55 protein-coding genes (2 of these 55 only partly in view) are annotated in these 57671 nt (G+C 55.5%); 21 read left to right on the plus strand and 34 right to left on the minus strand.

Annotated features, from left to right (window positions below; translation table 11 throughout):
- From GGE09_RS13900 to GGE09_RS13915, 4 genes are all read left to right on the plus strand, one after another.
- Positions 1-940 carry the 3' portion of a Na/Pi cotransporter family protein gene (locus GGE09_RS13900; protein WP_309746750.1) on the plus strand. The gene continues 686 nt to the left of window position 1, outside the view, so the window shows 940 of its 1626 coding nt (coding positions 687-1626); its start codon lies beyond the left edge, outside the window; it ends in the stop codon at positions 938-940.
- 172 nt (positions 941-1112) lie between these two features.
- On the plus strand, positions 1113-1538 hold the full coding sequence (locus GGE09_RS13905; protein ID WP_309746751.1) for a MarR family transcriptional regulator: 426 nt from the start codon (positions 1113-1115) through the stop codon (positions 1536-1538).
- The gene (locus GGE09_RS13910; RefSeq protein WP_309746752.1) at positions 1535-2674 is read left to right on the plus strand and encodes an HlyD family secretion protein; all 1140 of its coding nucleotides are present in this window, start codon (positions 1535-1537) and stop codon (positions 2672-2674) included. Before GGE09_RS13905 ends, GGE09_RS13910 begins: the two co-directional genes overlap by 4 nt.
- Positions 2671-4185, plus strand: a complete 1515-nt coding sequence (locus tag GGE09_RS13915) for a DHA2 family efflux MFS transporter permease subunit (RefSeq protein ID WP_309746753.1) — start codon at positions 2671-2673, stop codon at positions 4183-4185. Before GGE09_RS13910 ends, GGE09_RS13915 begins: the two co-directional genes overlap by 4 nt.
- Positions 4186-4265: 80 nt before the next feature.
- On the opposite strand, the gene GGE09_RS13920 is transcribed toward GGE09_RS13915, so the two are convergent.
- Genes GGE09_RS13920 through pobA form a run of 5 tightly spaced genes read right to left on the minus strand, consistent with a single transcriptional unit; the run spans position 4266 to position 8021 of the window.
- Positions 4266-5093, minus strand: a complete 828-nt coding sequence (locus GGE09_RS13920; protein WP_309746754.1) for a 3-keto-5-aminohexanoate cleavage protein — start codon at positions 5091-5093, stop codon at positions 4266-4268.
- A gap of 7 nt (positions 5094-5100) precedes the next feature.
- On the minus strand, positions 5101-5715 hold the full coding sequence (pcaG, locus tag GGE09_RS13925; protein WP_309746755.1) for a protocatechuate 3,4-dioxygenase subunit alpha: 615 nt from the start codon (positions 5713-5715) through the stop codon (positions 5101-5103).
- A gap of 2 nt (positions 5716-5717) precedes the next feature.
- A complete protein-coding gene (gene pcaH, locus GGE09_RS13930; RefSeq protein WP_309746756.1) occupies positions 5718-6464 on the minus strand; it encodes a protocatechuate 3,4-dioxygenase subunit beta in 747 nt (248 codons plus the stop codon).
- Positions 6461-6841, minus strand: coding sequence for a 4-carboxymuconolactone decarboxylase (pcaC, locus tag GGE09_RS13935; RefSeq protein ID WP_309746757.1), 381 nt, complete (start codon positions 6839-6841; stop codon positions 6461-6463). The genes pcaH and pcaC overlap by 4 nt, the downstream gene beginning before the upstream one ends.
- Before the next feature lie 10 nt (positions 6842-6851).
- Complete coding sequence (gene pobA / locus GGE09_RS13940) at positions 6852-8021, minus strand: 4-hydroxybenzoate 3-monooxygenase (protein ID WP_309746758.1); 1170 nt, start codon at positions 8019-8021, stop codon at positions 6852-6854.
- Positions 8022-8126: 105 nt separating this feature from the next.
- Here pobA and pcaQ point away from each other — a divergent pair, with 105 nt between their 5' ends.
- Positions 8127-9038, plus strand: coding sequence for a pca operon transcription factor PcaQ (gene pcaQ / locus GGE09_RS13945; protein WP_309746759.1), 912 nt, complete (start codon positions 8127-8129; stop codon positions 9036-9038).
- Positions 9039-9128: 90 nt separating this feature from the next.
- On the opposite strand, the gene GGE09_RS13950 is transcribed toward pcaQ, so the two are convergent.
- The 7 genes from GGE09_RS13950 to GGE09_RS13980 form a co-directional block, all read right to left on the minus strand.
- The gene (locus GGE09_RS13950) at positions 9129-10775 is read right to left on the minus strand and encodes an amidohydrolase (RefSeq protein WP_309746760.1); all 1647 of its coding nucleotides are present in this window, start codon (positions 10773-10775) and stop codon (positions 9129-9131) included.
- 18 nt (positions 10776-10793) lie between these two features.
- Positions 10794-12245: an amidase family protein gene (locus GGE09_RS13955; protein ID WP_309746761.1), complete on the minus strand. Its 1452-nt coding sequence runs from the start codon at positions 12243-12245 to the stop codon at positions 10794-10796.
- A gap of 88 nt (positions 12246-12333) precedes the next feature.
- A complete protein-coding gene (locus GGE09_RS13960; RefSeq protein ID WP_309746762.1) occupies positions 12334-13347 on the minus strand; it encodes a TAXI family TRAP transporter solute-binding subunit in 1014 nt (337 codons plus the stop codon).
- A 13-nt stretch (positions 13348-13360) separates the two neighbouring features.
- Complete coding sequence (locus tag GGE09_RS13965) at positions 13361-15244, minus strand: TRAP transporter fused permease subunit (protein ID WP_309746763.1); 1884 nt, start codon at positions 15242-15244, stop codon at positions 13361-13363.
- Positions 15237-15749: a MarR family winged helix-turn-helix transcriptional regulator gene (locus GGE09_RS13970; RefSeq protein WP_309746764.1), complete on the minus strand. Its 513-nt coding sequence runs from the start codon at positions 15747-15749 to the stop codon at positions 15237-15239. The genes GGE09_RS13965 and GGE09_RS13970 overlap by 8 nt, the downstream gene beginning before the upstream one ends.
- Before the next feature lie 374 nt (positions 15750-16123).
- Positions 16124-16990, minus strand: a complete 867-nt coding sequence (locus tag GGE09_RS13975) for a MaoC/PaaZ C-terminal domain-containing protein (RefSeq protein ID WP_309746765.1) — start codon at positions 16988-16990, stop codon at positions 16124-16126.
- A 33-nt stretch (positions 16991-17023) separates the two neighbouring features.
- The gene (locus tag GGE09_RS13980) at positions 17024-17794 is read right to left on the minus strand and encodes an enoyl-CoA hydratase-related protein (RefSeq protein ID WP_309746766.1); all 771 of its coding nucleotides are present in this window, start codon (positions 17792-17794) and stop codon (positions 17024-17026) included.
- Positions 17795-18108: 314 nt separating this feature from the next.
- Here GGE09_RS13980 and GGE09_RS13985 point away from each other — a divergent pair, with 314 nt between their 5' ends.
- The 11 genes from GGE09_RS13985 to GGE09_RS14035 all read left to right on the plus strand — a co-directional run bounded on the left by GGE09_RS13985 (position 18109) and on the right by GGE09_RS14035 (position 30438).
- The gene (locus GGE09_RS13985; RefSeq protein WP_309746767.1) at positions 18109-19320 is read left to right on the plus strand and encodes a CaiB/BaiF CoA-transferase family protein; all 1212 of its coding nucleotides are present in this window, start codon (positions 18109-18111) and stop codon (positions 19318-19320) included.
- Between the two features lie 38 nt (positions 19321-19358).
- Positions 19359-20450, plus strand: coding sequence for a nitronate monooxygenase family protein (locus GGE09_RS13990; protein WP_309746768.1), 1092 nt, complete (start codon positions 19359-19361; stop codon positions 20448-20450).
- 53 nt (positions 20451-20503) lie between these two features.
- Positions 20504-21478 carry an NADPH:quinone oxidoreductase family protein gene (locus GGE09_RS13995; RefSeq protein WP_309746839.1) on the plus strand — a complete coding sequence of 325 codons (975 nt, stop codon included), beginning with the start codon at positions 20504-20506 and terminating at the stop codon, positions 21476-21478.
- 69 nt (positions 21479-21547) lie between these two features.
- The gene (locus GGE09_RS14000) at positions 21548-22516 is read left to right on the plus strand and encodes a tripartite tricarboxylate transporter substrate binding protein (protein ID WP_309746769.1); all 969 of its coding nucleotides are present in this window, start codon (positions 21548-21550) and stop codon (positions 22514-22516) included.
- A 113-nt stretch (positions 22517-22629) separates the two neighbouring features.
- Entirely contained in the window at positions 22630-23868 is a 1239-nt protein-coding gene (locus GGE09_RS14005; RefSeq protein ID WP_309746770.1) for an acyl-CoA dehydrogenase family protein, read from the plus strand.
- Between the two features lie 70 nt (positions 23869-23938).
- Positions 23939-24376, plus strand: a complete 438-nt coding sequence (locus tag GGE09_RS14010; RefSeq protein WP_309746771.1) for a tripartite tricarboxylate transporter TctB family protein — start codon at positions 23939-23941, stop codon at positions 24374-24376.
- Positions 24377-24380: 4 nt separating this feature from the next.
- Positions 24381-25910 carry a tripartite tricarboxylate transporter permease gene (locus GGE09_RS14015; RefSeq protein WP_309746772.1) on the plus strand — a complete coding sequence of 510 codons (1530 nt, stop codon included), beginning with the start codon at positions 24381-24383 and terminating at the stop codon, positions 25908-25910.
- Entirely contained in the window at positions 25907-26872 is a 966-nt protein-coding gene (locus GGE09_RS14020; protein ID WP_309746773.1) for an IclR family transcriptional regulator, read from the plus strand. Before GGE09_RS14015 ends, GGE09_RS14020 begins: the two co-directional genes overlap by 4 nt.
- 20 nt (positions 26873-26892) lie before the next feature.
- Complete coding sequence (locus tag GGE09_RS14025; RefSeq protein ID WP_309746774.1) at positions 26893-28050, plus strand: acyl-CoA dehydrogenase family protein; 1158 nt, start codon at positions 26893-26895, stop codon at positions 28048-28050.
- On the plus strand, positions 28047-29459 hold the full coding sequence (locus tag GGE09_RS14030; RefSeq protein WP_309746775.1) for a CoA-binding protein: 1413 nt from the start codon (positions 28047-28049) through the stop codon (positions 29457-29459). Before GGE09_RS14025 ends, GGE09_RS14030 begins: the two co-directional genes overlap by 4 nt.
- A gap of 49 nt (positions 29460-29508) precedes the next feature.
- Positions 29509-30438, plus strand: a complete 930-nt coding sequence (locus GGE09_RS14035) for an AEC family transporter (protein WP_309746776.1) — start codon at positions 29509-29511, stop codon at positions 30436-30438.
- A gap of 128 nt (positions 30439-30566) precedes the next feature.
- Here the strand turns inward: GGE09_RS14035 and GGE09_RS14040 are convergent, their stop codons facing one another.
- From GGE09_RS14040 to GGE09_RS14115, 16 genes are all read right to left on the minus strand, one after another.
- Positions 30567-31673 (minus strand): hypothetical protein, encoded by a 1107-nt coding sequence (locus GGE09_RS14040; RefSeq protein WP_309746777.1) that lies wholly within the window; start codon positions 31671-31673, stop codon positions 30567-30569.
- A 68-nt stretch (positions 31674-31741) separates the two neighbouring features.
- Positions 31742-33052, minus strand: coding sequence for a TRAP transporter large permease (locus GGE09_RS14045; RefSeq protein WP_309746778.1), 1311 nt, complete (start codon positions 33050-33052; stop codon positions 31742-31744).
- Positions 33049-33585, minus strand: a complete 537-nt coding sequence (locus GGE09_RS14050) for a TRAP transporter small permease (RefSeq protein ID WP_309746779.1) — start codon at positions 33583-33585, stop codon at positions 33049-33051. Before GGE09_RS14050 ends, GGE09_RS14045 begins: the two co-directional genes overlap by 4 nt.
- A 35-nt stretch (positions 33586-33620) precedes the next feature.
- Entirely contained in the window at positions 33621-35288 is a 1668-nt protein-coding gene (locus tag GGE09_RS14055) for an AMP-binding protein (RefSeq protein ID WP_309746780.1), read from the minus strand.
- Positions 35289-35316: 28 nt separating this feature from the next.
- Positions 35317-36114: an enoyl-CoA hydratase-related protein gene (locus GGE09_RS14060; RefSeq protein WP_309746781.1), complete on the minus strand. Its 798-nt coding sequence runs from the start codon at positions 36112-36114 to the stop codon at positions 35317-35319.
- Positions 36115-36137: 23 nt separating this feature from the next.
- Positions 36138-37160 carry an acyl-CoA dehydrogenase family protein gene (locus tag GGE09_RS14065; RefSeq protein WP_309746782.1) on the minus strand — a complete coding sequence of 341 codons (1023 nt, stop codon included), beginning with the start codon at positions 37158-37160 and terminating at the stop codon, positions 36138-36140.
- Positions 37160-38320, minus strand: coding sequence for an acyl-CoA dehydrogenase family protein (locus GGE09_RS14070; RefSeq protein WP_309746783.1), 1161 nt, complete (start codon positions 38318-38320; stop codon positions 37160-37162). Before GGE09_RS14070 ends, GGE09_RS14065 begins: the two co-directional genes overlap by 1 nt.
- Positions 38321-38419: 99 nt before the next feature.
- A complete protein-coding gene (locus GGE09_RS14075) occupies positions 38420-39181 on the minus strand; it encodes a TetR/AcrR family transcriptional regulator (RefSeq protein WP_309746784.1) in 762 nt (253 codons plus the stop codon).
- 410 nt (positions 39182-39591) lie between these two features.
- Complete coding sequence (locus GGE09_RS14080) at positions 39592-40371, minus strand: SDR family NAD(P)-dependent oxidoreductase (RefSeq protein ID WP_309746785.1); 780 nt, start codon at positions 40369-40371, stop codon at positions 39592-39594.
- On the minus strand, positions 40368-41735 hold the full coding sequence (locus GGE09_RS14085) for a TRAP transporter large permease subunit (RefSeq protein WP_309746786.1): 1368 nt from the start codon (positions 41733-41735) through the stop codon (positions 40368-40370). Before GGE09_RS14085 ends, GGE09_RS14080 begins: the two co-directional genes overlap by 4 nt.
- Positions 41723-42274, minus strand: coding sequence for a TRAP transporter small permease subunit (locus tag GGE09_RS14090; protein WP_309746787.1), 552 nt, complete (start codon positions 42272-42274; stop codon positions 41723-41725). The genes GGE09_RS14085 and GGE09_RS14090 overlap by 13 nt, the downstream gene beginning before the upstream one ends.
- 63 nt (positions 42275-42337) lie before the next feature.
- Positions 42338-43369 carry a C4-dicarboxylate ABC transporter gene (locus tag GGE09_RS14095; RefSeq protein WP_309746788.1) on the minus strand — a complete coding sequence of 344 codons (1032 nt, stop codon included), beginning with the start codon at positions 43367-43369 and terminating at the stop codon, positions 42338-42340.
- Positions 43370-43402: 33 nt separating this feature from the next.
- A complete protein-coding gene (locus tag GGE09_RS14100) occupies positions 43403-45139 on the minus strand; it encodes a thiamine pyrophosphate-binding protein (RefSeq protein ID WP_309746789.1) in 1737 nt (578 codons plus the stop codon).
- Positions 45136-46110, minus strand: a complete 975-nt coding sequence (locus GGE09_RS14105) for a transketolase C-terminal domain-containing protein (RefSeq protein ID WP_309746790.1) — start codon at positions 46108-46110, stop codon at positions 45136-45138. Before GGE09_RS14105 ends, GGE09_RS14100 begins: the two co-directional genes overlap by 4 nt.
- Positions 46110-47105 (minus strand): thiamine pyrophosphate-dependent dehydrogenase E1 component subunit alpha, encoded by a 996-nt coding sequence (locus GGE09_RS14110; RefSeq protein WP_309746791.1) that lies wholly within the window; start codon positions 47103-47105, stop codon positions 46110-46112. Before GGE09_RS14110 ends, GGE09_RS14105 begins: the two co-directional genes overlap by 1 nt.
- A complete protein-coding gene (locus tag GGE09_RS14115) occupies positions 47102-47881 on the minus strand; it encodes an IclR family transcriptional regulator (RefSeq protein ID WP_309746792.1) in 780 nt (259 codons plus the stop codon). Before GGE09_RS14115 ends, GGE09_RS14110 begins: the two co-directional genes overlap by 4 nt.
- A 90-nt stretch (positions 47882-47971) precedes the next feature.
- Here GGE09_RS14115 and GGE09_RS14120 point away from each other — a divergent pair, with 90 nt between their 5' ends.
- Positions 47972-48787 (plus strand): hypothetical protein, encoded by an 816-nt coding sequence (locus tag GGE09_RS14120; protein WP_309746793.1) that lies wholly within the window; start codon positions 47972-47974, stop codon positions 48785-48787.
- A gap of 4 nt (positions 48788-48791) precedes the next feature.
- On the opposite strand, the gene GGE09_RS14125 is transcribed toward GGE09_RS14120, so the two are convergent.
- The 3 genes from GGE09_RS14125 to GGE09_RS14135 all read right to left on the minus strand — a co-directional run bounded on the left by GGE09_RS14125 (position 48792) and on the right by GGE09_RS14135 (position 50612).
- Positions 48792-49568 carry an RES family NAD+ phosphorylase gene (locus GGE09_RS14125; protein WP_309746794.1) on the minus strand — a complete coding sequence of 259 codons (777 nt, stop codon included), beginning with the start codon at positions 49566-49568 and terminating at the stop codon, positions 48792-48794.
- A complete protein-coding gene (locus GGE09_RS14130; protein ID WP_309746795.1) occupies positions 49528-49908 on the minus strand; it encodes an MbcA/ParS/Xre antitoxin family protein in 381 nt (126 codons plus the stop codon). Before GGE09_RS14130 ends, GGE09_RS14125 begins: the two co-directional genes overlap by 41 nt.
- Before the next feature lie 98 nt (positions 49909-50006).
- Positions 50007-50612 (minus strand): TetR/AcrR family transcriptional regulator, encoded by a 606-nt coding sequence (locus tag GGE09_RS14135; RefSeq protein ID WP_309746796.1) that lies wholly within the window; start codon positions 50610-50612, stop codon positions 50007-50009.
- Positions 50613-50725: 113 nt separating this feature from the next.
- Between GGE09_RS14135 and GGE09_RS14140 the strand changes: the two genes are divergently transcribed.
- Entirely contained in the window at positions 50726-51292 is a 567-nt protein-coding gene (locus GGE09_RS14140) for a carboxymuconolactone decarboxylase family protein (RefSeq protein WP_309746797.1), read from the plus strand.
- A 67-nt stretch (positions 51293-51359) separates the two neighbouring features.
- On the opposite strand, the gene GGE09_RS14145 is transcribed toward GGE09_RS14140, so the two are convergent.
- The 3 genes from GGE09_RS14145 to GGE09_RS14155 are packed head-to-tail and all read right to left on the minus strand — an operon-like array spanning position 51360 to position 55145.
- Entirely contained in the window at positions 51360-53606 is a 2247-nt protein-coding gene (locus GGE09_RS14145) for a xanthine dehydrogenase family protein molybdopterin-binding subunit (RefSeq protein ID WP_309746798.1), read from the minus strand.
- Positions 53599-54651: a xanthine dehydrogenase family protein subunit M gene (locus GGE09_RS14150; RefSeq protein WP_309746799.1), complete on the minus strand. Its 1053-nt coding sequence runs from the start codon at positions 54649-54651 to the stop codon at positions 53599-53601. The genes GGE09_RS14145 and GGE09_RS14150 overlap by 8 nt, the downstream gene beginning before the upstream one ends.
- The gene (locus tag GGE09_RS14155) at positions 54648-55145 is read right to left on the minus strand and encodes a 2Fe-2S iron-sulfur cluster-binding protein (RefSeq protein WP_309746800.1); all 498 of its coding nucleotides are present in this window, start codon (positions 55143-55145) and stop codon (positions 54648-54650) included. Before GGE09_RS14155 ends, GGE09_RS14150 begins: the two co-directional genes overlap by 4 nt.
- A gap of 148 nt (positions 55146-55293) precedes the next feature.
- Between GGE09_RS14155 and GGE09_RS14160 the strand changes: the two genes are divergently transcribed.
- From GGE09_RS14160 to GGE09_RS14170, 3 genes are all read left to right on the plus strand, one after another.
- Positions 55294-55866: a TetR/AcrR family transcriptional regulator gene (locus GGE09_RS14160; RefSeq protein WP_309746801.1), complete on the plus strand. Its 573-nt coding sequence runs from the start codon at positions 55294-55296 to the stop codon at positions 55864-55866.
- Positions 55867-55983: 117 nt separating this feature from the next.
- Positions 55984-57189, plus strand: a complete 1206-nt coding sequence (locus GGE09_RS14165; protein WP_309746802.1) for an MFS transporter — start codon at positions 55984-55986, stop codon at positions 57187-57189.
- 72 nt (positions 57190-57261) lie between these two features.
- Positions 57262-57671: the 5' end (the start) of an Hsp70 family protein gene (locus GGE09_RS14170; protein ID WP_309746803.1), read on the plus strand. Its footprint extends 841 nt past the window's final position; 410 of the gene's 1251 nt are visible here — the first part of the coding sequence; the start codon lies at positions 57262-57264; the stop codon falls past the right edge of the window.

Raw genomic sequence — 57671 nt, forward strand, 5'->3', positions numbered from 1 at the left:
CAATATGCTGATCCGTGGCAGTTGGGCGATTGTTGCGCTGCTGCTGGTGAACACCCTGCCTATTTTGCCCTACCTTAGCAGCCGCGTGGCAGGGCAGACTTTGGTAAATGTGCATATCGCCTTTAACCTTGCACAGTTGGCTGTTCTGCCGTTTTGCCGCCTGTTAAACGGACCAATGACACAGCTTTTGCCTGATTCCGTTTCGACCGGGCCCAAGACACCGCTGATCCATCGCAGTGTTCTGGACGACGAAGCACTGGTGTCTCCGGCCTTGGCTTTAGCCTCGTTAAAGCGGGAAGCCCTGCGGATGACCCAGATCGTAGAGGGTATGATGTTGCCCGTCATGGAGGTTTATGCCTCGTATGACAGGGGGCAGGTCAAGGCGCTGCTGACCGAGGATCGCGCGCTGAATCACGCACTCGACAGTGTGCGGCGCTATGTGGCGGCGATCCCCCAGGACACCATGCGCAAAAAGGAAAACAAACAGGCCCGCGAATTGACCGAATATGCCATCGCGCTGAAATCGGCCGGGGATATAATCGTCAAAAACCTGCTGCCCCTTGCCGAAGAAAAGAACGAAGGCAGTATCAGTTTTTCGGTGGCAGGGCAGGCCGAACTGGTCTCTATGCACGAACGGATTCTAGCGAATTTGAAACTGGCCTCGAATGTGCTGATTTCCGACGATCTGGCCAGTGCCCGCCTGCTGCTGGAAGAAAAAACCGAAATGACCCAGATGGAACGCACCAGCCGCAAGAAACACCTGCGGCGCCTAAGTGAAGGCACTGCAAAAAGTTTCGAATCCAGCGACATCCATCTGGAAACCACCCGTTCGCTAAAGGAATTCAACAGCCATATTTCTGCAGTGGCCTATCCGATTCTGTATCGGGGGGGACAATTGCTGGAAACGCGGTTGATTGAAACCATGGAACGGGACGACTAGGCCGCAAACCTAAGTTTCCATTCTGAAACCCTGTGCATTTTGGCTTTGGCTCCCCCTGAAAAGGGGCCAAAGCCTGTTGTCGTTTTCGTGAGTTGAACATACTACGGGACAATATTATATGTGTCCGTAGTAAATAAAAACTGGACTCACTATTATGCAAAGTCTTGGGCTAATGCTTCACGATGCAGCGCGTTTGATCAAAAGCGAGTTTGAACGGCGGGCGCGGGGGCATCGGCTGTCCTTGATGCAATGGCGCACTTTAGGGGCGTTGAACCTGACCGATGGCCTGTCCCAAGTGGCCTTGGCCGCAAAGGTCGAAGCCAGCCAGATGACCATGAGCGACATCATTGATCGCCTCGAAAGCGAAGGTCTGGTGCGGCGCGAAAGTGACCCCGCTGACAAACGCGCGAAACTGGTCTGGATCACACAGGCCGCGCGCCCCGTTGTCGAGGAAATGCGCAGCATCGCCACCGAGGTTTATGCTGCCGCATTGGCAGGCATCGCGCCCGAAGATCTGGACGGGTTGACCAATTCTTTGCAGCAGATTGTGACCAATCTTGAAACAGATGATACCGAACAAAAGGAAGACGTGGCATGAATGCCCCTTTAAAACGCGTTGATCCGGACGCTGAACCCACCGCCCCCGTTCTCCCTTCTGAAACAGAAGCAGAGCCAACCGCCACAGAACCGCAAATGACTACAGAGGCAGAGGTTAAACCCAAAGGCCGTCGCCGTCTTTTGATGTTTTCCGTGCCTGTGCTGCTTGCGTTGGCGGGGGGCTATGTCTGGCTGACCGGCGGGCGCTATGTGACCACGGACAACGCCTATGTTCACCAGCCGATGGTCAGTATTTCTCCCGATGTGTCGGGGCGGATTTCCGAAGTGGACGTGATTGAAAACCAACTGGTTCAGGCGGGAATGCCGCTGTTCCGACTGGACCCCGAACCCCTTAGCATTGCCCTTGCCGAAGCTGAGGCCGCCTTAGCCTCGGCGCAGCTTTCCGTTGCGCAACTGCGGGCCGCCTATGATACGGCGCAGGCAAAACTGGCCGCGACATTGCATATCAAAGACGTGCGCGACCGTGAATTTGACCGCCAGAAAGAACTGGCCTCGCGGGGGATTTCGTCATCTGCATCTTTGGACGAGTCCACGATGGCGGTCTACACATCCGAAAATGATGTCAGTCTGGCTCGCGCGGCCGTCGAATCTGCCGCGGCGGCTTTGGGCGGCGATCCGGCGATCAAAACAGATGACTTTCCTGCGGTCCGTACCGCCCTAGCCAAACGCGCAGCGGCCAAACGCAACCTGTCTAAAGCCGAGGTTCTGGCCCCCGTAACAGGGATCATCAGCCAGATCGAAAGTCTGAATGTAGGCCAATATGTGACCCCCGCTGCCACTGTCGCCAGTATCGTTAAAACCGGCGAAACCTGGATTGAGGCGAATTATAAAGAGACCCAGCTTGAAACCCTGAAAATCGGCCAGCCCGTAGAGGTCGACATCGACGCCTACCCCGGTGTGAAACTGGACGGAATTGTCGAAAGCATCAGTTCGGCCACGGGGTCGCAATTTTCCTTGATCCCAGCGCAAAATGCGACGGGGAACTGGGTGAAGGTTGTGCAACGTCTGTCGATCCGTATCGGGGTCACGCCCGACCCTGCGCATCCGTTGCGCGATGGGATGAGCACGAGTGTTTCAATCGACACTGGCCTGTCGCGGCTTGATAAATTGAAATGACCAGCGAACCCATCCTGTCAAAACCCGCGATTGTCGTCGCACATCCGGGTTGGCTGACGGCGACGATTATGCTGGCAACGATCATGCAAGTGCTCGACACCACCATCGCCAATGTGGCGCTGCCCCATATGGCGGCCAGTCTGGGGGCGGCGCAGGATGAAATTACCTGGGTGCTGACCTCGTATATTGTGGCCTCGGCCATTGCCACGCCTGTGACGGGCTGGGCCACGGATCGCTTTGGGCGGCAGATGGTTTTTGCGGTGGCTATTGGCGGGTTCACACTGGCATCCTTGGCCTGCGGTGTGGCGTCGAGCCTTGCGGAAATGGTGGTTTACCGCATCATACAGGGCATCTTTGGTGCGGTGCTGATCCCGCTGGCACAGGCGGTCATCCTTGACATCAATCCGCGTGAACGGATCGGGCAGGCGATGGCGATTTACGGCGCGGGCATTATGGTCGGCCCGATCATCGGGCCAACCCTTGGCGGCTGGCTGACCGAGACATTTAACTGGCGTTTCGTGTTTCTGATCAACCTGCCTATCGGCCTGATTGCACTGGTCGGCATCCTGATGTTCCTGCCAAAAGCAGCGGTGAAACAACGTCGTTTCGACTTTTTCGGCTTTGCCATGCTGGCCATGGGTGTGGGCGCATTACAACTGTTGCTGGATCGTGGGCAGGCCGTGGATTGGTTTCAATCCATTGAAATCTGGATTTATTTCGGCCTGACGATTAGCGGCTTTTGGGTTTTCATCGTCCATTGCTGGACCGCAGAAAACCCGTTCATCGACCTGAAAATATTTGGCGATCGCAACTTTTCCATGGGGTTGATTTTTATCTTTATCATCGGTTTAACCCTGTTTTCCGGTCTGGCGCTATTGCCCCCACTGCTGCAAAACCTGTTGGGCTATCCGGTGATCACAACGGGGCTAGTGATGGCGCCGCGCGGGGTGGGAACCATGCTGTCGATGATCCTTGTAGGGCGTTTGGTTGCCAAATATGACGCAAGGGTGTTGGTGACTTTCGGGTTGGTTCTGACCGCGTGGTCTTTGTGGATGATGTCGCGGTTTGACATTACAATGGGCAGCCAGCCGATCATGATTTCAGGGGTGATCCAAGGCTTTGGTCTGGGGTTTGTCTTTGTGCCGTTGTCCACTTTGACCTTTGCAACTTTGGCAACAAAGTATCGGGGCGATGCGACGTCTTTGTTCAGTCTGGTGCGTAATGTGGGTTCGGGTGTTGGCATATCTATTGTGACCACAGTTCTGGCGCGTATGGCCACTGTGAACCACGAAGAACTAGCCTCTCGTCTGACCGCCGATGCGCCGCAAGTGGCGCGCCAAGTGCCGGGGCTGCTGACAGGGAACCCGACCCTTATGGCGCAGATCAACGGGCTGGTCGGCCAGCAATCGGCAATGATTGCCTATGTGGATAACTTCTTGCTGATGCTGTTCTTTACGCTGGCAGCCTTTCCGATTGTGTTTCTATTGCGGCGGCCTGACACAGGGAAATAGCCTAATAAAAAAGGGGCGGAGGGATCAGCTGATCCATCACCACCCCGATGTTTTTGGGTCTGGTCGCTGTGGGTTAGACCCTATAAGGACAGCCCCAGAATTTCGCGCGCCTGCTGCCATGTTGCAACGGGGCGCTCGTATTTATCACACAAATCAACGGCGCGCTGTACCAGTGCCGCGTTTGATGGGGCAAGGCGTTCACGATCCAGACGGACGTTGTCTTCAAGTCCCGTGCGGGTATGGCCGCCTTTGGAAATCGACCACTCGTTGATGGTCAATTGCGCAGGACCGATACCCGCCGCACACCACTGCGCATCAGGGGCCAGACGTTTGAGCGTTTCGATATAAAAGTCAAAAATCGGCTCGTCTGCTGGCATGGAATTTTTTACCCCCATGACAAATTGCACATAAAGCGGGCCTTTCAGCCGTCCATCTGCGGCCATGCGCGTGGCTTGCACGATATGCCCAAGGTCAAAGGCTTCGATTTCGGGTTTCACATTATGGGTCAGCATTTCAGCGGCCAGCCAATCTACCAGATCGGGGCTGTTTTCATAGACCCGCGTGGGGAAGTTGTTCGAGCCGACCGACAAGGAAGCCATGTCAGGGGACAGGGACAGCATCCCGCCCCGATCCCGCCCCGCACCAGAGCGTCCACCCGTGGACAGTTGCACGATCATGCCGGGACAATGTTTTTCCAGACCCTCTTTCAGCTGCGCAAACCGTTCAGGGTCTGATGTGGGTTTGCCCGCATCATCGCGCACATGGCAATGGGCGATGGATGCGCCAGCCTCGAACGCCTGATGGGTGCTTTCGATTTGTTCGGCAATGGTGATCGGCACCGCCGGATTGTTTTCCTTGGTGGGCAACGATCCGGTGATGGCAACGCAGATAATGCAGGGGTTGGTCATGGTGTCCTCAAATATCGAAAAAGATGGTCTCGTTTGGACCTTGGAGATGGATGTCGAACTGGTACGCACCTTGGTCCGTCTTTTTGGCCAGCAGGGTGGGGATGCGGTTCTGATGTTCAATTCGTGTCAGGATGGGATCGGCGGCATTCGCATCCGGTTCATCATCGAAATAGATGCGCGTGTGCAGGCCAAGGTTGATGCCCCGCGCAACGATCCATGCTGTGATATGGGGCGCTTGTATGCGGCCATCAGGCCACGGCACGCCGCCGGGTTTAACGGTTTCAAAGGTGAATTCACCGGTGTTCATATCTCCGGGTGATCGCCCCCAGCCGGTAAAATTTGGGTCCGCTGTGCCTCGCGTTTCGTTTTCGGACGGGAACAGACCCGCAGCATCAGGCTGCCAGATTTCGATCATCGCATCCTTCAACGGCGTCCCCGTGCCATCAAAAACCGTGCCTTTGATGGTGATTTCCTGACCCTGCACAGGGCCGGTTTTCATCCGCGTGCCCAGATCGCCGCCATAAATATCAATGCCGGTGAAATTCGGCGTGCAGCCGATGTGTACATAGGGGCCAGCGGTCTGGCTTGGACTTTCGCGCAAATAGTCGATTTTCTGAACCATAATTACATCCCCTCTTTGCGGTTTTCGAAATAGGTCTGGCGGCGTCCGCGCAGAACGATATCAAACTTGAAGGCGCGGCTGTCCATCGGGACCGTGCGGTGCATATCCAGCGGGGCAGTCAGGGCGTCTATGGCTTCTTGGGATTTTAACACGCCGACGATGGGGCACAGGCGGATATGGGGATCGCCTTCAAAATACATCTGGGTAATCAGGCGCTGTGCAAAGCCGTGACCAAAAACCGAAAAGTGGATGTGCGCGGGACGCCAGTCGTTCATGCCGTTGGGCCAGGGGTAGGGGCCGGGCTGGATGGTGCGGAATTCATAAGATCCGTCATCACCTGTGATGGTGCGACCACAACCGCCAAAGTTCGGGTCCAGCGGGGCAAGGTAAGATTCCTTTTTATGGCGATAGCGCCCGCCCGCATTGGCCTGCCAGAATTCCAGCAATGCCCCCGGCACCGGACGCCCCATTTCATCAAGCACGCGTCCGTGCACAATAATGCGCGGGCCAATGGCGGATTGCCCATCGGCGGCAAAATTGTGAATCAGATCGTTATCAAGCGCACCCAGCATACTGTGACCGAACACAGGCGAGGTTTCTTCGCTAAGCGTACTTGGAAACGACAAAAGCGCTGCATGGGGGCTGCGTTTGACCGAGGTTTTATACTGCGGCGTCAGCGCATCGGGCTGCCATGCACGATCGCGCGGCACGAACCCCCCGTTGGCAGTTGGTTTGTTCGTCAGGCTCATAGCTCTACCCCCAATTCGGCATAGGTTTGTTTGGCCAGTTTAATGGCGTGATTGGCCGCTGGCACGCCTGCATAAACCGCCACGTGCAAAAACGACTGCAACACATCTTGGGGCGAGGCACCGGTGTTGCGACTGGCGCGAATGTGCATTGGTATTTCTTCGAAATTACCTGTCGCTGCCAGCAAAGCAAGGGTCAGCATCGAGCGTTCCCGATGGGGAATACTGTCATCAGACCATAAAGTCCCCCAAGCACCCTCGGTAATCATGGTCTGGAAGGGTTGATCAAAATCCACCTTTGCGGCTTCTGCGCGGTCCACATGGGCATCGCCCAGAACCTTGCGGCGGGTTTTCATTCCGGTGTCAAATCGCGTGGTCATCAAGGTCTCCTTAATAGGGCAAGCCAACATAGTTTTCGGCCATCGCGGTTTGCGCCGCAGTGTTGGACCGTAAGAATTCAAGTTCCGCAATCTGAATGCGGTGATCAAAAGCCGTCTGGCGGGGATAGCGGTGCAGTAGGGACGAGAACCACCAAGAAAAGCGTTCAGCTTTCCAGACACGGGCCAGGGCCTTGGCCGAGTAGCCATCAATGCCCGCTTCGCTGTCGTTTTCATAATAATCACGCAGGGCATTATACAAGTAATGCACATCAGATGCAGCGGTATTCAGGCCCTTTGCCCCTGTCGGCGGCACAATATGGGCCGCATCGCCGCATAAAAACAACCGCCCCCAGCGCATCGGTTCGGTCACAAAAGAACGCAACGGTGCGATGGACTTTTCGATGGTTGGGCCAGTGATCAGGGTTTCCGCCTGTTCGGGCGGAATGCGGCGTTTCAATTCCTTCCAAAAGGCGGTGTCGGTCCAATCGTTCGGGCTGTCAGACAGGGAACACTGGATGTAATAGCGGCTGAGGTTTTCGTTGCGCATGGAACACAGCGCAAAGCCCCGTTCGGAATTGGTGTAGATCAATTCGTGATTGACGGGCGGGGTTTCAGACAGGATGCCAAGCCATCCAAAAGGATAGACTTTTTCATATTCCCGCCGCACATCACCCGGGATGGTGTTGCGGCTGACGCCGTGGAACCCGTCACATCCTGCAACGAAATCACAGTCAATCCGGCGGGATTTTCCACCCACTTCATAGGTCACATAGGGCGCTTTTGAATCGGCCTCATTGATCACGACGTTTTCTACGTTGAATTCGATTTTTCCGTTGGCGGCTTCCCGGGCGGCATAAAGATCGCGGGTCACTTCGGTCTGGCCGTAGACCATGACGCCGTGGCCCGTAAGTTCTTTGAAATCCATGCGGAACATTTCTTGCCCGTAAGAAATCAGCGTGCCGTCGTGGGAATATCCTTCTTTTTCGACCCGCTCGGCCACACCAGCCTCGCGCATCAGATCCAAAAGACCCCGTTCCAGCACACCTGCACGAATGCGGCCCAACACGTATTCTTTGGTTTTGCGTTCCAGCACCACAGAGTCGATGCCCCGTTTGTGCAGTAACTGCGACAGCAAAAGCCCGGATGGCCCGCCCCCGATGATGGCAACCTGCGTTTTCATGGCATCCTCCCTGATCCGATGCTGCTTTGACCCTTGTATTTCCTGATTGCAAAGCGAAAGTAAATTGATAGTTTTTATATCTTACTTGCCAAATATGGAAAGAAAATGGATCGCAGGATTAAATTTCGACATCTAGAGGCTTTTGTGGCCATAGCCCGCGCCAAACGGCTGAAGCGGGCGGCGGAACAGTTGAACCTGACGCAGCCTGCGATTTCAAAGACCCTCAAAGACCTCGAAGAGATCCTGAACGTCAGCCTGATGACCCGTGATCGGGCAGGGGTGCGGCTGACCCCCGAGGGCAAGGTTTTTCTGCAATATGCCGAACAAAGTACCGCCGCGCTGCGTCAGGGGATTAACAGCATTGCATCGCTGAATGAATCGGGTGGGGCGGTGTTGAAGATCGGCACATTGCCCAGTGTGGCAGCCCATGTGCTGCCCTTGGCCGTCGAACGCTTCCGCGCAAACTCGCCAAAAACCACACTGCATATCGACGAGGGCTCCCACGGGTTTCTGACCGATCGGTTGCGTAGTGGTGATCTTGATCTGGTGGTCGGTCGCTTGGGGGATGCCAAGACGATGACCGGTCTGTCGTTTACGGCGCTGTATTCGGAAAAGGTGGTGGCTGTGGTTGCCCCCAACCATCCAAAAAGCGACGCAACGCGGCTGGACCAGATCGAGCGTGATTTAATCATCTACCCGCCAGACAGCGCAGCCATCCGCCCTTTGATGGCGCGGCTGATGCTGTCACGGGGATTGCCGCTGTTTGAAAACAGGATTGAATGTGTGTCTGGCGCGTTCGGGCGCGCGCTGACTTTGGGGCCATTGCAGCCGATCTGGTTCATTTCCCGAGGCGTGGTGGCAGATGATCTGTCAGCCGGGCGTCTGGTGATGCTTGATATTGATATGGGAATTACGGATGGCGCAGTGGGGCTGATGGCCCCCTCAGAAGACCGCCCAAGCGCCCTTGTCGGCCTGTTCCGCGACGTACTTTTAGACGCAGCGCAAGCGATAGAATGACGGTTGGGTGAATTCGGTTTCTATTTCAATCACCGGTTCCGTTCATCTTTACGGATCGCCCGAATATTCCGTCTTAACCAATACTGCGGCTTACAGTGCAAAGACCGTTTGTCCTTTCCAGACTGTTTCTTGGACTTTCATGTTTGCAATCTGTTCAGGGAATAATCCGCGAATATCTTTGGACAGTATGATGAAGTCCGCCCAAGCGCCGGTCGTCAGGATGGATGTTTGCCCTGCCAGCCCTATTGCGCGCGCAGCGTTACTTGTGAAGAGCGTTAGGGCTTGGTCCAGCGGGATCGCCTGATCTGGATTCATGGCCCCCGCATAAGTGCCGCTGGCGTCCTGTCTGTTCAGCATCCCGGCCAAGCCTGTCCACGGGTCCGCATCCGGGGCACTTGCAGGCCAATCCGTTCCAAAGATCACTTCTGCGCCTGCTGCAATCAGATCGCGGATACGGTGAAGACGGCTGAGTTGTTCGCTGCTAAGGACGCCGCGCTGCGAGGGAGTGGCTGCGTTGGGCATCCATAGTTTGGGGGAAACCTCGGCAATGGCATCAAGCTGTGCAAATCGTGGTAAGTCCGCATCACTTACAAATGCGGAATGTGCGATTTCATGGCGCAATCCAGAGGGGCCGTTTGCCCTGCGTGCGGCTTCAATCGCATCAAGACCTTTTCGGATCGCATTATCCCCGACGGCGTGCATTTTGACCACATAGCCGTGATGATCCAACTCCGTCACTTTGTCATTCAGTGCCGCAGGGGACATGAGCAAGGTTTCATCGGGATCATGGGCTGACGGATCATAACCCTCGGCAGGTTGATAGGGATCCAGAAACGAAGCGGTGTGCGCAGGGGCAACGCCATCTATAAACAATTTGGCATAGTTTAAAGCCAGATCATCGCGGGCATAGGATTCACGCATCCTGTTGATGTCATTCATAGGAACAAGCCCGCCAGCCAAGGGCGAAAAAGCATTGATATGCGCGGCCCCATGCAAGGTCCAACGACCATCGTCACAGGCTTTAGCATATGTGGCCAAGATTGTTTCGGAGGCGGAGGGTTCCTTGAAGCCAGTATACCCCAGGCTGTTAAGATAGCGGAGCGCATAGTCGCAAGCTTGCCGCAGTTGAGCAGGGGTTTCCACGATAGAGGCACGGATTGGCGAGAGGGCGGCTTCAGCCATAAACCCTGTCAATTTGCCCTGATGATCGCGCTCTATCAAACCACCTTCAATCGGCGGGCTGTCATCGGTGAAACCCGCCCGCGTCAAAGCTGCGCTGTTGCACCATACGGAGTGCTGGCTTGTATCAAACAGGGCAACGGGGTGGTGGGGGGCTAGGGTGTCTAACCATGCGCGCGGGGTCGTGCCAAGGTCTTCGCGCATTTCATAGCGCCACGGGCCACCGCTGATCCAATCCCCTTTCGCAATTTCACCGGCACGCTTTTGCACGGCATCCGCGAGCTGTTTGGTGCTGGCGCTGTAACCCACATAGATATGGAACAGATCACGGCAAGCCCCCCACAGCGCATGGGTGTGGGATTCTATCAATCCGGGCATAACAAAGCGGCCCCCCAAAGAGATACGGCGTGTGCCCGGCCCGACAAATGGTTCCAAATCATGACGGGTGCCACAGGCTAGAATGCGCCCTTCGGCTACCGCTATGGCGTCAGCAATCGGGCAGGCAGGATCGAGTGTCAGGATCGTGCCACCTTCAAATACAGTATCGGCTTTTTGCATTTTTCTTGCTCCGCGTGGTTAAGAAAGATGGGTGATATTGGGATCAATCGGCCCCTGCGGGCCGCCCATGGCCAGCTCAACGGCGCGGGCTGCGGCCAAAAGCGCTGCCTCGCTGCGTGGCTTGCCGATCAGTTGCAACCCAATGGGCAGGCCGCTGGGACCGTGACCCACAGGGATAGATATGGCGGGTAATCCTGTGACTGTGGCCAGAAAGGAAAAACGCAGCCAATGCAGATAATCTTGCAACTGTTGTCCGCCAATGGTCGCAACCCATTCTTCGCTTTGGGCATGGGGCAGGCAGCCCACCGTCGGGCAGGCCAGCACATCGAAGGTTTCAAAAATCGACAGCATATTGCCATAAAGGGCCGAGCGGTGGCTGTGGGCAAAGACCACATCGGTCATCGTCAACGCCTCGCCTGAGGCAAAGTTATCCTCAAGCGTTTGTTTGAAATGGGCGCGGACTTCCGGTTTGATCGTCCGCGCCATTGTGGCCCACATGGTTCCCCTTATGGTGCGGTAGGTTGCGTCCAATTGTGACACATCCGGGCAGATTTGCTCGATGACTGAACCCTGTTTTTCCATCAGATGCAAAACCCTGTGAAAGTGTTCTGCAATCTCGGTGTCGATGGGGGCGAAGCCGTCTAAATCCGCAGTATAGGCGATCCGTGGTTTGCCATCTGCACGGATCACGGCGTCCTGAAACGAGCAGTCAGGCGCGGGAAAAGACAAAGGATATCTTGCGTCATATCCAGCCATGGCATCCAGAAACAGGGCGCAGTCGCGCACTGACCGTGCCATTGGACCTTGGGCACCTTCGCCCATAAAAGCGTTGTCGCGTGAACCGCTGGCGACCCGACCAAAGCTGGGGCGCAATCCCACGATACCACAAAAGGAAGCGGGGGTGCGCAGGCTGCCTGCATGATCGGAGCCATGGCTTAACCATGTTTCCCCGACGGCCAGTGACGCCGCCGCACCACCAGACGACCCGCCCGCGTTCAGGGTTGTATCCCACGGGTTTCGTGTGGGGCCGAAGACGTCGTTAAATGTGTTCCCCCCTGCACCGAATTCTGGGGTGTTGGTTTTCCCGACGACCAAAGCGCCACGCGCTTCCAAACGGGTGACCATCGGATCGCTGGCGGGGGGGATGTTATCGCTTAAAGCTTTGGTGCCAAAGGTTGTGCGCACACCTGCAACAGGGGTCAGGTCTTTTATGCCGATAGGCAAACCCGCCAGATACCCCGGGTGATCCGAAGGAAAATCCGTCAGGTGGTCTGCTGCATCAAAGGCGCGCCTTGGGCATGTTGTCGGGGTTGCGTTGATCGCCGGGCTTACAGCCTTAATCCGTTCAAAACTCACCTCCAGCAATTCTTGGGGGGAGACCTCCTTCCGCTTGAGCAGATCAACGGCTTCATAGGCTTGAAGCCTGGAAAGGTCGGACCCTGTGAAGGATGGAGGAGAGTGTGTAGACATGAGTGACCCGACAGTTTTGTGAATTCAAAAGAAATGCGCCGTGGATCAAATCTTTGATCAATCCACGGCGACGGGAGGGTATTGTCGGTTAGTTCGATTTACCGAAAGTTGTGGCTTCCGGGATTTCCCAGCCCATTTCGCGGTAATAGCGTTCTGCACCCGGGTGCAGGCGACCCGCGATCAGTTGTAATGCGCCTTCTTTGCGAATTGTTGAGGGCATCCAGACCGCTGTTTCATGCAATTCGTCGAGGTTTTCCCAAATCGCTTTGGTCACTTGGTAAACCACTTCTTCATCCACATGCATGCCAGCAGAGAAGTTTACAATTGCGCCATGGGTGCGTGCATCGCCCCCGATTTGATTGCTACCATAAGTGTCACCGGGGATAACGTTCAGCGTACCGCCAGAAGGAATGTTCACTGTCAGTTTGTCCGTATTCACATCAATGATGCGAATTTTTTTGGTTAGCGCGAATTGCTGGATTGACGGGCTTGGCAAGTTAGTTGGAAGCACGATGACATCAATTTTGTCATCCTGAAACGCCTGAATCGCAGCATCATATCCAAAGGTTTGGACGTTCATTTCGTCCGCTTTTACCCCTGCCATTTCCTGAATTGCCCGCAATACAACACCTTTTGCTGCCCCGCCGGGAGGGCCTGCAAAAACCGTGCGACCTTTCAGGTCTTCAAGGGTTTCAATGCCAGAATCCGCGCGTGTTACATAGTGATATGGGCCGATCTGATAAGAGAAGATCATCCCGATATTTTTTTCCAGTTCCGGCGCATTTTTCATGTCTTTGAACGGACCGATGTTCTCTGCCATCAGCCAGTTGATCGTGGAAGAGCCAAAAAGGAAATCAACCTTACCGCTGCCTGCATCCACCATATGTTTGGTGGCAGCACCAGTCGCGCGCACTTGGAATTCCACGTCTTTCACATGGCCGTTCACAACTTTTGCAATTGCGGTGTTAATCACAAAGGGTGACATGCCCGGTGCGGTTGAAGTCACCTTGTAAAGCTCGGCCATTGCAGCGCCAGCAGGCAAGGTGAGTGCCATAATGCCCGCAAGGGTGAGTGCCTTTGATCTATTTAAAAATTTCATCATTTTTTGTTTCCCTTTATGTTGGTATTTGGATTTTTGGTTTTGGTGAGAACAGTCCGACGGCCAGTGTCAAGATGACGGCAGGCATCCAGAAATAGGCAATGGGAAGCATCGCCGCTGCCCCGATAACCAGCCGCAGGCTGCGTTGTCCTATGCCTAATATGCCTAGCCGAGGATCTGCACCGCCAAAGGCCGTGGCCAACATCCATACCGCAGCAAGAAGACGGGTTATGGTGAAGGCCAGTTCGACCCATGTGAATCCGTCTGCGACCAGTAACATTGAAGGGGAGTAGACGAAGACATAAGGCACCAAGAGGCCGATAATCGAGATGCGCAGCGCCACAAAGGACGTGGCAAGCGGATTGCCCCCGGCAATGGGTGCCGCAACATAGCAACCATAGGCAATGGGCGGAACAATTGACGAATAGACCGCGAAATACAGCACAAACATATGCGCAGCGATGGGTTCCACGCCTGCTTTGATAATTGCAGGGGCGATCATGATGGCGATTATCAGATAGGCGGGCAAGGTCGGCAGACCCATGCCAAGGATTAACGCGCCAAACATGGCCAAAACCAATGCTAGAATGAGGCTGCTTTCGCCCGCAGCGGCAATGGATGTGGCAAAGCGGATCGCAACACCTGTTTCATTTACAACAGCCAAAACAATACCAATCACCCCAACCGCCAGAATAATCTGCGCAGCACTGACACCGCCATCTGCCAACGCCGAAACAATGCGTTTGGGCTCTCGGCGGAAATCAGGGTTCAAAAGCAAACCCATGACTATGGCCGTGATCAAACCGTATAGCCCGGCCGTGGCGGGGCTTTTGCCAATGAAAAAGGCAATCATCAGCGCGGCAATGGGAACAAAGACCAATGCGGAATTCAGCCAGTCACGGGCGGTAATCGTCGGGATTTGATCTTCGGGAAGGTTCTGGATGTCGAGGCGCACGGCTTCGGTGTAAACTTGGGCAAACAGGCCGATGTATTTGAACAGCGCGGGGATTGTCGCGGCGGCCATCACCATAACAAAGGGCATTCCCACAAGATCTGCCATGACAAAAACCGCAGCGGCCATAATCGGAGGTGTCAATTGCCCGCCTGACGAAGCGGCTGTTTCAACGGCCCCTGCAAAGTTCGCGGAAAACCCTTGTCGTTTGATCATCGGGATCGTGAAAACACCCGTCCCCGCGATATTCGCAGCGACACTGCCGCTCATCATGCCAAAGATGGCCGAAGCAACGATGGCCGCATGGGCCGCGCCGCCCCGAATACGTGCGGTTAGTGCTGTTGAAAGATGGATCAAACTATCGCCTGCGCCAGTTCTTTCGAGGATTGCACCGAAGATCAGAAAGATCAGAACATTATCCGCAACCAAGCCGGTGACCCGTCCGAACACCCCGTCAAAGGAGTACCAGCCAATTTGCAGAAAGCTGGCCCAGTCCATCCCGAAATGTTCCAGAATGCCAGGCAGATAGGGGCCTGCAAATCCGAACATGATAAACAGCACTGCCATGATGGCCAATGCATAGCCCCAGGCCCGCATTGAAAGGACAATGATCGCAAGCATGCCAACAAGGCCCGCTACAATGTTTTCCGGGGTTGCTGTGTAAAAGCCGGTGTAAAGGTCCTGTTTGACTTGGAAAAACCACAGCGCGGAATATGCAAACGCGACGACCATGCCCAAGTCTAAGGCCCAGCCCAATTTGCCCATGCGCCCCTTGTCAGAGGTGAGCGCGACAATTGCGATGCTGGCGGCCATCACGCCAAATCTGGCGTTTGCCTCGTCGATTACGAAAAATGCAATGACGGCAATAATGATCAGAGAAAACGCGACGGCCAATGCGCGCCCCAATTTCTGAAGAGGATTAAGTGGCAGTGCGATCGTGTTAGTCACCAGTGTAATTCCCTTGTTTCAAGAGTTCAGCGTTATGGTCAATCATCAGATCGAGCATGCGGCCGAACGCCTCTTGCTCTTCTGCGCTCAGAACTGACGCCATTGAGCTGTTCCGTTCGTCTGTGAATTGGATGCAAGCCTGATGTAAGGCGCGCCCTTCATCCGTCAGGAAAAGCAGCGTCTGCCTGCGGTCTTCGGGACTGGGTTCGGTGATGAGCAGGTTGCGAGAGCAAAGCTCTTTCACTGTGCGGCTTAACAATCCGCGATCCAGCAAAAGCATTTCCCGTATTTTGGAAGTTGTGGCAGGGCTGCTTTCTGCAACCAGCCCGATGACCCGCCATTCCGACAGGCTAAGCCCAAATTCATTCTTAAAACGATGTGTCCCTGCACGTTCATTAATTGCTGCAAGTCGGGATATCCGAAAGCTCATAGCTTGGGAGAGCCGCTCAATTATATCGGGTTTGGGATGTGGCGGATTGATCTTGCGAGCGTTCAGATTTTTCAATGTGTGTCTCCTGTGATTTCAAGCTTACGGAGCAATCGTTGATATTGTCAACAAAATTTAACGCACACGATTGCAGGTAAGCCAATTCCGCGGTTTGTGATGGGCCTGACTGTGGGGGGCGAGTGCCGCCAAGTCTCTGGCTGGAAAGCGAATTTTTTGCAGGAACGTTGATAATCCGTTGATTTCATCAGCCCTGCTTGAAGCGATGCCACTTCGTACACTTCACCATTTTGACGGGGTTTGGGGATGCAGTCGCTCTGTGCTCGCCCTGTGAAATGTTGAGAATCCCTTTGCCAAAAGTCGCATCGTTTTGCGATGCAAGTTCGTGAGGGGCGGGCATAACCCAATGCCAAAACGATCCCCGCTGAAATCGCTTAAATTTTAAAAATCAACTGACCATTATCAATGACCGTCTTCCCTGTGTCACTGGAAAGGGCGCGAAAGTGCACGGTGTTTTCGCAGTCCCACATCAAGACGCGAAGGGTGTCACCAGGGTAGGTAGGGGCGCTAAAACGGCAGGAGATTTGTGTAACGGCTTCCGGCGGGCAGGTCGTTTCCCATATGGCACGTGCTGCAAACGCCATAGTGCACCGACCGTGCAGGATCGGTTTTTCAAAACCTGCGGAGAGTGCGTACACAGGGTCTATGTGCAGCGGGTTCAAATCTCCGGATAAGCGGTACAAAAGGGCTGCGTCTGGCCGTATTTTGACGGCAGCTTCGCGATTGAAGGGGGTGTCAGGAATCGCGCTTGTTATAGCAGATGACACTCCGGCGCTGCCGCAGCCACCATCCCCACGGCAAAAATTCTTCATTTCGACCGTTGCAAAAGCCGTGTTGCTGTCCTCTTGGCGTGTGACCCAGCGGCAATGCACTAACGCGCCGCGGCCTTCGCCTTTGTCTTGCACGCCCAAAATCTCAAATTTTGACAACACACGCCCTTCAGTCGGGATCGGCCCGTGCAAGGTGATCCGGTCCTCACCGTGCACCACACGATTTACATCCAGCCCCAGCCCAGGTGTTAACACCCATCGGAAAAAGCCCATAGTCACGGGCTGCGTCGGTGCGGCACGAAAGTTGATTTCACCGCAGCCGTTCTCGTTCACAAAGGCCAGTTGGGCAGGATCTGTAGCCTGTTCCCCGATCCCGATCCCAAGCGCATAGAGGCAGGCATCCCGTGGGGTCAGGTTAGTTTCAATCTCGGGGAAGGGGTAATTCATCAATCTGTTAACGTCGAGCGTCATAGTGTACTCCATCTAGAATTGTTTTTCACAGGCTTAGCGTCCGTTAAAAACCGGTTCGCGTTTGTCAAAAAATGCAGAGATACCTTCTTGTAGGTCGTCCGTGTCAAACAGGATTTGCACGGCGCGGCGTTCCAGCGCCAAACCGGTTTCCAAGGGTCCATCCATTCCAGCGAGCGAGACTTCTTTAATAAGGCGCTGGGAAATCGGTGGCAGTTTAGCGATCCGGGCTGCTAGGGATACAGCGGCTGGAATGGCGGAGCTTTCCTCTACCACTTCGCTGATAACGCCCGCGCGAAATGCTTCTTGCGCGTCAAGTCTGTCCCCTGTCATCAATAGCCGCATTGCGCGCGCTTTGCCTACGGCGCGGATCAGCCGTTGTGTTCCACCACCACCCGGCATCAAGCCAAGAGTGACTTCAGGTAGGGCGAATTTTGCGCCGCGCGATGCCAGAATGATATCTGCATGCAACGCTAGTTCAAACCCGCCGCCGAGCGCTAAACCGTTTACCGCCGCGATCAACGGTTTTGGAAATTGCGCCACCGCACGCCAGTGGGTTTCGATGTTCCGCAGTAGCATATCGCGCGGTCGCATTGACGCCATTTCACGTAAATCGGCGCCCGCTGCAAATATCTGATCTCCTCCGGTAAGGACGACGGCACGCACCGCTTCATCGCTGGCACAATCAGACAGAGCGCTGGTTAGGTGTTCACGCAATTCAAGCGAGAGCGCATTTCTGGCGTCTGGACGGTTCAATGTCAGTAGCGTGACACCATGTGCTGGTTTTTCGATTCGGATAACTGTCATGACGTCCTCATAAATTACGGATATAGTAATTATTTGTGGCGTAAAGTTTGCCAGTGGCACGCGGATCTTTCGAGCCACTCGTAAGGTGCCGTTTCAGGAGTGATTCCGAATATTTGGCGTATATCATTGATTTAAAGCATTTTAATTGCATGTATTTTTTCCAGATTTAGCTTGTTGCTCTGATCTTTCTGAAAGTATGGAAAAATAATATTACTGCAAATAGAAAAATTTCTTGCAGAATAATTTTCGTGCTTTTACGTAATGGGTAACAAAATGCCTTGTGCACTTTGAGGAAATTTAAGGGGGGAGCCTTGATGACCAGACTGTCAGACAACACTGGGCCTTTGGCTGGGTTAAAGGTTTTGGACGCTGCTACAATCATTGCAGCCCCTTTTGCAGCAGCTTTGCTGGCGGATTATGGTGCAGAGGTGCTGAAGCTGGAGCTGCCTGATGTCGGGGATGGTGCGCGGGATTTTCCACCTTTCAAGGATGGAAAATCGCTCTGGTGGAAAGTAATCAACCGGAACAAAAAATTTGCCACGTTGGATCTGCGTCAAAAGGAAGGTGCAGCGCTTTTTCTGAAGTTGGTTGCGCAGCAGGATGTTCTGATTGAGAATTTCCGCCCTGGCACTTTGGACCGCTGGGGCCTAACCCGCGAAGTGCTTTGGGAGGCAAATCCGTCTTTGGTGATCTTGCGGGTTACTGGTTTTGGCCAGGACGGGCCTTACAGTTCGCGCCCTGGTTTTGCGCGGATATTTGAGGCTATGGGCGGTTTGACCTATTTGACAGGTGAACCGGACGGGCAGCCAATGCATTCGGGCTACCCGCTTGGGGATGCAGTGGGAGGATTGTTTGGGGCAACGTCAATCCTAGCCGCGCTTTTGGCCGTGAAAAACGACCCGGAACGGCGGGGCGAGGAAATTGATCTGTCCCTGACCGAAGCGACATTGAAGTTGCTGGAGTTCCTGCCAATCGAGTACGATCAAACAGGTGAAGTACGGGAAAGGGTCGGGAATGCGAACCTTTATTCGGCGCCAGCTGCGGTGTTTGAAACCGCCGATCACCGTTGGGTGTCCTTGTCTGGCAGCACCAATGCAGTTTTCGCACGCAACTGCGTGGCAATTGGTCAGCCAGAGCTGCCAAAAGACCCACGCTATGCCACCAATTCATCCCGCTTGGAGTATACCAAACAGTTGAACGGAATGTTTGCGGATTGGTTCGCAGGCCAGACGCTCGATGATGCGCTGGACGCGTTTCAAAAGTCGGGGGGCACAGTTGCGCCCGTCTATGCAATTGACCAGATTTTTGCAGACCCACAGATGAAAGCGCGCGATGCAATCACACCCGTTCCGGATGACGACTTTGACGAAGTGCGGATGCAAAATGTGGTGCCACGTTTTGCAAAGCGTAGGGCCGCGCATCGCCGCTCGGCTGGGGCTTTGGGGCGGGATACGGATGAAGTGTTGCAAGGCTTGGGAGTGACTGTTGAGGACATTTCCGAACTTCGCGCCCGAAAAGTCGTCTGAACACGAACGCATAGAATTGAATTAAGGGGGGACATAAGATGAAAACACAGGCTTGTAACGTCATGGGAATTGAGCTGCCGATTTTTGGCTTTTCCCATTCGGTTGCGGTGACGGCGGCCATTAGCAACGCGGGGGGGCTTGGGGTTTATGGGGCAACCCATCACCAACCGGACGAGATTATCGAAGTTGCAAAACAGTTGCGCCAACTTTGCGGCGACCGTCCGTTTGCGCTTGATTTGTTGTTGCCCCAGACGGTTGGGGACGAAACTAACCTGCAAGCTGTGCGGGATGGTTTGCCTGCCGAACACAAAGCTTTCGTTGCAGGCTTGGCGCAGAAATACAAAGTTCCTAAACGCACAGAGGCGGATTTCTTTTCGGATAATGTACGCTCGCAAAGCCTGTTTGCGAGGCAGGTCGAAGCTGCTCTTGCATCTGAAGCGGATGTGTTCGCAGCAGCGGTCGGGGTGCCTGCCGAAGTGATTGAGCGGGCGAAAGCGGCTGGAAAAAAGACCATCGCACTGATCGGCGCGCCACGCCATGCCCGTAAAGCACTAGAAGCTGGTGTGGATTTGTTGGTGGCACAAGGCCATGATGCAGGGGCACATACAGGCAAGATCGGCACGTTTTCTCTAGTGCCTCAAGTGGTTGATATTGCGGGCGATATACCTGTTTTGGCCGCAGGTGGAGTCGGTACAGGACGCCATCTGGCAGCAGCACTTGCCCTTGGGGCGCAGGGGGTCTGGATGGGAACCGCTTGGTTGACCACTATTGAGCACGGCATTGATGATATAGTGTTGCAAAAATTGCTTGCAGCGCAAAGCGAAGACACGCTGATTTCGCGGTCCTATAGCGGCAAAACCCTTCGGATGATCCGTACGGCCTGGTCAGATGAATGGAATGCGCCAGATGCCCCAGAGCCTTTGGCTATGCCCTATCAACAGGCACTGATTGGCGAGTTTCTGGCAGGTATCCGTCAAAACCGCGTCGCCCCTTTGATGTGGGAAGCGGCTGGCCAAAGCATCGCTTACTTCAACGAGGAAACTACCGTAGCTGACATAATCAAACGTACCATGAGCGAGGCAAAGGCCGCAGCGCGGGTGTTTCAGTCAGCAGAAACGGTGCCAGCATGAGCCGCGAAACTCACGGAAACACAGCGAAACATGACGCGCGAACCGTGCGAGCTATGCTGTGTCATAATTTGTCAGGGCCGGATGGTCTGACAATAGACCGCATTCCACGCGAAGCCCCCAAATCTGGGGAGGTTCGTTTGAAGGTACGGGCATGCGGCGTGAATTTTCCAGATCTTTTGATGACCCGTGGCTTATATCAATTCAAGCCGGATCCACCGTTTTGCCCTGGCATGGAGGTGTCTGGCGAAGTGTTGGAACTGGGCGCTGATGTCAAAGGATTTGCTGTCGGGGATCGGGTTGTCGCCCGCACCATGTCACTTTACCCTGGCTTTGCCGAGGAAATTACACTTCCGGCCAGCTACCTTTTGTCGATCCCCAAGGCGATGAACGATGTGACCGCAGCGGCACTTTTTGTCACTTATTATACCTCTTATAATGCGCTGGTTGAAAAAGCTCGCCTGCAATCGGGTGAAACAGTTCTGGTGCATGGGGCGGCGGGCGGTGTCGGGCTGGCAGCGGTTCAAATCGCCCATGCCTTGGGCGCTAAAGTGATTGCCACTGCTGGTTCTGCCGAAAAAATTGCGTTTCTACGCAAACAAGGCGTGTCAGATGTAATAAATTATTCAGATGAGGATATTCGAGCGCGGGTGAAAGAGATCACTGGCAGGGCAGGCGTAGATGTGGCGCTTGATCCAGTGGGGGGTGCCGCATTTGACGCATCGGTGCGCAGTCTTGCACCGGGGGGGCGTCTGTGTGTTGTGGGGTTTACCTCGGGCAGCATGGGGTCGGTTCCGTCCAATATCGTTCTGATTAAAGAAATATCCGTGATCGGCATCCGTGCGGGCGAATTTGCTCTGCGCCATCCAGATCGCATGCGCGCAGGGTTTGCCCGCCTCTGTGATTGGTTCGAGGCGGGTAAAATTGCTCCGGAAATCGCGCGAAAATTCCCTTTAGAACAGGCCGCAGATGCATTGCGCGCCCTAGAGGAACGGTCGGCCATCGGTAAGGTGGTCGTCACAATAAGCTGACCCTGCGGAGGAGTGGGGAACGCATATCAGCCGGACTAAGCGGCGAAATCAAAACTAGGAGGAACACATATGAAACTTACCAAACTGGTGACACTCGGGGCCGCAACGCTTGCGTTTTTTACAACGGCCGTTCACGCTGATGACTGGCCGACACAGGCTGTTCATGTCATTGTACCTTATTCTGCAGGTGGCGGCACAGATACCACGATCCGCACACTTGTCCCTAAAGCCTCTGAAGTTTTGGGCCAGACCATTGTTGTTGAAAACAAGCCGGGCGGCGCAACCATTCCTGCCACCGAAGCGGTTTTCCGCGCCAAGCCAGATGGCTATACTATCGGGGCTGCTGCCGCACCTTATACGTTGAACACAGCAATGGGCAAACCAACGCCCTATAATCCGGTTGATGATTTTGAACATGTTATAAAACTGGTCGATCTTCCAATGTGTATTCTGGTGTCCCCAGACCATCCGGCCCAAAGCTTTGACGCGTTTGTAGACTGGGCTAAAGCCCAAGAAGATCCGGTGCTATATGCCACTGCTGGCGTCGGCAGTATGCCCCATCTTTGGGGACTGGCCTTTGCAAAATCCATGGGGTTCAAAGTGGAGCATGTGGGCTACAAAGGATCAGCACCCGCTATTCTTGATGTGATGGCGGGCAATATTCAGGTTATGTTCGACGGGGTCACACCTGGTTGTCTAAAGGGCAAAACCGGCGAAGTTCGTGTATTGGCCAGTGCTTGGGATACGCGACTGCCCTTGCTGCCTGATACGCCTACCCTGAAAGAACTAGGCTATGACGTGCCCCGTGGCTCAGCCAATTTTAGTCTGTTTGCCCCCAAAGGTACGCCCGCAGACGTTGTTACCAAGATCAACGCTGCGTTTCAGGCAGCGCTTGATGATCCAGGCACAATGGAAAGACTTGCTAACAGTGGCTTGTTGCCAGCAGGGGGATCTCCTGAGGATTACCATAATTTCGTCACATCCGAGATCGCGTTTTGGACCGAGATTTCCAAAGGTGCCGGCGTGACGTCGAATTGATCCCAACAGGCGGCGGCACATAAGCCGCCGCCTGTTCTTCTTGGCGTGACTGATAACGCCACTTTTAATGCTGGCCAGATGTTATCGCCACAGTCAAACAAGGGCAGACCCCGATGGATTTCGAATTTTCAGACCGCAGCCAAGACATCACCGCCCGAGTAGGGGCGTTTTTTGAGACCCATGTGTTGCCGCGCAATCGTGACTGGCGTGACTGGAGCGAAAACAACAGCGGCGATCCCGTATGGCTGGAAGACCTGCGCGCAAAAGCCAAAAGCGAAGGTTTGTGGAATATGGGCTTGTCGGGTTTGCCAGAGAGCAAACCGGGGCAGGGGTTAAGCAATCTGGAATTTGCGCCGATTGCGGAGATCATGGGCCGTTTGGCTTGGGCACCTGTGGTGTTCAACTGTCATGCACCCGATGTGCCCAACATGATCACCTTGTTAGAGGCCGCAACGCCGGACCAGCAGGCGCAGTGGCTTGATCCTTTGCTTGACGGCAGCGTGCGGTCTGCTTTTGCGATGACAGAACCGGCGACCGCTTCGTCCGATGCGCGCAATATTGCCATGCGGATCGACAAGACAGCTACGGGGTATGTGATGAACGGGCGTAAGTGGTTTGCTTCGGGCGCTGCCCATGCAAACTGTAAGTTTATGATAGTCATCGGGGCAATGTCAGATGCAGCCCCGCGAAGCGGTCATACTGCGCTGATCGTTCCAATGGACACAGCTGGCCTGAAACAAGTTCGAAAACTGCGTTTCATGGGGTGGGACGAGCCCTGCTCTCCGATGGCGGAACTGGAATTCAACAATGTAGAAGTACCGGCGTCAGCGCTGCTCGGGGTTGAAGGGCAGGGCTTTGCTGTCGCCCAAACCCGCCTAGGCCCTGCGCGGGTACATCACTGTATGCGCGCCATTGGGCTGGCGGAAACTGTGATCGAAATGATGGTTGCTCGAGCCTCGGAGCGGCGTGCTTTTAACAAAACATTGGGCGAGTATGACACGGTGCAGGGCTGGATTGCCCGCTCGCGTATTGAAATTGAACAGGCACGGTTGATTGTGCTGAAATGTGCTTGGCTACTGGATAAAAAGGGTCACCAGTCTGCATGGCGGGATGTGTCGATTGCCAAAGTTGCGGTTCCGGCCATGCTGAACGGGGTGATTGACCGCGCGGTGCAATTGTTTGGCGCGCTTGGTGGCACCGACGACACGCCTTTGCCCGCTGCTATGGCATGGGCCCGTGCGTTTCGAATTTTTGATGGACCGGATGAAGTACATTTGCGCCAAATCTTCCGCCAAGAAAAGCCCGCATCCGGCCCGCTGGCTGACAGTCCGTATCTAAGCAAGCCGATCTAGCGATTACCGCTCCGGGAGGGTGCGTTCGGATCACAACAGAGGAGGAACAAACAAGATGTTAAAACAGGGGATGAAGCAATCGCACGTTCTGTCTGGTCTTGCCGGTCTTTTGATCGGAGCGTTCGCATTATTTGAAGCATGGAATTATCCGATAGGCAGTGTGACACGCATGGGGCCTGGGTATTTTCCGATCATTCTGTCTGTGCTGTTGATGGTGCTTAGTCTTGGGGTCTTGTTCATTGAAGGGCGAAGCGTGGACGGACCGGATATTGAACGCCCGTCTTGGCGCGGTCTGGTCTGGATTGTTCTGGCGGTTATGGCGTTTGCAGCATCGGTTGAAACATTGGGCCTCGCCCCTGCAATCCTTGCCGCAGTGATCTTAAGTGCGCAGGCGGATGATGACCTGCAGCTGAAAGAAACACTGATCCTTGCGGCCAGCTGCACGGTGATCTGCGTTGTAATCTTTATTTACATCCTCGGGCTGCCGCTCGAACCGATCGAGTTTTAATCCCATGTCCATATTTGAAAACCTCGCGCTTGGTTTCAGCGTCGCGCTGACCACCAAATCCTTGTCCTACTGTTTCGTTGGCGTGACATTGGGAACCTTGGTTGGTGTGCTGCCCGGTCTTGGAACCTTGGCTGCAATCGCCATGTTGCTGCCTTTGACCTTTCAACTGGACCCTGCCACTGCGCTAATTATGCTTGCGGGTATTTATTACGGGGTGGCTTACGGCGGATCTACCGCGTCGATCCTGCTGAACTTGCCGGGCACACCTAACACGGCTGTAACAGCATTGGATGGCTATCCCATGACCAAAGCGGGGCGTGCAGGTGTTGCCCTGTTTATGACAACAATTGCGTCTTTCTTTGGCAGTGTTGTCGGTATCATTGCACTTGCTGTCGGGGCGCCGTTGTTAGCGAATGTGGCGTTGAATTTCGGCTCTCCGGAATATTTTTCCCTTCTGATAATGGGGCTGCTGGCGGCGGCGCTGCTGTCTTCTGGGCGTCCGTTTCGGGCGGTTGGTATGGTGGTGATTGGCTTGCTGATTGGCACCGTTGGCATGGATTCCACCAGCGGCTATGCGCGCTATTCGTTTGACATTCCCGAGTTGTTCAATGGTTTCAATCTTGTAGCTGTGGTTATTGGTCTGTTTGGCCTTCCCGAGGTGATCCACAACGCTGGGAAGATCAAAAGCAGTATTGTAAACGCACAAGACGTGACTCTTCGATCCATGATCCCGACACGGGATGACTGGCGGCGCTCTTTTGGCCCCATGGTTCGAGGCACGGGAATCGGTGGTTTCTTTGGAGCGCTGCCAGGGACTGGTGGTACGGTCGCGACCTTTGTGTCCTATGCGGTTGAACGCAAGATCAACAAAGACCCCTCTCGGTTTGGAAAGGGCGCGATTGAAGGCATTGCCGGACCTGAGTCTGCGAATAATGCCGCGATCCAGACGGCGTTTATTCCCACATTGACCCTTGGTATTCCGGGCGACGTGGTGATGGCGCTGATCCTTGCCACCCTGATCATCCACGGCATCCAGCCAGGCCCCGCCATGATTCCCGAACACCCTGAATTGTTCTGGGGGTTGGCGGCCAGTTTTCTGGTGGGAAATGTGATGCTGCTTGCCCTGAACATTCCGATGATCGGTATTTGGGTGCGGATGGTGACGATCCCTTATAAATACCTGTTTCCGATTATTACGGTTCTGGTCTGTATCGGGGTCTATTCCATTTCGAATTCCACGTTTGATGTGTGGATGGTGGTTCTGTTTGCCCTGCTTGGCTATGCGTTCCGGCTGTTGAAATGCGAACCCGCGCCGTTGTTGCTGGGATTTATCCTTGGCCCCATGCTGGAAGAACATCTGCGCAGGGCCATGCTGATAGCGCGTGGCGATGCCACGGTATTCGTTACCCGCCCGCTAAGTGCGATATTTTTAGGTATTTGCATTGCGCTGGTGGCTTTGATGCTCTGGAGCGGGCACAAGCAACGTAGATTGCTTAAGGCCCGCAGGTTGGCCGAACTCCAGGGGGAAACATGAGCGAGAAAAACTACCAGTTGCAAACCCTGTCCCGCGCATTGGACGTTTTGGCGATGATTGAAGTATCGGCTGAACCGCTAAACCTTACGGCAATTGCCAATCGCTTGGGTGAAGCTGCACCGGTGGTATTTCGTATCCTCAAAACTTTGGAAACAAAGGGCTATGTGCGCAAGGACGGGTCCAGCAAAAACTACCTGCCAGCCGAAGCCCATGACCGGATGAAAACCGCCCGTCTTTTGGTGCGCGCGTTGCATGATCTGTCAAACCGACCGGACCGCAGTATCGAGGATGTGGCCAGCGATCTGGATGCGGATGTTCACACCACGGAACTGGTCCTGCGCACCATGAAGGATTCCGGCCTAACAGTTGTGTCCGCCGCCGGAAATTGGTCGCTCTCCCCCCATTTACCTGCGATTTCGCGTCCTCAATCTACTGCGGAACTGTTAGAGCAGGTGCGCCCCATTATGGAAAACCTGCGCGGTGAAACCGAAGAATCCACCACCTTGTTTGTTCGCAATGGGGGATCGCAAGTTGCTCTTGAAGTTTTGTCGTCACATCATCCCTTGCGCTACACGTTAGAGGTCGGGGCGGTCTTTCCTGTGACGCGGGGCGCGGCAGGGAAGGCGGCACTTGCTTGGTTGCCCGAGCCGGAAATCACAACAATCCTGTCAGACCCTGCATTGTCAGGCGAGGACATCAATCCGCCAATGTTGTTGCAAACCCTGCGCAAAGTGCGTCTGCAAGGGTACGCCTGGTCGTATGGCGAGCGGATTGTCGGGGCCTCGGCTGTTGCATTACCAATCCTTGATCGTGTGGGCGAGGTGCGCGCTGTGTTGGCAATTACTGCGCCTGAATTCCGCACACCAGAAGAAAAACTCCATGAATACGGTGCATTATTGCGTTCGCAACTGTCCGCCGCTGGGCTGTTCGTTTCTGACACACAGCCTGAAATCGTAGAATAGCAGATTGAAAGTGACTGACCATGATCCGGGAAAAAGACAGACATGCGGCTTTGCTGGATCGGGTTCGCCAATGGGTCCGCGACACTGCCATTCCAGCTGAATCCGCCGTGGCCGAAGCGGACCACATTGACGCAAGTCTTGTGCAATCCATGCGGGACGAAGGTTTCTTTGGGTGGAGCATCCCTGAAGAATACGGCGGCAGGGGCATGACAGCGGAAGAGCTTGTCATGGGTGCAATGGAGTTGTCGCAATGTTCCACCGCTTTCCGGGCGCGGGTGGGCACAAACACAGGCATCGGTTCCGAAGCGCTGGTGGTGGATGGGACAGCCGATCAAAAGGCGCGGTATCTGCCGGCCCTTGCCGCAGGCGAAATAACCGGTTGTTTTGCTCTGACAGAGGTCGAAGCCGGTTCAGAGGCCACCAATTTGCAAACAACTGCAATGCGCGACGGCGATGAGTGGGTTCTGAACGGATCAAAACGTTTCATCACCAATGCCCCGATTGCCGATTTGTTCACGGTTTTCGCCCGTACGGACCCTACCTCCAAAGGATCAAAAGGTATTAGTGCTTTTCTGGTGGACGCAACTGTTACGGGTATAAAAGCGGGTCCAGCCTACCGCAAAATGGGGCAGTCGGGCTCGCCTGTGTCCGACGTAGTCATCGAAAACTGCCGCCTTCCCGCCGCCGCCTTATTGGGCGGTCAAGAGGGTGCGGGATTTCAAACCACCATGAAAGTGCTGAACAAACAGCGGTTACATCTGGCGGCCCTGTGCATCGGCCCCGCTATCCGTATGCTGGAGGAGGCAATAACCTATGCCACAGGCCGCAGTCAGTTTGGAAAACCCGTGGCCCAGCACCAATTGGTACAAGCGATGATTGCGGATTGCCAAACTGAAATAGCCGCCGCACGTGCGTTGGTGCTGCAAACCGCGCGCAAACGGGATCAGGGTGAGGACACCAAGCTGGATGCCTCAATGTGCAAATATTTTGCCTCGGAAATGTGTGGACGCGTGGCTGACCGTGCCGTGCAAATCTTTGGTGGCTCTGGCTATGTGGCCGATTTTTCCAGTATCGAACGGTTCTACCGCGATGTGCGCTTGTTCCGGCTGTATGAGGGCACAAGCCAAATACACCAGTTGAATATTGCAAAGCTGACCTTGGCGGAGCATGCAGCATGACTGTTTCGCGCAATCTGGATCGTCTTTTTACCCCCCAAGCCGTGGCCGTTCTGGGCGCATCGGCAAATCCCGAGGCGATTGGCGGACAACCCGTTGCACATTTGCAAAATCAAGGGTTTTCGGGGGCAATTTACCCGATCAATCCCAAATACTCCGAGGTGGCAGGGCTACCCTGTTATGGCTCTCTGGCTGATACCCCGACAGTGCCCGATGTGGTGATCGTTGCGATCCCGGCGCAGCATGTTGAGGCCGGGATTAAGGCCGCAGGCGAAAAAGGTATCCCCTTTGCCATCGTGTTTTCCGCAGGCTACGCCGAAGCAGGAGAGGCGGGTGCAAAACGTCAGGCTGCGCTCTGTGATATAGCCCGCGCGGCTGGGGTTACTTTGATCGGGCCGAATTGTCAGGGTTTGATGAATATTTCTGTTCCGATCCACATGGGGTTCGGGGCACCTTATGGTTTATCCTACGCCAAGGGTGGTTTTGCACTGACCTCGCAGTCCGGCGCATTTGGCAATTCACTTGTGATGGATTTGAACGATCGCGGCATTGGTTTCGCGCGTTATATTTCCACCGGAAATGAGTCGGACCTAAGTTCAATAGACTGTCTGAACGCCTTTCTGGGCATGGATGAAGTCACCGCAATCGGTGCCTATGTTGAAGGGTTCAAAGATCTCAACCGCTTTGCGGATCTTGCACGGCGCGCGCAAAGCCTTGGAAAGCCGATTATGCTTTGGAAGGTTGGGAACTCTCCCGCGGGGGCTTTGGCGGCACAGGCGCATACTGCGAACCTGTCCAAGAGTTCGGATTTTGCGCCAGATTCGTTCCGTGCCCTTGGCGTGATTGATGTGCAGGATGCGCGGGATATGGCCATTTGCCTGAAAGCCTTACAGGGTCGAAGGAGCCCCGCTGGCCCCAAAGTCGGTGTGGTAACCGTGTCAGGCGGCGCGGGTATTTTCATTGCGGATAGATGTTTTGAACGTGGGCTGGAAGTGGGCAAACTGTCTGAAGACACGGTTGCGCAGATGCGACCCCATTTACCAGAATTCGCCAGCCTGCAAAATCCGGTCGATGTTACGGGATCGGCCGTAAACGCACCGGCAAGTCTGGCGGAATCCCTGTCTGCTGTGTCACAGGACAGTGCGGTAGACAGCCTTATTCTGGCACTGGCCGCCGTTACAGGAACCGGCGCAAGGCTGGCAGCCGAGGAGATTGCACGCATTCAGGACATCTCGCCCAAACCTGTGGTGGTATGCTGGAACGGGCCACGCAGCATGGCGCAAGATGCTTATGACATCTTTGATGCGGCTGGTGTTCCGGTGTTTAAATCCCCAAGCGATGCCGTCCGCGCAATCGAGGCCATGTGCATCTTTGCAAAAATCCCACTCTCCCCCAACCCATACCCGGCGTAGGGGCTAGATGACTATGTGTGCGGATCCGAACAAGGCGAGCAGTTAAGTCATGGAGGTCATCCTTGCAATCGCGCCCGTGTTTGGCGTTATGGTCCTGGGCCATGTCCTGTTTCGGCTCGGCCTGCCTGGTGATACCTTTTGGGTTCAGGCGGACAAGCTGGTGTATTGGGTATTGATACCGGCCCTGCTATTCCACATGAATTCAACCGCAGAATTCGGCGGTGAACGCATACGGTCCTTTGCGATTGTGCTTATCAGCGCTTTTTTCCTAGTCGCGGCACTGGCCTTTATCGCTTGCCGAATTTTGCGAATTGGGCCGGATGAAACCAGTTCGGTGCTACAAGGCTCAGTGCGCCATAACGCTTTTATCGCGCTTGCTCTGTGCGAAAGTCTTTATGGTAAAACGGGTCTGGAAACGGCCACTCTTGCGACCGCAATTCTAGCGCTTGTGACCAATGTGTCCATTGTACCGATGATGATCGGCTTGCTGCCAAAGCCCGAAGGCATGTCTGTTGGCGCGCGTGTTCTAAAGGATACGGTGCGCAATCCAGTTGTGTTGGCGATCTGTCTGGGACTGTTAACCAATCTTGTGACCGATGCGCATATACCGTTTGTTCATAGCATGACCTCACTTGTGGGCAGTGCGGCTTTGCCACTTATGCTGATGTGCGTCGGAGCAAGTGTCAGTTTCAACGGGGCCAGAGGCAAAACTGTGCCACTGGTTGTATCTATGGTCGGTAAATTTTTAGTGTTTCCGCTGATTGTTTTGGGTTTGGCCTTATGCGTGGATTTGTCAAAAGCAGATATTATCATCCTTGTGATTTTTGGATCAATCTCCACCGCGTCTTCTGCGCTGACACTTGCGCGCCAATTGGGAGGCGATGCGCCATTGATGTCTACGATTATAGCTGTCCACACGATTTTCGCGTTTGTTTCCCTACCAGTCACATTAATCCTGACTGGAACGGCTTTGGGTTAAATGTAACGGTGGGTGTAGAAAGTTTGTTGAGATTTGGGTGAACAACATGGCTCCACACCAGAACGTTGATGGCTTATTCAACAACAGGACGATGCGGTCACCCCTTTCAGGGTGACCGCAGGGATCAATCACTCGACCTTGATCTTTGAATAGACTTCGTCGCGTAGCAACTGTGCGTAGGCCTCGGGTGTATCGACGCCTTCCACCAGAGCCTGCCACCGTTCGTATGTTGCAAGGTAGCGGTCAACCAATGCTTGTGCATCTTTCACACCAGCGTCTTTGGCGGTTTGTACAGCGCTGACCACTTGTGTTTCGATCGCCGTATCAATGATCGCTTGCAGATCTGCGCTGGCTTCGGTCACGTTGAACTCTACGCCTGGCCGTTCAAGCGCACTTATGTCTGATCCTTGTGTTCCGAACAATGCACCGGCCACTGCCATGGGGGCTGCGTCCAGCAGCACCTGTCGTTGCGCCGTGGTCAGCTCGTTCCACTTGTCACGGCGAAAGGCGAAGGCCGCAGCGGATGGGATGGTGCCCGCAGAGACCATTGTTACATTTTGCACCAACTCTCCCAATGCGTATTCATCCAACCATGCGATGGGCGCAAAGACACAGTCGACCTGACCGCGCTGGACCACTTCATAAACCTCGGACGAGGGGACGTTTGTGGGCGTGGCGTTCATCGCGTTGACAATAGCAATGGTATGACCGGCGGCGCGGATACGAAGACCGTTCACATCTTGTGCCGTTTTTACCGGCTTCGCACATAACAGGCGGTAAGGCGTCAGCGACCAAGACCCCAGATCGACGAAATTCATCTTCTCGCCTTCCGCTTCACATTGCGGACAGTCCAGCTTGGATACCTCGATGATCGCACCGATGGCCGCAGGTACGTTAGACATCGTTGCCCCCAGATTGACGAAAACATTCGTCACGGGCAGTTCAGCCGGATAGTACACCGCAGGAATATAAGTCAGGTCTACAACCCCGTCAGCCAACCCCGGTAGCGTTGTGCGGGCTGTTACAACGGCCCCGTCGGTCAGGGATGTGACGTTGAATTCGCCACTGTCTTGCAGGGTTTTGACGTAGGGGTTGAAGCCCGCGATATTAAGTTGGGTTGTGTCTGACACATAGGTGCCAAACAGCAGGTCAGTTTCTGCCGATGCCGCCGTTGCAGCGGCAACAGCCATCAGTGCAAGGGCGGAGCCATGACGCCGGATTTTCGTGAATTTCATTAGGGTCTCCTCTCTGTTTAAAAAATCTGGCGTTTGCATTCTTGGCACACGCCATAGGGTAATAGGGGTCAGCCGATCATCATGGACGGCAGGAACAGGATTACGGACGGGATAAGAATTAGGATTGCCATGATCACCACCTCGACGAGCAGAAACCAACTGACGCCTTTAAAGATGGTGCCCAGTTTTATGCTGTCCGCTGAAACGCGGTTCATAACGAATACATTCATCCCCAAAGGCGGGGTGAGCAGCCCGATTTCCAGCATCTTGACCAGGATCACTCCGGCCCAGATTTCGTTCACACCAAGCTGTTTGAAGATGGGAATTAGGATGGGCAGGGTCAGCAACATGATCCCGATCGTGTCCAGAAACGCGCCCATCACCAGATAGATAAGACAACAGATCAAAATGATGGCCACATGGTTTGTGGTGATGTCCTGCAACGCAGCTGAAAGGAAACGCGGCACACCGGATAAGGCCAGAAATTGGGCCAACAGGGTGGCACCTATACCGATCAGCAGCAGCGTTGCTGTGATCACCACTGTTTCCCGTGCGCATTCCATCAGACCTTTGCGATCAAGGGTGCGCTGGGTAAAGGCAACCAAAGCAGTGGCGACTGCACCGATTGCGCCTGCCTCGGTTGCGGTTGCGATACCGCCATAGATCACGCCCACAACCATTGTGGCGATCAGACCCACCGGCCAGATGCGGCGCAGGCTGGCAGCTTTGTCCCGCAGGGTCACACCAGACATGTCAACTTTGGGTGCAAGGCTTGGGTTCAAATGGCAACGGATCCCGATCATCAGCGCATAGGCAAGGGTTGTCAGCAGGCCGGGCAATAGCCCTGCAACCAGCATTTTTCCGACTGAAACCTGCGCGAAAAGTGCATAAAGAACCATCAGGATTGAGGGCGGGATCAACGCGCCGACAGTTCCGACTGCCGCTGCACAGCCTGCGGCAAGACTCTTATCATATCCTGCCTTTACCATTTCCGGTACGGCAATGCGCCCCATAGCAGCGGTGGTGGCCAGCGAAGAACCACAGATGGCCGCAAACCCCGCGCCCGCAAAACTGGTGGCGATGGCCAGCCCGCCGGGCAGCCGTCCAAACCAAAGCCGCATCGAAGCATAAAGATCGGCTGTCAGGCCGGAATGGGAAGCAATCGCACTCATCAGCACAAACATCGGTACCGCGGAAAGCGTCCAGTGGGCCGTGAAATCAAACGGAACAGAACGCAGCATCCCAAAAGCGGGACCAAAGCCGCGCAAATAGTAGATACCGCCCGCACCCACAGCAACCAGCGCGATGCCGATTGGCACTCGCAGGGCAAGCAAACCCGTAAGAATAACAAGAGCGGCAAGTCCAACTTCTACGTTCACAGCGCAACCTCCGGCTTGGTTAAACTGTTGGTCGGCAAGCGGCGGCGGCTGATAATTTGCACAAACAGGACAAACACCATCGCGCCACATCCCAAGGCCGCCAGCCAGCGTGCGGGCCAAACCGGCAGCCCGAACCAGCCGGTTTCAACGATCTGGCCAAGCGCGCTCTGGCGCAGTGCCATGCTGACCAAGGCCCAGCAGATTACGCCTGTGACAGCAGCCGAAAACAGATCCACCGCAAATTGCAGCCAACCCAAAACGCGGTCGGACAGCAGTGCTGTAAGCAGGTCAACAGTCACATGCTCGCCCAGTTTTTGCGCCATCGACCACGGCAGGAAGGCGACCAGTACCATGTAATAATACATCACAATTTCGACTGTGCCCGGCAGCGTAATGTTCAGCACGCTGCGCATCAACGCCGAGACACTGACGTGCAGGCACATGATGATGACTGTGACTGTGGCAATCCAAGCGGTTACGGCCACGATCCTGTCGGCGATCCGCGCCAGTGCCCGCATTGGTGCCGTGTCCATTGGCCTGCTTCTGCTTTGCATCTGCTGTGTCCTTGCTAGGTTCTGTCGGTGGCGGCTTGGTGTTTGTGACGGTCGCCAAGGCGCGCTTTCACCTCGTTTCGCAGCAGGTGCTTTTGCACCTTGCCAGACGCGGTGCGGGGCAGGGCATCAATGCTGAAAACATATTCAGGCCGCTTTTGCGGTGCGATACCTGCGTGTGACAAAAACTGCCCCAAAGCGGCGGTATCAGGCATTTCATGACCGTCAGCCGCTACGACAAAAACCGCAACACATTCGCCCAACCGTTCATGGGGTGCCCCCACCACAGCCAGATCCGCAATGCCAGTGTGCAGGGCAAGGGCGTCTTCGATTTCCTTGGCTGACAGGTTTTCACCGCCTCTGATAATCAGATCCTTTATGCGTCCGGTGACGGTAATGATCCCATCGTCGCTTAACCGCCCAAGGTCACCGGTGTGGAAATATCCTTCGGTATCAACAGCTTTGGCGGTTGCGTCTGGATCGGTGTATCCCAGAAACATTGACGGTCCGCGGGCGATAATCTCGCCTTCGCTACCGTTGGGGATGTTGCGGCCCGCTGTGTCTATCAGGCGGACGTCATAGCGAAACACACGCCCGTCGGTGGTGGCGGATAATTCAGGGTTTTCGATGCAGCCTTGCGTGACCATGGGAACTTCTGAAGCGCCGAAAACCCGTGTGGCAACAGCATTGGCAAACCATGAATTGGCGCGGCGGATCAGATCGGGCGGGACTTCTGCACCGCCACAAGCGAAGACCTTCAAAGATGGCAGGTGCGTTTGCGCGCTCTGTGCCGCCTTGAGGGTTTCAGAGAGAAACGGGGTTGCGCCTATCATGTATGCCGCGCTGTATTGGTCAATCAGCGCGACCGCTTCAGCGGCTTCCCAACGCTCCATCAGGATTGTCCGCGTGCCCAGCAGAAATGGGCCTTCCAGCCCGTGCGCATATCCGGTTACATGGGTAACCGGAGTTGGAACCACGGTAACGGTGCCATCCGATTCAAGGCCCCAAGCGTCAAACGAATAGGCGATTGAGGCTTTGGCCTGTGCGTGCCCATAGATCACACCCTTCGGCAAACCCGTTGTCCCCGACGTGTAGATCAGCATCTTGGCGCTTTCGGGTGGAACCTTTGGCAGAGGTGTCTTCAAAGTTCGGCCATGTTTGATCAGCGGCTGTAACCCGTCACCGTCGCCACGCACCTGAACAACATGGGCAAGCTCGGGCAGATCAGGGCGGGCTTCGGACAACATGGCGCCAAAGTCTACGTTGCGAAACACCTGAGGAATAAAGATCAGCCGTGCGCGTGCGTCCTTAAGGATAACGCGCAGTTCGGCCTGACGATAAATTGGAATGACAGGATTGACCACAAGTCCCGCGAAAGCACAGGCAAGGTTGATCACGGCCGTTTCCAACCAGTTCGGCAACTGAAACGCCAGCGTGTCACCGGGTCGAAGCCCAAGGTCAAGCAGCGCGCGCGCCAAGGCCTCACCCTGCTCGACGGCGTCGGAGTAGGTCAACGCGCCGTTTTCAGCCTGCAAAGCCACCCTGTCGGGCGTGCGGCGGGCACGCTCGCGTGCGGCTTCTGCCACCGTCACCTGCTCCCACGCGCCCGAAGCGAAATAGGCTTCGGCCTGACCCGCAGGCAGGTTAAGCTGCCAATTGTTTTGGTGTGTGTAGAGATCCGTCATAGTGTGACTCATTTCCGATCGCGGATTATCAGCTGCCAGTGAACACAGGCTTGCGCTTGTCGCGAAACGCGGCAACAGCCTCGGCGTGGTCCTTGGTTTCGTTGGTCAGCACCTCATAGCCGATCCCTGCATCCGCATGGGCATGCACAACCTGTTTAAGCGCGAGGTTGGTGACAATCTTGGTGTAGCGGATCGCTTGGGTGGCACCTGCGGCAAGGCGTCGGGCCAGATCATAGACCTCTGTATCCAGCGTGTCGTCAGGAACGGCCCGTGTCAAAAGCCCCATTTCAGCGGCTTTTTGCGCCGGAATGGCATCGCCTGTCAGCAGGTATTCGCGGGCGCGCATATAGCCGATCATCTGAGGCCAGAGCAGCGCACCACCATCCCCTGCGACCAGCCCGACAGCAACATGCGGATCACCGATTTTGGCGGAGTCTGCTGCGATAGCAACGTCACAACACAGCGCCAGACTGGCGCCCAACCCCATGGCGTGGCCGTTGACCCTTGCGATCAGCGGTTTTTCCAGATCAAGCTGTGAAAACAGGATGCGTTTGGCCTCGATAGCTGTTCGTTTGAAGGCCGCCGGATTGTCCACAGCTTCCTGCATCCAGTTGATGTCACCACCAGCAGAAAAACAGCGTCCAGCGCCAGTCAGTACAACGATGTCGCTTTCAGGGTCTTCATTCGCGTCAATGAACACGCGCGACATTTCTGAATGCAACTGCCCGTCCATCGCGTTCAATGTGTCTGGCAAATTCATCGTGATGGTCAGAATGCGACCCTCCCGAGAGAAACTGAGAGCTTCATAGTTATCAAAAAGAGGCATAGAATTGTTCCGTTTTTGTTTCGTCAAAGGGCTTTGCGCAATGCAGCCCAGTTGTGGATTTCACCGCCAAAGCGGCCTTGTAGGATTTTGAGGTTTCGAAACCCGCGCCCAAGCGGCATTTCTTCAGACATACCGATGCCACCGTGAAGCTGAATCGCCGCGCGGCCAACCAAAGCACAGCGCTCAAGTACCCCTGTGCGGGCCATGATCAGGTCAAGATCGGGGCCGTCACTTTGCAGGGTGTGGCGTGCCATGTCGATCAGTGCGCGGGCTTCCTCGATGGCAATCATCATGTCGGCCATCCGGTGCTGAATAACTTGAAAACTGCCGATAGGCTGTCCGAATTGTTCCCGTACGCGCACATAAGCCAAAGTTTCGTCAAACAGGCTGCGTGCGGTTCCCAGCGCTAAAGCGCAGGCCGCATGCAGTCCCCGGCGCCATCCAGCTTTGATCGCTTCTGCGGCATGCGCGCCCTCTGCCAGAACGGTTGCCGGTGTGTCTTGAAACTGTAGTCGGACACCGGTTTGGCCACCCATCATCGGTTGCAGGTCGGCGACGTGCGCCGTTACTTCGGCCAAAACCAATCTGTCGCTCTCTAGCGCCGAGACAAGGATCTGCGATGCGCCAGCCCCGCTTGGGACCAAAGATTTACTTCCGCTCAATATACCATTTCGAAATTGTAATCGCGGGGCAGTTCCTTCTGGGTCATTTTCTTCGGCAAAGGCTGCAATTGTCATCGTGTCGCCTGAAACGATTTCTGCCAGACGATCGGGGTTGATCTTTGCCAGTGCGGCACCCGGAATGGCCAGCGCGTCGATCAGTGGTTCCGTGCGGCGGTGCTGTCCGGCGGCTTCTAGAACCAGTTCCATTTCGCGCGGGCCGCCGCCCAAACCACCCTCGTCTTCGGTGAACCCGATCCCCAAGGCCCCCAGTTCGGCAAGCGCCTTCCAGCGTTCGGTCATGGGGGTGTCGCGTTGGCCTGTCTCCATGAAGCGGCCCAAAGTGTCCCGCAGGATGCGTTGTTCTTCTGTGAGAGTGAATTCCATCACCGTAATCCCAATTCGTGTTTTGCGACGATACCGCGTTGGATTTCATTCGAGCCGCCCCAAATTGTCGTCGCTTTCTGCAACAGCATGTCCCTTGCGATCCCCGACAGCGGCGTTTCGTCATTTTCTGGTTCAGCGATGTCAAACGCGCCGCCCTCAATTCCCAAAACGTCAAAAGCGTATTCACCGATCCGTTGTTGCAGCTCTGTTCCGCGAATTTTCAACATCGAGGCTTCAGCCCCGGGTGCGCCCTGATCGACGGTCTGAACCAAGCGTAAAGTTAGCCATTCCAGCGCCTTCAGGTCGATATTGAACCGCGCCATCTGTGTGCGGTGACCCGGGTCATCGCGCCATCCCCGTTCAGCGGCCAAAACCTCTGCCCGTTCAAGATGACGCCGGGTTTTTCCGGTTTCCGCCGAAATCATACGTTCATGACCCAGTAGGAATTTGGCATAGGTCCAACCCATGTTTTCTTCCCCGACAAGGTTCTCCACCGGAACCTTCACATCCGAGAAAAACACCGCGTTAACATGATGATGCCCTTCAATTGTGGTGATCGGCTGGACCTCAATTCCGGGGGTTTTCATGTCGATCAACAAAAAGCTGATCCCTGCCTGTGGTCTGGCGTCCGTATCGGTCCGAACAAGGCAAAAAATCCAATCCGCAAAATGCGCGTGACTGGTCCAGAGTTTTGAGCCGTTAACGATGTAGTGATCGCCGTCTTTCACTGCGCGGGTGCGTAAACTGGCTAGGTCCGACCCGGCGTTCGGTTCGGAATATCCCTGACAGAACCTCACTTTATTTGCCACGATGTCGGGCAGAAACCGCGCTTTTTGCGCTGCGTTACCATAGGTGAAAATCACCGGACCAACGTAATTCACACCGTAAGGCAGCACCCAAGGAGCGCCGTGATAGGCGTATTCGTCATTGAAAATAAAGGTTTGCGCAGCATCCCAGCCTTGCCCGCCGTATTCCTTTGGCCAGAACCCCGCATACCACCCTTTCGCGGCAAGTGCGTCGTGCCAGTCTTCGTGATCCTGCCGGGACAGTGCCAGCCCGTTTCTGACCTTCTGGCGGGTGCCCGCTGACAGGTTCTCACGCAGGAAATGGCGGACCTCGTCGCGAAAGGCAGTCTGTTCTGGTGTCCATAACGATGGCATACACGGCTCCTTTGCTCCGGCTGGCATCCGGAGGTATCTTCTGTTGATTGAATGTTAAGGTTTGTCGGGGTCGGTACCGTCCTGACGCCCGTAGGTTGCCTAATTCGGGGGGGCTTCACGCACAATTCGCAGGGCAATGTCGCCCTGCGCGGCAGCGACAGCTTCCCGCCCGAGCCTGCCGCTTGGCACGTACCAGCGCCTGATCCAGCTGACCATGCCACCAATCGCGAAAACTGCAGACGGGATATCGTCACAGTCAAAATCGCCGCGTTGGTTGCCTTCGGTAATAATGCGCGTCAGCATACGGGTAAGGTAGCCCTGATAATCCAACACCACCTTGCGCGTTTCTTCGTCGTGATACTTCTCTTCGCGATCAAAGATGTTAACGCTTTTCTGGTTGTCTATCACAGCCAGAGCAAGTCCTTCGACAGCAGCACGAAGCTGATCCCGCGGAGTATCGGATTCAGTCACTGCGGTGTCGATGGCAGCTTTTGACTGGGTGAGGGAGAGCAGACAAATCTCAACCAGAATTTGAGTTTTGTTCGGAAAGTACGAATAGACAAACGGTTTGGTATACCCGAGGTCTTTTGCAATGGCGTGGACGGTTGTTTGTGAAAATCCGTGCGCGTCAAACAGCGAGATTGCGGCCTCAAGGATGCGCTTGCGTTTATACTCGGCTATTTCATCCTTCATATCCAAGCTACCCTCCCCTGCGTTTTCTTCGATGGATAGATCCGGCACGCCCTGCGTCAATGTATCGTTTAGCATCAGATTAGACGCAAGCACACTGTCTATCAGACGCACCGAACCCTGCAGGCTATTCGTGTTGGCCCATCTTATTGCCGTGCCACTACCATTCATTGCTTTCCCTCCCGAACGCAACAGACTTATCGATCACATCGTATCGAATATACCATCGGGTATTAGTAATCTACCCTTCGGTATATTGACTATTGATTAATCCTTTCACCTAGTCAAGTAACTTTGAGCATGAAAATCTCTATGCTTGTAAATTGTTATAAAACAGATAGTTAAGCGAAAAATTTCACGGAAGCGGTTGGTGAGAAGGGTTTGAAATGCTCGGGGGCCGTTGAAAGGACAATATCTTACGGCAAGACACAGTAGGGTGAAATGCCATCATTCATGATGTCAACTGCACCAGAATGTGTGGAAGTCTTAGTGAGGATTTTGCCGTCAGACGAGGCTTTTACCATGCCGTCCAAATTTGCACAAAAAACGCATAATCTAGATTATGTAAACTACTGACGCCTTCAAGCCGTCAGTCCACCATCCACCTTCAATTCCACCCCCGTCACATAGTCAGAGTCGTCCGAGGCTAGGAACAGTGCGGCTTTGGCGATGTCCCATGCGGTTCCTTGGCGACCCATGGGAACCATGGCGGCGCGGCGTTTGGCCAGTTCGGTGGGGTCGGTTTTCTGGTCTACAAATGCGGTGACGTGCGGGGTGTCGATTACACCCGGCAAAATAGTGTTTGCGCGGATTTGATAGGTGGCATTTTCGTGGGCTACGGATTTGGCAAAGCGAACCAGTGCCATTTTGGACACTTCATAAGACACGTAACTATAGGGTGCGGAATACACCGCAGCCAGAGAGGAGACATAAATCAGCGCGCCACTTTTTTGCGCCCGCAGCATCGGCAAGACGGCCCGGGTCATGCGCATGGCACCTGTCAGGTTGATGTCGAACACGCGGTCCCAATCCGCATCAGTGGTGTCAAGGACGCCGCCTTGCTGGCTGATGCCTACGTTGTAATCGAACACATCGATCCCGCCCCAGAGCTTGGTTGCTGTGTCTGCCACCAACTGGCCTGCATCGGGGTCTGAAACATCAGCTACCAGAACCTCGGCCTGATTGCCCTCGCTGCGGATGATTGCGGCGGTTTCTTGGGCGGCAGCTTCAGAGCGGTCCACACACAGTACGCGCGCTCCCTCGCGGGCGAACAGAACGGCTGTGGCTTTGCCATTGCCCCAGCCTTCCCCTGCCGATCCTGCGCCAATGATAACCGCGCGTTTTCCGGCAAGGCGGGTCAATGCCCCAGCACCTTATTTGGCAGCCACATGGCCAGTTCCGGTTGCCAGATCAAGATGAACAGCACTGCCACTTGCAGCAACACAAAGGGGATGATGCCTCGGTAAATGTCGCGCATTTCCACCAGATCACCCGCTGCTCCTTTCATGTAAAACAGCGCAAATCCAAAGGGCGGTGTCAGGAAAGAGGTCTGTAAATTCACGGCCACAAGAATGGTAAACCAATAGACCAGATCAGCTTTGGCAATATGTTCGCCCAGATCCATCAGATCGACGATGGGTGCGAAAATAGGCAATAAAATAAGCGTGATTTCGATCCAGTCAAAGAAGAACCCCATGACAAAAACCATTGCCATCATGGTAAATAACAAGGCCCAGTCCCCAAGGTTCAGGCTGCGGGCCAGATCAACGATCAGGTCATCCCCGCCAATTTTACGAAAGATGTAGGAAAAGGCGGTGGCGGTGGCGAAGATGAAGAATAGCAGTGCAATGGTGCGCAGGGAACTGTCCGTGGCGTCGCCCAGAACTTTCCACGAAATGCGACCCCGTATCAGGCCCAGCAAAAGGGCCGCGAACGCGCCGACGCCAGAGGCCTCGGTCGGGCTGGCAAAGCCGCCGATGATGGAGCCAAGGACTGCAACGATCAGGATCAACGGAAAAGAGACCGAGATCAATGCTTCAAGCCACAGGCCGTCTTTTTCGTCAACCGACAGGGATCGGGGCACAGGTGTTTCACCTGGGCGCAGCAGGGCACGGACAAACAAATAAATCAGATAAACACCGGCTAGGAACAGCCCCGGCAGGAAAGCTGCCACAAACACTTTGGCAAGATTTAGGGACAACAGATCGGACATAAATACCAGCATGACCGAGGGTGGAATGAGAATGCCCAAAGTGCCCGCACTTGCCACCGTGCCAGTAGCCAAAGGGGCAGAATAACCCGCCCGCATCATGGTGGGCAGGGCCATCACCGTCAGCATTACGACTGATGCCCCGATAATACCCGTTGCCGCTGCAAGGATTGTTCCCATCAGAACAACTGCCAATGCCAGACCACCGGGCACCCGCACCAACAGTTTTTGCAGGGTCAGTAACAGGTCCTCGGCAATGCGGGTTTTTTCCATCACCACGCCCATAAAGATGAACATTGGAGCGGCCACCAGCACGGCGTTGTCAATGACACCGCCGTAAATCCGCGTGGGCACCAAAGACAGATGCACAAAGCGCATTTCGCCCAAGGCCAGTGCGATAATGGCAAAGATCAGCGTGATTGCAGCCAGTACAATTGGCACGGGCAAAGCGGTAAACAGCCCTGCAATCAGGCTTAGAAACATAATTGCGGGCAGGAATTCGGTTAACGTTTCCATAGGCCTCTTTCAACAAAGGCGGAGGTGATAAGGTCGGGGCGTTTCAAAACGGCAAACAGGCGCAGCGCTACGGCTGTGCAGCCTGCAATGGTCAGAAGTGCCGAAATCGGCACGGCTGATTTGATAATCCAGCGGTTTGGCAACCCGCGCCCGCCGTTTGCGCCTTCGCCCCGTTCAAAGGCGCGCAGGGCAAATTCATAGCCGTACCACGCGATAAACAGGAAGAAAGGGATCACAAGCAGTACCACCACAGCCAATTCCAGCCATAAGCGGAAGCGGCTATTCATGCGGTCTGCAACCACGTCAATACGCACATGGGCATCACGGGTATAGGCATAGCCAAAGGCAAAGACGGCAATGACGCCGTGGATGTGCCATTCCAGTTCTTGCAGAATAAAAGACCCAGTTGAAAAAAACTTGCGTCCGACCACGTCATAGATGATGACCGCGACCAATGCGAACAACAGCACCGCCGCTAGCCGCGCCGCCCATTCGCACAGGGACGTCAGTGCCGCTGCAATTTTCAGGCTTGTTTCCATGTCCCTCCCCTTGTGGGCAATCCGATCTGGCAGGAAATGCTGCCAGATCGGGATGTGAACGGCTTATTTCAGGTAGCCGATGTTCTTCCACTCTGCGTAGTTTTCGCGAAAGGTTTGAATGTTCTCCCAAGTGGTTTTGAAATCTGCATCCGCTGCGGATTTTTCTGCCGCAACTTCGGTCCATGCGGATTCGTAGGCGGACAGGATTTCAGGTGGCCACTCATGCACCATCACACCGTTTTCACGCTGCATTTTGGCGAGGGGTTCTAATTGAACCGCTTCACCCTCTGCCATGGTTTTTAGCACTTGGGCTTCACAGGCGGTTTCAATAATCGCCCGTTCCTGCGCGCTTAGGTCGTTCCAAGTGTCCAGATTGATGATCACGCTTAGAAAGCTGGTTTGCTGATGCCAGCCCGGAAAGTAATAATGTTTGGCGTGATCGAACATGCCCACCATATTGTCGAGGAAGGGAAAGCCCAGTTCCGCACTGTCAATCGCACCGGTGTTCAGGGCAGACATGGTATCGGCCAGCCCCATGGATTGGGCTTCAACACCCAGTTTCCCCATGACCGATGCGCCCAGACCAAAGAAGCGCATTTTCTTGCCCTTCAGGTCATCCAGCGTTTTGATTTCATCGCGGAACCAGCCGGATGCTTCGGGCACCAAGGTGGAACAATGCAAGGTCTTGATGTTGTATTTCGCCTCGGTGATACCAGCCCAAGTTTCCTGACCGCCGCCGTAATACCACCATGCGGCGTATTCTTTGATGTCAGGCCCGAAAGGGAATGTGGTGAACAGCGGGGCAGATGGCACCACGCCTTCGGCAAATCCGATGGAGTACCATGAACTTTCCACTGCCCCCGTTGAAACGGAGTCCCAAACTTCGCCCGTTGAAACAATTTCGCCGGGTGCTTTCACGTCAAAATGAATCCCGCCCGCGGTTAGTTCATCAACTTTTTCCGAAATATCCCAAGCCGGTTTTCCAAGCAGTGGTAATGACTGCGGGAAAATCGACTGCATCTCGATGTCCTTCGCACTGGCCGTGGTGGCCATCAAGGTTGCGGCACAGGCCACAAGTGTAAATTTGCTTTTCATTTTAGCATCTCCTCCCAATAAATGCCGTGTGTATTAGGCCACACGATCGCCTTTCTTGACTTGAACTGTCCGGTTATCCACTGCCGGCAGCATTTTCGCCGGATCGCGGGTCACCATAACGTCAATTACGCTGGGCCGGTCTTTTTCCGCAAAGGCCGCTTTCAGGGCACCCGCGATATGGGCAGGGTCCTCCACCCTTATGCCGTGACAGCCCATTGCTTCGGCCAGTTTGGCATAATTTGTCTCTGCCAGATCCGAGCTTTGGTAATTTCCTTCTCCGTACATCAAATGTTGCAGCGCTTTCACATAGCCAGAGGCCGCGTTGTTCACCACAATCACGGTGATCCCCAGCTTCATGCGCCGCGCGGTTTCCAACTCGCCCAGCACCATGTTAAAGCCGCCGTCCCCCGTCAAGCCTACAACCACAGCGTCCGGATTGGCCAGTTGTGCGCCCATTGCACCGGGCAAGCCGTAGCCGATTGACGCAAAACCCCGATCCGGCACAAAGGTGCGACGCGCCTGCTTGGAATTGAACAGCAAGCCGCCCCAATGGGCCGCAAACCCGCCGTCTGCGATCAGGTGGCCGTCTTCGGGCAAATGATTGTTCAACTCGGTAATCAGCCGCGCCATATTGATCGGGGTTTCATCAGAATATAGACGTTCGGCGGCGACTTCATCGTGCCAGACCTGCATTTTCACAGGAATTTCAGCCAGATAATCCGCGCGCCCTGCCCGCTGGTCCGCAGCCCCTTTGGCCATGGCATCGCTTAGATCGTTCAACCCGTCGCGGGCATCGCCCCATAGTTTCACCGTCGGCTGATAGGTGCGGCCCATTTCTTCGGGGACGTTATCAAGGTGGATTACCGTCTGGCCTTTTTGCGGGATGGTGAAACGTTTGGTGGCGATTTCACCCAGTTTACACCCCGCAACAATAATACAGTCCGATGCTGCAATCAGATCATTCGCAATTCGGTCATAACGCCCGTACAGCCCCGCCGAAAGCGGATCGGTGCAGGCAATCGCGCCCTTGCCGCTCATGGTGTGGGCGACGGGGATGCCGTTGTCCTGGGCAAAACGGGTCACGGCCTCGGTGGCTTGGGAAATATGAATGCCGCCGCCGCACAACAGGATCGGGCGTTTTGCGTCCTCGATCATCCGCGCGGCTTTTGCCAAAGGTTCCGCCGCAGGACGGCAGCGTAGGGCTGGCGCGGCTTCATGGGCGGGATCGACGTCGAAATCACCGTCTTCAAAACCCCACATCCCATGTGCGATGTCTTCCGGCACGTCAACAATCACAGGTCCGGGACGGCCGGAAGTGGCCACTTCAAAGGCGCGGCGCATGATTTCGGGAATGCGCTGGATCGACTCAATCCGCAGTAATTCTTTGCAGGCGGGACGCAGTATCGCCACTTGGTCGGTTTCCTGAGTCATGTTTTTACCCGCATGATCCCGTTGCGCATCGCCGACAATCGCAACCATCGGACTGCCTGCGTTCAAGGCCTCAACGAGGCCGGTGACAAGGTTTGTCGCCCCTGGCCCAAGTGTGGCATCCACCAGCCCAACACGGCCTGACACTTTGGCATAGGCGTCCGCTGCAAACACCGCGCAGCGTTCGTCATTGATCAGATTGTGATCCAGCCCCAGACGCCGCGCCGCATCATAAAACGGCAGCAGTTGAAACCCGCCCATGCCAAACATCGGCCCCGCACCATGGGCCAAAAGCATGCGGACCAGCGCCTCGCCCCCTGTCATTTCATTGGAATTGGTCATGCGGGTACAGTCTCCATCATTGAGCGGGCGGCGTCAGAAATCATTGGTGCCGTCACGCGCATTTGGTCTTCAAGGTTTGGCGCATAGGCGATTAGCCCGCGCGGGCTACCCAAACGTTTGGGCAGGGTTTTCAGGGGAACAGTCTGGGCCACAGTGGCGACTACTTCGGCACCAAAACCCGCAACAGAAACAGATTCGTGGGCCACCAACAGCCGCCCCGTTTTGCGCACACTGTCCAGCACCGCCGCCTTATCCCAAGGCCATATGCTGCGCAGGTCAATCACTTCGGCGTCGATTCCGTCGCGGGCCAGCATTTCAGCGGCGTCACAGCACAGATTGGCGGTCTGAGACCACGAAACCAAGGTCACGTCGGCCCCTGCGCGGCGCAGTTCGGCTTTGCCAAATTCTGCGGTCTGGCTGGTGTCCACTTCGCCCTCAACCGCCCAGATGTTTTTGTGCTCCAGATAGACAACCGGATCATCACAGGCGATGGCGGCTTGCATCATGGAATAATTATCTTGCGGCGTGGCAGGACAACAAACCACCAGACCCGGAATATGAGCGTACCAAGATTCCAGCGATTGCGAATGTTGCGCTGCCGAGGAGCGCCACATTCCCATTGGCTTGCGGATGACCATGGGCGCACGGCTTTGCCCGCCGAACATGAACCGCGCCTTGGCAATCTGGTTAACCAGCTCATCCGTGGCACAAAGCGCGAAATCGGCAAAACGCATTTCCACGATAGGCCGCGTGCCAGCCATGGCGGCACCAAAGGCTGCCCCCATGATGGCGGCTTCAGAAATGGGCGCGTCTGAAATGCGCTCTGGGCCGAATTCTTCGACTAATCCGTTGTATTGTTTGAACACACCGCCACGGCCTAAATCCTCGCCCACGCACCAGACTGTTTGGTCGGCGCGCATGGCTTGGGCAATGGCCAGTTTGGCGGCATCGGCATAGGTCATGATGGTCATCAAAAAGCCTCTTGTGCGGGGGAGCCGATGTCTTGGACATCTATGAAGGCAGTTGTATCGGCAGGCCAAGGGGCTGCGCGGGCGGCATCCAGGGCGGAGTCCATTTCATCCGCAGCGGCGCGGCGCAGTGCATCCATATCTGCATCCGCTACACCTGCCGCTGCCAATTCCGTGCGCAGTCGGGCAATCGGGCAGTTGGTGTCACGCATGTGATCTGCCTCGCCTTCGGGGCGATAAGTGGCAGGATCAAAATAGGTGTGGCCGCTAATCCGATAGGTTTTGGCCAGCAGGAATTCCGGCGTGCCTGTTTCACGGATTCGATCGGTGATTTCCGCCGCAGTTGCCGCGAGTGTTGTGACGTCATTCCCGTCAGCTTCCGTAGTGCGCAGACCCAAAGCGCGCGCGCGATCCGCCACATTACCAGAGGTCATAGTGCTAGTCAGGGTCGATGCGGAATACTGGTTATCCTCGCAGACAAACAGGATCGGCAGGTTGAAAACCCCTGCCCAATTCACCCCTTCAAGAAACGGTCCGCGATTGGCGGCACCATCGCCGAAGAAACAAACCACGACCTGATCGTCCCCCAGCAGTTTGATGCCATGGGCAGCCCCTGCCGCAATGGTGATATTGGCACCGACAACCCCGTTTGCCCCCAGCATCCGCACCCCGAAATCCGCGATATGCATGGAGCCGCCTTTGCCCCCGCAACAGCCCCCTTCACGGCCCAGTAATTCCTTCATCATCGCCTCGGGTTTTGCACCTTTGGCCAACGTGTGACCATGTCCGCGATGGGTGGACAGAATGTAATCGTCAATGCGCAGCCGTTCGATCACCGCAGCGGCGACGGCCTCTTGCCCGATGGACAGGTGAATGGCACCGAGCACCAGTTCCTCATCCACCGCGGCGCGGCGTGCGGTTTCTTCAAAGGCGCGAATCCGCTCCATCATGGTCAGTCGGGCCATTCCGGCATCGCGGTCAAAATTCGACAGGTTCAAAATAACCCCTCCTGCTCTAGGACGCTGAATTTCTTGGATAATAGCGTAACTTCTTCGCGCAGTAGCGGGATCAACTCATCCTCGATGCGGGTTTTGGTCATCCGCTCGTTTATGGCGCCGATGCCGATGGCGGCACACAGACGTCCGCTACTGGTCTGGATCGGCAGGGCCACGGCGCTCATCCCGGGCACGGGGATCGAAGGGTTCAGTGCATAACCACGGGTCTGAAAATCTTCGGCCAAAGCCTCGGCGCTGTCGGGGGTGTAATTATATTCTGCCATCCAGGCCACATTGGCCTGCGCCGCCGCCATGCGTTTCGCTTTCGGCGTCACCGCATAAAGCGCCTGTCCCGATGCGCCGACCCCAAGGGGCACCCTGTTCCCCGCATCCAACGTCAGGGTACGGATGGGAAACGCGCCCAATTCGCGGCGCACGCAGATGGAAACCGCGCCCTCTGGTGCGGATAAAAATACCGTATCCCCCGAGGCTTGGGCAATGCGCGTCATGCTGCGTTTGGCCAGAGCTGCCAGATCAGAGCGGTTGGCGATCCGCGACAAAGCGGCCAAAGCGCTGCCCAGATGATACTTGCGGGTGTCGGGATCTTGATAGGCGTAATTTACCTCTTGCAAGGAAGCGAGCACCCGATGGGTGGTGGTTTTGGTGAACTCTGTTTGCGCCATGATTTCGGTCAGGCTGGCCCCAAGGGGCTGGCGGGCCAAGGCGCTTAATACGCATTGCGCACGCGCAATCGAGCCTACTGGCGCTTCGGTATTCACAAAATTCCTCCCTCATTCCTTTAATCGGAACGTTTGTTTTGATAGTAGGAACATATTGCCCCAAGCTGTCAAACAAAATATCCTGATCCCATGACTTTTGATCCACGATTCTATGATTCCATTACGGATATTGGCGCGGAATCCCCCGACTCTGTGCGGGGATGTATTGCAGTGTCTGGTTCGCACGGTGGTATGTTTGCGGCGGCTTATGCGTCGCGGGCCGGGCTGCGGGCTGTGGTGTTAAATGACGCGGGCAAAGGATTGAATGATGCAGGAATCGCAGGGGTTCGCGCCCTTGGGGATGTGGGCATGGCAGGGTGTTGCGTGGATTGCATGAGTGCGGAAATCGGGTCCGCGCGGGATGCGTTTGAAAACGGCGTGATCTCCTATGTTAACTCCGCCGCGGCAACCTTGGGCATCACAGCGGGGCAATCTGCAAAATCCGCAGTGGCTTTGTTGGAAAACGCCCCATCCCCCGTTGGAATGCTCGCCCCTGCCCCCGAATCGCGCTTTGAAACACGGGTCGGGGATACCGCCGTGCTTTGTGTGGATTCTGCGTCATTGATCACAATTAATGATGCGGGACGCTTTATCGTCACTGGTTCCCACGGCGGATTGATTGGCGGAGACCCCGCCCGCGCCTGTAAAGCCAATGCGCGGTTTGTCAGCTTTTCAGATGCTGGTGGTGGCAAAAATGATATCGGGTTGTCACGGCTTCCTGCACTGGATGTCACAGACATTGCTGCGGTGGTTCTGGACTGTATGAGCTGTGAAATCGGCAATGCCACATCTGCCTTTGAAACGGGCGTGGTTTCCAGTTTGAATGAAACCGCCCGCAGGTTTGGCGTGACCAAGGGCCAGACATTGAAATCCGTTATAAAAATCGTCGCCATGGAGCAGCCCTAGAAGTCTAGGTTTTTCTGGGCCTGTCCCAGACCATGTTTGCAAGCCGTGGGTCATTTCCAAAAGCTGTAGGGGGGAACTCGACCCCCAAACGGGGATGTTCGCGGATGGCTTGTGCGCCTGATCGGCTGATACGAATGCGCCATGTCTGGCGGTCTGTTGGCGCAGATGCGCTGAATGCGCGGCAGCTTAATACGGCGACATTACCCCCCTGATCGGGATCGCGCACCGAGGTGAAGCGGATCACCTCTGCTCCGATCTGTCTTGCTGTTTCGGCGAGGGTTTGACACGCCGTATAATCCAGCAGATGGGTCCAGTGTGCGGCATCTGCGGCTAGGGCCCCTGCCCTTGTGTCCAGCGCCACGGGCGTGTCCAGATCAACTGCAAAGCCAGTGTATTCCGCCGCATTATCAGGAAACGGCGTGCCAGGGCTTTCAGCGAAAAACAGGAAGCGGTAAAATACCATTTCCGCCACTGCCGTTTCGGGACGTTCAGCCCCATACCAGACCCCTGCAGTGATGCCAGCGCGGCGAAACCGCGAACCATAGGGGTAGGGACGATAGCGAAATGGGGTGGACAGTAAATAGTCCAGATTTTGGCACTCTTCGGGTAATGGCGGCTTGGTTGTGTCCAGAATGGCTTCGAGAAGTTCCTGTTCGGCAAGGCTGTCCACCAGTTTCTGGGTGGAGACCACATGCTGGGCTTCAACCAACCGCCATGCGGTGCCTGTAAAGGCGCGCGCCTCAGATCGGAGCGCGTCGGGCGTCCAGATAGGTGACGACATCCGCTAGTCCTTGTACTGAAGTGATCCGCTCGCTGGGGCGGGCGCCAAGGGCTGAATTCATTTGCGTTAACCAACTGCGGGCGACGGTTTCGTCGCCACCGGAAATGGCATCAAGGGATCGGAAAACGCGCACCAGCATGGCAGCCAGTTCATAAGGTTTAGTGTGTTCAGCCAAGCAGGCTTCGTCTTTGCGAAAGCGAGAGACCTGTGCCTCTGAAACGCCCAAAACCTCAGCCAGAAGCCGTCCTGACATATCCAGACGTTCTGCAGCACGCATGGCCGCTTTGGTTAAAATGGCCCCGCGATCTGGGGCGATTGCCTGTCTTTGCACGTTTTGCATGATCAATTCCCTTCCTGCCGTAAATATAGGTCATATTTATTACACAGGAAAGAAAAATTTAGCACCTTGCACCAAGTCAGCGCAGTAATGGCGCGTTTTTAGGCGAATTCTCGCTGGGACAGGGCTTCGATGTCGAGCGCAATATCTTCGGTCATTTGAATGATCCGGCTTTGGGCGTCGCTGCGTTGCGCATAAGCGCGCAGGCCAAAGATAGCGGCTTGCAGACGGCTGGCCAGACGCTCGGGATTGGCGGATGCAGGCAATTCTCCATTCAGCTGGGCGGCGCGAAAGGCACCAGCGAATTCCGCTTCCATCTTTTGCATCATCTCTTCGGTTTGAAGACGCAAAACTGGATCGTCGTCGGGCATCTCTAGCAGGGTTTTTACTAACATACAGGCGCGTGAGGGGGCTGTATCGGGATCAATACAAGCGAACGCCCGCACATGATTGGCCAGTCCCGCGAGCGGAGAGGCCGCCGTCTGTTGCGCTTTTTGGAATTGGGCCATTGCCTGACGGCCATAGTCTTTGAGGGCTTCCCCAAACAACGCTTCTTTCGACCCGAAAGCGGCGTAAATCGACCCGGGCCGCATATCCAGCGCCGCCTCAAGGTCTTTTAACGAAGTCCCGTGATAGCCTTTACGCCAAAACAGCGCCTGCGCTTTGGCGAGCACATCTTCCCTGTCATAGCTGGCATGTCTGGCCATTTTGGGATCTCCGTTCATTAATGAGTGATCGCTCATAATATAACTTGAACAATCGCTCAAGTAAAGCTAACTGATGTATATAGTTGAGCAATCACTCAAGAAAGGACAGCCCTATGACCGAGTTTACACTACACACCATCGAATCTGCCCCCGAGGCCAGCAAACCCCTTCTCGAAGACAGCCTGAAAGGATTCGGGCGGGTGCCTGGATTGCACGCCGTCATGGCGGATTCGCCCGCATTGCTGGACGGTTACAAATATCTGCACCGTGTCTTTGCGCAGGACACCAGTTTTGACAAAGACGAGCTGACAGTGGTTTGGCAGACAATCAACGTGGAACATGAATGCCATTACTGCGTTCCCGCTCACACGGGCATTGCCAAGATGATGAAAGTGGATGACGCAATCTCCGAAGCCCTGCGCAATGAAACTCCGCTGCCAAACGACCATCTGGAGGCGCTGCGGACTTTTACCCTGCAAATGGTGCGCCAACGGAGTGATGTGACGGATGCGCAGGTTCAGACATTTCTGGACGCTGGTTTTACCAAACAGCAGGTTCTAGAGGTCGTCTTGGGGATCGCACAAAAAGTGATGTCAAATTACACCAACCATCTGGCTGAAACCCCGGTAGACAAACCGATGCAGGCCTTTGCTTGGGAAAAAGCGGCCCCAAAGGGATAAACATCCCGCGAAAACCATGAAAACGGGCCGTACATGCGGCCCGTTTTCTTTCAAAATGCGTCTGCTCCTAGCCTCGGATCAAATCTTCGATCCGGATCGGAAAACGGCGAACACGGGTGCCAGTGGCATGCCAGATTGCATTGGCGATGGCCCCGACTGACCCGACACCGCCGATCTCACCCACACCTTTGATGCCAAGTGCATTCACATAGGGGTCGTCCTCGTGAACCGTGATCACCTCTAGCCCTGTCACATCGGCGTTGACTGGTACGTGATACCCCGCAAGGTTGGCGTTCATGATCCGACCGGTTCGGGGGTCATGCTTTGCTTCTTCATGCAAGGCAAACGAGGTGCCCCAGATCATCCCGCCCATCAGCTGGCTTTCGGTCAGACGCGGGTTGATAATCCGCCCCGCCGCAAAAGCGCCAACCATCCGTGTGACGCGGATTTGGTACAGATCAGGGTCGATTTTCACCTCGGCAAAAACCGCACCGTGGGAATTCATCGCATGTTTCGCCGCAACCTCTGGCGGGCGCGAGGCGCTGCCGTTGCCGACCACGTCAAGGCTGCCCGCACGGGCCATTATCGCAGCGATTTCATCACTGCGACTTTCGTCCCCTTCCACATACACCCGACCGTTTCGGGCCACAAAACCGGCATTTCCCGCCCCGTGCAAGGGGGACCCAGGATCGTTTGAGGCAACTTCGCCCAACTGACGGATCACATCACTGCCAGCCGCATGAAGTGCGCCGCCTGCCGTGGCCGTATGACCCGATCCCCCCGCAACGCCGCCATCTGGTAGTGCTGAATGACCCGCATGGAATTCCAGTTTTTCCATCGGCAGGCCAAGGCTATCTGCCGCAATTTGTGCCAATGCGGTCCAAGCCCCCTGCCCCATATCCACAGCAGATGTTTCAACTAAGGCCGTGCCATCTGCCCGCAGTGTAGCGCGCGCATCGGCGGCGAACATCGGACAGGGAAACAGGGCAGTCCCCATGCCCCAGCCTGTTAGCATGCCGTTTTTGTCCAGCATTTGTCGGGGTTCCAACGGTCTGTCAGCCCAACCGAACCGCGCAGCGCCCTGTTCGTAACACTCGCGCAGGGCTTTTGACGAATAGGGCCGTCCAGTGCCCGGTTCGGTATCCGCATAGTTGCGCAGGCGGAATTCCAGCGGATCAAGCCCTGCCAGTTCGGCCATTTCATCCATAGCACACTCCAGCGCAGCAGAGCCGGATGCCTCGCCGGGGGCGCGCATCGGACCGGGGGTTCCGACATCAAGGCGCACGGCCCTATGCACTGATTTCAACGCCCCTGCAGCATAAAGCCCTTGGGAAGCATTTGCTGCAGGTTCGATGAAATCATCAAAAGTTGACGTTTCAGCCAAACCTTCGTGATCGAGCACAGTCAACGCAGCATCTACATCAACCCCCAGCCGCAACCGCTGGCTGGTGGCGCCGCGATGGCCAACGGGGCCGAACATTTGCTGGCGTGTCAGCATCAGTTTGACTGGCCGCCCCGCCAGTCTAGCCGCGAGGATCGCCAAGACCTGCGGGCCAGTCGGAAAGGCTTTGGACCCGAAGCCGCCCCCCAGATAGGGGCTGCGCAGGGTGACGTTTTCAGCAGGGATACCAAAGAAATAGGCATAGCCCGCGCAAGACATGTTCAACGCCTGACTGGGCATATCGAGCGTTACCTTATCCCCGTCCCACTCTGCCACAACCGCATGGGTTTCCATCGCGTTGTGATATTGCGCGGGGGTTTCATAGGTCACATCAATAGACTGCACAGCCGCGGCATGCCCTGCCGCCACATCGCCGTGCTCTGCGCCAGCAGGTGTGCCAAAGCCTTGAGGCGGCACAGATATCGGTTCGTTTTGATCCAGTGCAGTGCGTGCAGGTTCCACTTCATATTGCGGGTTCAACAGGCGCGCGCCTTCTGTTGCAGCTTCTAGGGTCTCGGCCAGAACCATGGCAATAGGCTGGCCCGCATAGCGCACGGTGTCATCCTGCAGTACCTCAATGCGAAACGAAAACATCGTGACTTTTTCCGAAGGATCGCCCTGTAGGGGCGGGCGGTTTTGCGGCGTGATCACATGGGTCACACCTGTATGCGCCTCTGCGGCCGCGACATCCAGATGGGTCACACGGCCCCGCGCAATGCTGGCTGGTACATAAAATGCATGCAGCAGATTAGCGGGGGAATTGTCAGCCGCAAAATTGGCAGCGCCGGTGACTTTTGCGATCCCGTCACGGCGGGTCAGCGGTTGCCCTGCATTTGATCCGAAACGGGCGGGGCTAGTAAGAGTATCAGGCATTTAAGGAATCTCCTTGATCCACGAAGGGAGAAGCCGGAAGGGCGGGCATCCGCGCGGGTGTTCCAGCGGCTGCCAGTACCAGCGCACGGCTGGCGGTGCGGCGGGCCAGTTCAATCTTCCAGTCGTTGTCGTTTGAGGATGAGGCCCCAGCCAAAGCGGCCTCGGCGGCTTGGGCAAACAGGGCGGGATCGGGGGCCTGGCCGATTAACAAAGCCTCGGCTTTGGCCACGCGCCAAGGTTTTGCCGCCACAGCCCCAAGGGCCAGTCTGGCCTTGGTGATAGTCCCGTCTTTAATCTGCATTGCAGCGGCGGCGGAACTGGTGGCAAAGGCAAACGAGGTCCGGTTGCGCACCTTAAGGTAGCGCGAGTTTCCCGCAAAATCGCCCGCTTCTGCTGGCAATCGTAAGGCAAGGATCAATTCCCCCGCCTGCAAAGCGGTTTCACGCTCTGGTGTGTCTTCGGGCAAAAGGTGGAAATCGGCAAAAGCGATGTCCCGTTTCCCCGCAGGCCCTTGGACCTCTATCACGGCCTCAAGCGCGGCGAGGGATACACAGAAGTCTGACGGGTTGGTGGCGATGCACTGATTGCTCCACCCCAAAATTGCAGCCGTGTCATCCACGCCTCCTATTGCATCACAGCCTTGGGCGGGGCTGCGTTTGTTGCAGGCGGCATTTGCGTCCTGAAAATAAGCACAACGGGTGCGTTGCATCAGATTGCCAGACACAGTCGCCGCATTACGCAACTGACCAGAGGCGCCCGACAGCAAGGCCTCGGCCATCATCGGAAAACGGCGCAGAATATCGGGATTGTTCGCAAGATCCGCATTGCTAACCATAGCCCCAATGCGGGTAGACCCGTCCGCCAGCGTTTCAATCTGATCCAGCCCTGTTAAGCGTTTGATGTCGATCAGTTTATCCGGTGCCATCGCGCCGATTTTCATCAGATCCACAAGGTTTGTACCGCCACCAAGCCAGGCAGAACCGGGTTCCCACGCAGCAAGGGCTTCGTCCACCGTGGTGGGTTGGGCAAAGTCGAAAGTCTTCATTTGACGTCTCCGGTGTGAGTGTCGGACATGGCGCGTGTGGCTTCTTGAACCGCTTTTGTAATGCCGTGATAGGCAGCACAGCGACAGATATTGCCACTCATGCCTTCGCGAATACGCTCTGGGTCATCGCCTGCCTGGCCTTCGGCAATCAGGCCGACCGCGCTCATGATCTGGCCTGATGTGCAGTAGCCGCACTGGAACCCGTCATTTTCAATGAAGGCGGTTTGGACGGGATGCAGGCTGTCGCCCTTGGCCAGCCCTTCGACTGTGGTGACCTCTGCGCCGTTCAGCGTGGCGGCAAGGGTCAGGCAGGAATTCACCCGCTTGCCGTTCAGCAGAACCGTGCAGGCCCCGCATTGACCGCGGTCGCAACCCTTTTTGGTTCCGGGCAGCGCCATGCGCTCGCGCAGTAGATCAAGCAGAGTGACCCGCGCATCTTGGATTGAAATGTCTTGCGGTGCCCCGTTAACAGTAAGGTTAATCGAAAGTGACATACGTCTTCCTTTCATATGGCTATTTGCTGGATATCGGGCTCTCGCGCCCGTGGAGATTTGTCTGTAAGGTTGGGTCAGGGGCGCCAAAGCGTGCCCTTGCCGATCAATATACGGAGGCATCCTCCGTTTATCAAGGGGAAGATGCAATTTGCTGGAAACACGCAAACGCAAGCCGCGTGCCGATGCGCTGAAAAACCGCGATTTGTTGATCGAGGCCGCTAAAGATGTGCTGGGAAAAGGCGGGCCAAGCGCCAGTCTGGACGCGGTTGCAAAGCAGGCTGGCGTGGGAATTGGCACGTTATATCGGCATTTTCCCACCCGTGAAGACCTGTTCCACGCCGTATTCAGCCGCGAGATGGAACAGCTTGCCGCCATCGCCGAAGGGCTGGACAATTCCCCCGACCCCATTGGTGCCTTACGCAGCTGGCTGCACACAAATGTTGCGTTGGTGGAAACCAAACGGGGCATGCTTGGTGCGCTTTCTGTGGTGATGACCGCCGAATCAAAAAAGACCTATGCCGCCCTGACAGAGCGGATCGCCGCGGCCCTGAACCGCCTGATTGAACATGGTGTGGCCGCTGGACAGATCAGGGATGGCATCGCGGCAGAGGATCTGCTTCAGACTATGTACGCCCTGTGTTACGCCCGTGATCCGGGGCCGGACTGGCGTAAACAGGTGCTGCACCTGCTGGATATTTTTATCGACGGCATAAAGCGCTAATTGTTAGCCGCCTTGTCAGATCGGCCAGCTGATGTCTGTTGTGCCCTTGCGGCTGCCGCCAAGGTGTGACTAATTGGCGCCAATCCTGCCAAAGCTGCCGTAAATGGAAACCCCCACATGACGACCACGACCCGCACCAAAACCCATTTGGCCGTGTTGGCCGTTCTGGGGCTGTCACATATGCTGAACGATCTGATGCAATCCCTGATCCCGGCAGCCTATCCGATCCTGAAAGAAGCCTACGCACTGGATTTCGTTCAGATCGGGATGATCACCCTGACATTCCAGATCGCAGGGGCGATGTTGCAGCCTGTGATCGGGATGGTGACAGATAAATATCCCGCACCCTATTCGCCGGTTGTGGGCATGATGTTCACGTTGACGGGGCTGCTCAGCCTCGCATTTGCGCCAAGCTATGCGATGATCCTTGTGTCTGTGACGCTGATCGGCATCGGCTCGTCTATTTTTCACCCCGAAGCGACGCGGATGGCCCGTTATGCAGCGGGTGGTCGTCAAGGACTGGCGCAAGGGATTTTTCAGGTTGGTGGGCAGGCAGGTGGTTCGCTTGGGCCGGTTTTTGCCGCCTTGATTATCGTACCTTGGGGCCAGCCGAGCCTTGCATGGTTCGCAGTTATCGCCCTTATTGCTATGATGCTTTTACTGTGGATCGGTCGTCAACAACGCCGGATCAGCGCGGAATTTGCGCAAATGCGTGCCAGCAATTCCACCGGAGCTGACGCACCCCGCCACGCGCCCTTAACCATCGGTATTGGCCTTTTTGTGCTGACTTTCCTGATGTTTACCAAAAATGCCTACGGCGAGAGCTTCCGCTCGTTTTATACCTTTTACCTGATCGAACGCTTTGATCTGTCAATTCCCTCCGCCCAAATGATGCTGTTCATCTTTCTGCTGGCGGCTGCGGTTGGTGTACTGGTCGGTGGGGTCATTGGCGATCGGATCGGGCGCTATCGGATCATCTGGATTTCGGTTCTTGGCCCCCTGCCCCTGACCCTGATCCTGCCCTATGCAGACCTGTTCTGGACGGGGGTTCTGACCATCCTGATCAACCTGATCATGGCCAGTGCCTTTGCCTCGATCCTGATCTATGCGATGGACCTTTTGCCCAATCGGATTGGCCTGATTGGCGGGCTGTTCTACGGCTTGAACTTTGGCCTTGGCGGGGTTGCAGCAGCTTTTCTGGGTGTGCTGGCAGATTCCTATGGGGTGGAAGCCGTCTATCAATTCTGCGCCTTCCTGCCGCTTGCAGGTCTGGCGACATGGTTCCTGCCACGGCTGGACGACGGGATCGGTAAAACCACCTGAGCATGGCCGCTTGACTTACCCGTGCCGCGTCCATAAACGCAGCTTTCCAATTTATTTCGGGAGCGTTTGGTCATGGTACGGGACAGTCACGTATTGGGCATTGATTTTGGCACGTCCAACTCTGCCGCTGGATTTTTGCACAACGGCGAACCCCGTCTGATTGAAATGGCGCCGGGTCAAAACACCCTGCCGACGACGTTCTTTTTTGACTTTGAAACCCGTCAAACCCTGATCGGAGAACCGGCTAATCAAGCCCTGCTGGCTGGGGCCGAGGGACGGTTTATGCGGGCGCTGAAACGGGTGTTGGGCACCAGTCTGATGCGGGAAAAGCGTCAACTTTTCAACGAGCGGGTGTCTTTTGTTGAAATAATTGGCCGTTTTCTGGGAGAAATCAAAGCCCGCGCCGAAGCAGAAACAGGCCACAGCTTTGAACGCGTCCTGTCTGGACGCCCTGTAGTGTTTCACGGCACGGATGATCCACG

The sequence above is a fragment of the Roseobacter sp. N2S genome, assembly GCF_031454055.1.
Lineage (GTDB): Bacteria > Pseudomonadota > Alphaproteobacteria > Rhodobacterales > Rhodobacteraceae > Amylibacter.

Bases quoted from the DNA above. Each gene is read 5' to 3' on its own strand.
- GGE09_RS13905 (WP_309746751.1), top strand. From the start codon at position 1,113: ATGCTTCACGATGCAGCGCGTTTGATCAAAAGCGAGTTTGAACGGCGG.
- GGE09_RS13910 (WP_309746752.1), top strand. From the start codon at position 1,535: ATGAATGCCCCTTTAAAACGCGTTGATCCGGACGCTGAACCCACCGCC.
- GGE09_RS13915 (WP_309746753.1), top strand. From the start codon at position 2,671: ATGACCAGCGAACCCATCCTGTCAAAACCCGCGATTGTCGTCGCACAT.
- GGE09_RS13920 (WP_309746754.1), bottom strand. From the start codon at position 5,093: ATGACCAACCCCTGCATTATCTGCGTTGCCATCACCGGATCGTTGCCC.
- pcaG (WP_309746755.1), bottom strand. From the start codon at position 5,715: ATGGTTCAGAAAATCGACTATTTGCGCGAAAGTCCAAGCCAGACCGCT.
- pcaH (WP_309746756.1), bottom strand. From the start codon at position 6,464: ATGAGCCTGACGAACAAACCAACTGCCAACGGGGGGTTCGTGCCGCGC.
- pcaC (WP_309746757.1), bottom strand. From the start codon at position 6,841: ATGACCACGCGATTTGACACCGGAATGAAAACCCGCCGCAAGGTTCTG.
- pobA (WP_309746758.1), bottom strand. From the start codon at position 8,021: ATGAAAACGCAGGTTGCCATCATCGGGGGCGGGCCATCCGGGCTTTTG.
- pcaQ (WP_309746759.1), top strand. From the start codon at position 8,127: ATGGATCGCAGGATTAAATTTCGACATCTAGAGGCTTTTGTGGCCATA.
- GGE09_RS13950 (WP_309746760.1), bottom strand. From the start codon at position 10,775: ATGCAAAAAGCCGATACTGTATTTGAAGGTGGCACGATCCTGACACTC.
- GGE09_RS13955 (WP_309746761.1), bottom strand. From the start codon at position 12,245: ATGTCTACACACTCTCCTCCATCCTTCACAGGGTCCGACCTTTCCAGG.
- GGE09_RS13960 (WP_309746762.1), bottom strand. From the start codon at position 13,347: ATGATGAAATTTTTAAATAGATCAAAGGCACTCACCCTTGCGGGCATT.
- GGE09_RS13975 (WP_309746765.1), bottom strand. From the start codon at position 16,990: ATGACGCTCGACGTTAACAGATTGATGAATTACCCCTTCCCCGAGATT.
- GGE09_RS13980 (WP_309746766.1), bottom strand. From the start codon at position 17,794: ATGACAGTTATCCGAATCGAAAAACCAGCACATGGTGTCACGCTACTG.
- GGE09_RS13985 (WP_309746767.1), top strand. From the start codon at position 18,109: ATGACCAGACTGTCAGACAACACTGGGCCTTTGGCTGGGTTAAAGGTT.
- GGE09_RS13990 (WP_309746768.1), top strand. From the start codon at position 19,359: ATGAAAACACAGGCTTGTAACGTCATGGGAATTGAGCTGCCGATTTTT.
- GGE09_RS13995 (WP_309746839.1), top strand. From the start codon at position 20,504: ATGCTGTGTCATAATTTGTCAGGGCCGGATGGTCTGACAATAGACCGC.
- GGE09_RS14000 (WP_309746769.1), top strand. From the start codon at position 21,548: ATGAAACTTACCAAACTGGTGACACTCGGGGCCGCAACGCTTGCGTTT.
- GGE09_RS14005 (WP_309746770.1), top strand. From the start codon at position 22,630: ATGGATTTCGAATTTTCAGACCGCAGCCAAGACATCACCGCCCGAGTA.
- GGE09_RS14010 (WP_309746771.1), top strand. From the start codon at position 23,939: ATGAAGCAATCGCACGTTCTGTCTGGTCTTGCCGGTCTTTTGATCGGA.
- GGE09_RS14015 (WP_309746772.1), top strand. From the start codon at position 24,381: ATGTCCATATTTGAAAACCTCGCGCTTGGTTTCAGCGTCGCGCTGACC.
- GGE09_RS14020 (WP_309746773.1), top strand. From the start codon at position 25,907: ATGAGCGAGAAAAACTACCAGTTGCAAACCCTGTCCCGCGCATTGGAC.
- GGE09_RS14025 (WP_309746774.1), top strand. From the start codon at position 26,893: ATGATCCGGGAAAAAGACAGACATGCGGCTTTGCTGGATCGGGTTCGC.
- GGE09_RS14030 (WP_309746775.1), top strand. From the start codon at position 28,047: ATGACTGTTTCGCGCAATCTGGATCGTCTTTTTACCCCCCAAGCCGTG.
- GGE09_RS14035 (WP_309746776.1), top strand. From the start codon at position 29,509: ATGGAGGTCATCCTTGCAATCGCGCCCGTGTTTGGCGTTATGGTCCTG.
- GGE09_RS14040 (WP_309746777.1), bottom strand. From the start codon at position 31,673: ATGAAATTCACGAAAATCCGGCGTCATGGCTCCGCCCTTGCACTGATG.
- GGE09_RS14050 (WP_309746779.1), bottom strand. From the start codon at position 33,585: ATGGACACGGCACCAATGCGGGCACTGGCGCGGATCGCCGACAGGATC.
- GGE09_RS14055 (WP_309746780.1), bottom strand. From the start codon at position 35,288: ATGACGGATCTCTACACACACCAAAACAATTGGCAGCTTAACCTGCCT.
- GGE09_RS14060 (WP_309746781.1), bottom strand. From the start codon at position 36,114: ATGCCTCTTTTTGATAACTATGAAGCTCTCAGTTTCTCTCGGGAGGGT.
- GGE09_RS14065 (WP_309746782.1), bottom strand. From the start codon at position 37,160: ATGGAATTCACTCTCACAGAAGAACAACGCATCCTGCGGGACACTTTG.
- GGE09_RS14070 (WP_309746783.1), bottom strand. From the start codon at position 38,320: ATGCCATCGTTATGGACACCAGAACAGACTGCCTTTCGCGACGAGGTC.
- GGE09_RS14075 (WP_309746784.1), bottom strand. From the start codon at position 39,181: ATGAATGGTAGTGGCACGGCAATAAGATGGGCCAACACGAATAGCCTG.
- GGE09_RS14085 (WP_309746786.1), bottom strand. From the start codon at position 41,735: ATGGAAACGTTAACCGAATTCCTGCCCGCAATTATGTTTCTAAGCCTG.
- GGE09_RS14090 (WP_309746787.1), bottom strand. From the start codon at position 42,274: ATGGAAACAAGCCTGAAAATTGCAGCGGCACTGACGTCCCTGTGCGAA.
- GGE09_RS14095 (WP_309746788.1), bottom strand. From the start codon at position 43,369: ATGAAAAGCAAATTTACACTTGTGGCCTGTGCCGCAACCTTGATGGCC.
- GGE09_RS14100 (WP_309746789.1), bottom strand. From the start codon at position 45,139: ATGACCAATTCCAATGAAATGACAGGGGGCGAGGCGCTGGTCCGCATG.
- GGE09_RS14105 (WP_309746790.1), bottom strand. From the start codon at position 46,110: ATGACCATCATGACCTATGCCGATGCCGCCAAACTGGCCATTGCCCAA.
- GGE09_RS14120 (WP_309746793.1), top strand. From the start codon at position 47,972: ATGACTTTTGATCCACGATTCTATGATTCCATTACGGATATTGGCGCG.
- GGE09_RS14125 (WP_309746794.1), bottom strand. From the start codon at position 49,568: ATGTCGTCACCTATCTGGACGCCCGACGCGCTCCGATCTGAGGCGCGC.
- GGE09_RS14130 (WP_309746795.1), bottom strand. From the start codon at position 49,908: ATGCAAAACGTGCAAAGACAGGCAATCGCCCCAGATCGCGGGGCCATT.
- GGE09_RS14135 (WP_309746796.1), bottom strand. From the start codon at position 50,612: ATGGCCAGACATGCCAGCTATGACAGGGAAGATGTGCTCGCCAAAGCG.
- GGE09_RS14140 (WP_309746797.1), top strand. From the start codon at position 50,726: ATGACCGAGTTTACACTACACACCATCGAATCTGCCCCCGAGGCCAGC.
- GGE09_RS14145 (WP_309746798.1), bottom strand. From the start codon at position 53,606: ATGCCTGATACTCTTACTAGCCCCGCCCGTTTCGGATCAAATGCAGGG.
- GGE09_RS14150 (WP_309746799.1), bottom strand. From the start codon at position 54,651: ATGAAGACTTTCGACTTTGCCCAACCCACCACGGTGGACGAAGCCCTT.
- GGE09_RS14155 (WP_309746800.1), bottom strand. From the start codon at position 55,145: ATGTCACTTTCGATTAACCTTACTGTTAACGGGGCACCGCAAGACATT.
- GGE09_RS14165 (WP_309746802.1), top strand. From the start codon at position 55,984: ATGACGACCACGACCCGCACCAAAACCCATTTGGCCGTGTTGGCCGTT.